A 57,671-nucleotide genomic window follows, 5' to 3' on the forward strand; every position below is an offset into this window, starting at 1 on the left:
ATGACCGAAAAAGAGCATTTTTTTTGGAATAAGCTCTTAGAGCTGGCCAAAGAGGAACTAACACAAGCCACTTTTGATTATTATGTCCTAGATACCAAGCTCATCAAAGTTCAAGATAACGTTGCTACAATTCTGCTTGAAGAAGTCAAAAAGCTATTCTGGGAAAAGAATATGCAATCTTTCATTTTGATGGCTGGTTTTGAAGCCTATAATAGTGAAATCAAAGTTGAGTACGTCTTTGACGAAGCACTCTTAAACGAGGCAAATTCAACTGTAACAAACAATGACTTTGGCAATAAAAAGGAACAGCAAACACCTGCTCTTCCTACATTGGACTCTGACTTAAATAGTAAGTACACCTTTGATAATTTTATTCAGGGGGATGAAAACCGTTGGTCAGTTGCTGCATCTTTAGCTGTAGCTGATTCACCAGGAGCTACGTATAACCCTCTATTTATTTATGGAGGACCTGGTCTCGGAAAAACTCACTTACTCAATGCCATTGGTAACAAGGTCTTACATGATAATCCTCAAGCACGTATCAAATACATTACTGCAGAGAATTTCATTAATGAATTTGTTGTCCATATCCGTTTAGATAAAATGGATGAACTAAAACTAAAATACCGTCATCTGGACGTTCTCTTAATTGATGATATTCAATCATTGGCTAAAAAATCAACGCAAGCCACTCAAGAGGAATTTTTCAATACTTTCAATGTCCTTCACAATAATAATAAACAAATTGTCCTGACCAGCGACCGTAATCCAGATCAATTGAACGAGATGGAAGAGCGTCTTGTCACGCGCTTTAAATGGGGGTTAACCGTCAACATCACACCACCTGACTTTGAAACGCGAGTGGCCATTCTTACTAATAAGATTATGGACTATGATTATCATTTTCCTCCTGAAACAATTGAGTATTTAGCTGGCCAATTTGATTCAAATGTCCGTGACTTAGAAGGGGCCTTAAAAGATATTAGCTTAGTTGCCAATGTTCGCCAGTTAGATACTATCACAGTTGAGGTAGCTGCTGAAGCCATTCGCGCACGTAAAATGGATAGTCCTAAGTTAACTCTTATTCCGATTGAGGATATCCAAACTGAAGTAGGAAAATTTTATAATGTCACAGTAAAAGAGATTAAGGCAACTAAACGAACACAAAATATTGTCTTGGCACGTCAGGTAGCCATGTATCTTGCGCGTGAAATGACTGATAACTCCCTTCCAAAAATTGGAAAAGAATTTGGAGGAAGAGACCACTCAACTGTCTTACATGCATACAATAAAATCAAAAATATGATTGCTCAAGATGACAGTTTACGCATTGAAATTGATACCATCAAAAACAAGATAAAATAATACTTGTGGATAACTATTAAAAATTATACAAACTTTTCCACAGGCTGTGCACAAGTTTAAAGCCTTGATAAAACTATGTTTTGTACACTTATGCACAGTGTCCACAAGACCTACTACTACTACTAAAATAATACTAATAAAATAAAGGAGCATCATGATTCAATTTGCGATTAATAAAGCTTATTTCTTACAAGCACTTCATACAACTCGCCGTGCTATTTCTTCTAAAAATGCTATCCCAATTCTATCAACGATTAAAATCGAAGTTACCAGTGACGGTATCTATTTGACAGGATCAAATGGGCAAATCTCAATTGAAAATAGTATCTCAGTTTCAGAAGAAAATGCAGGCCTCTTAATTACACAGCCAGGTAGTATCCTTTTGGAAGCAAACTTTTTCATTAATGTTGTCTCAAGCTTGCCTGATGTTACCCTTACTTTTGAAGAAATTGAACAATACCAAGTTTTACTGAAAAGTGGTAAATCAGAAATTACCTTGAAAGGGAAAGATGTTGAACAATATCCCCGTATTCAGGAAGTTGATAGCTTGACGCCATTACTCATGGACACAAAAGTGTTAAAATCTATCATTGCTGAAACTTCATTCGCAGCAAGCACCCAAGAAAGTCGTCCAATTTTAACCGGTGTTCACTTCGTTCTTTCAAATCATAAAGATCTCAAAGCTGTAGCAACTGACTCTCACCGTATGAGCCAACGCCAACTTGTTTTGGAGCATTCTGCAGATAACTTTGATGTTGTAATCCCAAGTCGCTCACTTAAAGAATTATCGGCAGTCTTTAGCGATGATATTGAAAACATAGAGGTTTTCTTCTCAGCAAATCAAATTCTATTCCGTAGTGAAACAATTTCTTTCTATACACGTCTACTTGAAGGAAATTATCCAGACACGAATCGTCTCTTGTCTGATTCATTTGAAACAGAAGTTGTTTTCGAGACAGCTAGCCTTCGTTCTGCTATGGAACGTTCATATTTGATTTCTAATGCTAGTCAAAGTGGTACCGTCAAACTCGAAATCATCAATGGCAGTGTCAGTGCCCATGTTAATTCACCAGAAGTCGGAAAGGTGAATGAGGATATTGATGTGCAAGATGTTTCTGGTAGTGATCTGGTCATTAGTTTCAACCCAACCTACCTAATAGATGCTTTGAAAGCTCTTAAGAGTGAGACTGTCCGTGTACGTTTCATTTCACCAGTGCGTCCATTTACTTTGACGCCAGCAGATGACAGTGAGAATTTTATTCAATTGATTACACCTGTAAGAACAAACTAAAATCGAAAAAGTTATCCACAGTGGATAACTTTTTTACTAGAGAGGAAGTCTATGTACCAAATTGGAAGTTTAGTTGAAATGAAAAAACCACATGCTTGTACCATCAAAGCAACAGGAAAAAAAGCTAATGAATGGGAAGTGACCCGTCTTGGAGCTGACATTAAGATTCGTTGTACGAATTGTGATCATGTGGTTATGATGAGTCGTCATGATTTCGAAAAGAAACTTAAGAAGGTTTTATAACAGACATTGGGGAGTCTATATAATGAGGTTCTTGTGTTAAGAAAATTAGTTTACTAGCAATATAAAAACTTTCTAGAGTCCCTAATTATCTTCTTTATAGCATTCTTTGCCTTGCTTTCCTTTTTATGATTCTCAAAGGGAAGTTGCCTATTTTTAACAATTTTTGTGTTATAATTAACTGAATTACTTTTTTATGGAGAAATAAATTAATGGCTTTAACAGCAGGTATCGTTGGTTTGCCAAACGTTGGTAAATCAACTCTTTTCAATGCAATTACAAAAGCGGGTGCGGAAGCTGCTAACTATCCTTTCGCGACAATTGATCCAAACGTCGGAATGGTTGAGGTACCAGATGAGCGTTTGACGAAACTGACTGAACTTATTACCCCTAAAAAGACAGTTCCAACCACATTTGAGTTCACAGATATTGCGGGTATCGTAAAAGGAGCATCAAAGGGTGAAGGTCTTGGAAATAAGTTCTTAGCGAACATTCGTGAAGTAGATGCGATTGTCCATGTGGTTCGTGCTTTCGATGATGAAAATGTTATGCGTGAACAAGGGCGTGAGGATGCCTTTGTAGATCCGATGGCTGATATTGATACAATCAACCTAGAATTGATTTTGGCTGACCTTGAATCAATTAACAAACGTTATGCGCGTGTCGAAAAAATTGCTCGTACACAAAAAGATAAAGATTCTGTGGCAGAGTTTAATATTCTTCAAAAGATTAAACCTGTTCTAGAAGATGGTAAGTCTGCACGTACGATTGATTTTACTGAGGAAGAGCAAAAAATTGTTAAGGGACTCTTCCTCTTGACAACAAAACCAGTACTTTATGTGGCTAACGTTGATGAAGACCAAGTCGCAAATCCTGATGATATTGATTATGTCAAACAAATTCGTGAGTTTGCAGCGACTGAAAATGCAGAAGTAGTTGTTATCTCGGCACGTGTTGAAGAAGAAATTTCTGAATTGGATGATGAAGACAAAGAAATGTTCTTGGAAGACCTTGGTTTGACAGAATCAGGAGTTGATAAACTGACACGCGCAGCCTATCACTTGCTTGGTCTTGGAACTTACTTTACTGCTGGTGAGAAAGAAGTACGTGCTTGGACCTTTAAACGAGGCATCAAGGCTCCACAGGCAGCTGGAATTATCCACTCTGACTTCGAGAAAGGCTTTATCCGTGCTGTAACCATGTCTTACGATGATCTTATTAAATATGGTTCTGAGAAAGCTGTTAAGGAAGCTGGTCGCCTTCGTGAAGAAGGAAAAGAATATGTTGTTCAAGATGGCGACATCATGGAATTCCGTTTCAACGTTTAGAAAATAAAAAATAGTGCACAAGGCTGAAAAGTATTTTTCAGTCCTTTTGCTGTTTATCAAAGAGGAGAAATAATGACAAAATTAGTAGTTGGCTTGGGAAATCCTGGTTCAAAATACCATGAGACACGTCACAATGTTGGTTTTATGGCCATTGACCTAATGGCTAAGGAACTAGGATTAACTTTTTCTGAAGAAAAGACCTTTAAGGCTGAAGTGGCTTCGACCTTTTTAAACGATGAAAAGGTTTATTTTGTGAAACCAACGACCTTTATGAATCTATCTGGTCTAGCTGTTAGAGCATTGCTAGCTTATTACAATATTCCCATGGAGGATTTTATCGTTATTTACGATGACTTAGATATGGAAGTTGGGAAATTGCGCTTTCGTCAAAAAGGTTCAGCAGGTGGTCATAATGGGATTAAATCTATCATTGCTGAAACTGGCACTCAAGAATTTGACCGTATAAAAATTGGTATTGGCCGCCCACAGAAAGGAATGACGGTCGTTAATCATGTCCTTGGAAAATTTAGTGAAGATGATTATGCCACAATTTTACTGACTTTAGACAAGGTAGAGACGGCCCTCAATCATTACCTTAAAACCAATGATTTCGAAGACACTATGAGGCGTTATAATGGCTAATACCCTATTAGATCTTTTTGAGAAGAATCCTCAATTGCTTGAGTGGAGTGATAAAGTAACTTTATTGAGTAGACAGTTGGTTATGGGATTTTCTGGTTCCAGCAAGGCAGTTGTCATGGCATCTGCCCTTTCTGAGCAGGTTCCTAAGATTCTAATCGTTACTTCAACACAAAATGAAGCTGAGCAACTAACAGGAGATTTGTCAGCTATCTTAGGAGAGGATAAGGTTTATTCTTTTTTTGCAGATGATGTAGTAGCTGCAGAGTTTATCTTCGCTTCTCCAGAAAAGACCCATTCTCGTCTCGAAAGTCTTAATTTTTTAATAGATAAAGAGTCAAGTGGAATCTTGGTTACGAGTTTAGTTGGTACTAAGTTACATTTGCCTAATCCTGAGGTTTATAAAGACTCTCGCATTGACTTAACACTAGGGGAGGAACATGATTTAGAGGCTCTCAGTAAGCATCTGACTCATATTGGATACCAAAGAGTAGAGCAGGTTCTCTCCCCTGGTGAGTTCAGTCGTAGGGGCGATATTTTAGATATTTATGAACTGACTGCAGAACTCCCCTACCGTTTAGAATTTTTTGGAGATGAGATTGATGGTATTCGTCAGTTTGATAGCGATAGTCAGAAATCTTTAGACAATTTAGAGCATATTATCGTATCTCCGGCAGATGATATTATCTTAACAAGAGAAGATTACCAACGTGCTGAGAAGGCCCTAGAAAGTGCGGTCTCAAAGGCAGAAGGTCCTCATAAGGCTTACCTTGAGGAGGTCCTGTCGGTTACGATTGATGGTTACCGTCATAAAGATTTACGTAAGTTTTTGTCTCTTTTTTATGATAAAGCTTACACCTTATTTGACTACCTTCCAAAGGGAACTCCTGTATTCATTGATGATTTTCAAAAGATAGTGGACCGCCATGGACGTCTTGAGTTGGAAGTGGCTAATCTTTTAACTGAGGATCTTCATCAGGGCAAGTCTCTGAGTCATCTAAATTACTTAGTGGATTCATTTAAGACTTTACGTAACTATCAGCCAGCTAGTTTCTTTTCGAATTTTCATAAGGGATTGGGAAATCTTAAATTTGATAAGTTGTATCAATTCACGCAATACCCTATGCAGGAGTTCTTTAACCAGTTTCCACTTCTAGTTGATGAAATACATCGCTATACCAAGAATAAGGCCACAGTTATTTTACAAGTGGGGTCTGAGAAGCAGCTCAAATCTTTGAAGGAAACCTTGGAAGAATATGATTTAGATTTACCCCTTAGTAGTTTTGGAGATTTGATACCTCATAAGCCTCAGTTAGTCTTAGGAAACTTATCCAATGGTTTTTACTTTGCGGATGAAAAGCTTGTTCTTGTCACTGAACGTGAGATTTTTCATAAAAAAGTAAAACGTCGTGCGCGTGCCAGTCACGTTTCCAATGCAGAGCGTCTCAAAGATTACAATGAACTTGAAAAAGGTGATTATGTTGTACACCAGACTCATGGTATCGGTCAATTTAAAGGTATTGAGACTATTGAGATTAAAGGGGTGCATCGTGACTACTTGACCATCCAATATCAGGATGCTGCAACAATTTCTCTACCTGTTGAGCAGATTGAGAGTCTCTCTAAGTATGTATCAGCGGACGGAAAAGAACCTAAAATTAATAAACTCAATGATGGGCGTTTCCAAAAGACTAAACAAAAAGTAAGCAAGCAAGTAGAGGATATTGCCGATGATCTCTTAAAACTTTATGCTGAGCGTAGTCAACTTAAAGGTTTTGCTTTTTCACCAGATGATGATAACCAAAGGGATTTCGAAGATGATTTTGCCTATGCTGAGACAGAGGATCAATTGCGTTCTATCAAGGAAATTAAGGCAGACATGGAGTCAGACAAACCCATGGATCGTCTCTTGGTAGGTGATGTTGGTTTTGGTAAGACAGAGGTAGCTATGCGTGCTGCCTTCAAGGCGGTCAATGATGGAAAGCAAGTTGCTATCCTAGTTCCTACAACAGTTCTTGCCCATCAGCACTATTTGAATTTTAAAGAACGTTTTGAAAATCATGCCGTTGAAGTAGATGAACTCAGTCGTTTTAGAAGTAAAAAAGAGCAAAATGAGACTATTGAAAATCTAGCTAAAGGGCGTATTGATATTATTATCGGTACCCACCGCCTGCTGTCCAAAGATGTTAAGTTTTCTGATTTAGGCTTGCTAGTAATTGATGAAGAACAACGTTTTGGCGTGAAGCATAAAGAGAAACTTAAGGAGTTGAAAGCTAAGGTTGATGTCCTTACCCTAACTGCGACACCTATTCCTCGTACGCTTCATATGTCTATGTTAGGTATTCGTGATTTGTCGATTATTGAGACAGCACCTACCAACCGTTATCCAGTTCAAACTTACGTTATGGAAACCAAACCTGGTCTTATTCGAGAAGCGATATTAAGAGAGATGGACCGAGGCGGCCAGATTTTTTATGTTTATAATCGTGTTGAAACCATTGATCAAAAAGTTTCTGAACTACATGAGCTGGTCCCTGAAGCAAGTATCGGATTTGTTCATGGTCAGATGAGTGAGGTTATGTTGGAGAATACCCTCTTGGATTTCTTGAATGGTGATTACGATGTTTTGGTAGCAACGACTATTATCGAGACAGGGATTGATATCTCCAACGTTAATACTCTCTTTATTGAGAATGCAGATCATATGGGCTTATCTACTCTTTATCAGTTGAGAGGTCGTGTGGGGCGTAGTAATCGAATTGCTTATGCCTATCTCATGTATCGTCCTGATAAAGTGTTGACGGAAGTCTCTGAGAAGAGATTGGATGCTATTAAGGGCTTTACAGAACTGGGATCAGGTTTCAAAATTGCCATGCGTGATTTATCAATTCGTGGTTCCGGGAACATTCTTGGTGCTTCTCAAAGTGGATTCATCGACTCAGTCGGGTTTGAAATGTACTCACAACTCTTGGAAGAGGCTATCAATAAACGTCAAGGTAAAACTCAAGTTCGACGTAAAGGAAATGCAGAGTTCAATCTTCAGATTGATGCTTACCTCCCTTCTGACTATATTTCTGACGAGCGCCAAAAAATTGAAATTTATAAGCGTATTCGAGAAATTGAGAATCAGAAAGACTATCAAGACCTTCAAGATGAGCTTATTGACCGCTTTGGAGAATATCCAGACCAAGTTGCCTATCTCATTGAGATTGGTCTGGTTAAGGCCTATTTGGATGCTGCCTTTGCAGAATTAGTCGAGCGTAAGAACGATACTATTATTGTTCGTTTCGAAAAAGCCTCTCTTAAATTCTTCTTGACTCAAGACTATTTCGAAGCTATCTCTAAAACGCATTTAAAAGCAAAAATCAGTGATAATCAGGGGAAAGTAGAGATTACTTTTGATGTTCGTAACAAGAAAGACTATGAGATTCTTGAAGAATTAAAGATTTTTGGACAGACATTTATGGAAATCAAAGAACGTAAAGAAAAAAAAGAAGCTTAAGGAAAGTTTAAGTAAGTTTCTCTATACTATAAAACATCCTAAAACTTTTCTTTTTCATAAATCTCCTGAGAGGGTCGACTAGTGTCGATCCTCTTATTTTTGTACTTGAAAAGGCTTTAGTCCCCTATTTTCTCAAAAAAATGCTATCATAGAAGAGATATCCTAACGAAAAGGAAACAGTAACATTGAGATTAGACAAATATTTAAAAGTATCACGAATTATCAAACGCCGTCCAGTTGCTAAAGAAGTAGCTGATAAAGGACGTATAAAAGTAAATGGAGTACTCGCTAAGTCATCTACAGATTTAAAAATTGGTGACCAAGTGGAAGTTCGTTTTGGAAATAAACTTCTAACTGTCCGTGTTTTAGAAATGAAAGACAGTACTAAAAAAGAAGATGCGGCAAAAATGTACGAGATTATAAGTGAAACAAGGATTGAAGCAGATGAGCAAGAAGCCTAATATTGTACAGCTTACGAACGATTACATTGATAATGCCAATCAAGAGCAACGATTAGAGCGTGCCGAACACGAACAAAGGAATCGCTTTATGGGGTGGATTCTCTTTGTGGTTGTCTTACTCTTTATCTTGCCAACCTATAATCTGGTTGAGACCTATATGAATATCAAACAGCAAGAGAAGGAAGTCTTGTCGCTTCAGAAAGACTATGATAAATTGTCGGATCAGACAAAGGAACGAAAGGATTTGGCTAAGAAACTTAAGGATGATGCTTTCGCCGAGAAATATGCGCGTGCTAAGTACTATTATTCACGTGAAGGAGAGTCAATCTATCCTGTACCAAGCTTATTACCCTAATGAAAGATTTACTAAAAACTGTAGAAACTTTTTTAACCTATTCAGAAGCCAAGTTAGAGGAACTATCAGAAAAAAATCAGCAACTTAAAACGGAATTACCGAGGAAAGAGGAGGTGAAGAAGCAAGCATGAAAAAGCTCTTAATAGCTGCAACTGTTGTGCTTGTATCTTCTAGCCCCCTGGTCCTACTTCCTATGGAGAAGGAGCTAACTCTGACCCCAAAACAGGTCCAAAAATTGACTCAAAATACTACAGCTAGCTTGACTCAATTTAAACAGATTCCTAAAAACCCAAGAACGATAACAACTATCCTAACTTATAAGAACAAGGATTTAACAGAATTTAAAACCAGTATCCAAGCGGATACCAAACTATCGATTTCTGCTATTTTTTGGAATGCTAAAGGTGAGCCTGTTTTCCAACTTCAAGATGGTGATTATGTAGCCGCTAGTCAGAAATCAATTGTAGACGACAGTATCTATAATCAAAAAACAGTAGATATGACCTTCTGGACTAAAGATGGTTTAACGGTATACAAAGAACCTTACGTTTTAGGAACTGAAAAAGCTGACTCCAAACTCGCTAGTTTTAAACCCATTAAGGTTAGCCAAGCAGCTCAGACGCATGCAGGGACCTACTATTTGGTAGACGGAGAGGGTTGGATTAATGCCTCTGATTTGTCAAGGATTGACAATCGCATCGAGGCTGTTCAAAAAGTCCTTGATGAGAAGTATAACAATCAAGAGCGCATCTCAGTTTATGTTAAACAGCTTGATACGGACCGAGTAGCTGCTATCAATGACGAAAAAAGCATGTATGCAGCTAGCGTAGCCAAGCTAGGAGTACTTTATTATGCACAGGAACGTCTGTCTCAAAAGAAATTATCATTATCAGATGAGTATCAATATACCTCTGCTGTAAATGGTTTTCCAGGTGCCTATGATCCAGATGGTTCTGGAAAGATTAGTAAGATGCCTGATGATAAGAATTATAGCTTGGAAAATCTGTTAAAGGCTGTAGCCCAAAACTCAGATAATGTAGCGACAAATATATTAGGCTATTATGTAACCAATCAGTATGACAAGGCCTTCCAAAAATCAGTAGATAAAGCCGCAGCGACTTCGTGGAATATGGATAAAAAGGAGTTGACTGCTAGAGCCGCAGGTACTTTGATGGAGGCTGTTTATAGACAAAATGGAGATATTATCAATTATCTTTCAAGTACGGACTATGATGGCGAACGTATTTCCAAAAACATTGATGTTCCCGTCGCTCATAAAATTGGTGATGCCTACGACTTTAAACATGACGTCGCTATTGTTTATGCAGATTCTCCCTTTATTCTATCGATTTTTACGGATAAAGAGGGCTATGACAAGATCACCTCAATTGCAGATGATGTTTATGGAATTTTAAAATAATGACACAAAAATTGTTGCAAATGATGCAAGCCAAGGGTTATTTTAACCAGCACAAGAAAATTTTAGTAGCAGTATCAGGTGGAGCAGACTCTATGAGTTTGCTGCACTTTTTGTATAACCATCAAAAAGATTTGGATATTCAGTTGGGGATTGCTCACGTTAACCATAAACAACGGCAAGAGTCGGAGCATGAAGAAGCGTATTTACGTCATTGGGCAAAGGAACATAAGGTCCCTTTTCACTATAGTACCTTCTCAGGAAAGTTTTCAGAAAATGCTGCCCGTACCTTTCGCTATGAGTTTTTTAAGCGGGTCATGAAAGATTATGATTACTCTGCTCTTGTAACAGCCCATCATGCAGATGATCAATCAGAGACGATTTTTATGAGACTGTTGAGAGGAAGTCGTTTAAGAAACCTGACAGGAATTTCAGCTATCAGACCATTTGGTACTGGTCAGATTATTCGTCCCTTTTTGCATCTTACGAAAGATCAGCTTCCCGTAACTTTCCATTTTGAAGATAGGAGTAATACGTCACTAGCCTATCTTCGGAATCGCATCAGATTGACCTATCTTCCTACCTTATCTCAGGAAAATCCTAAATTTAAGGAGCACCTTTGTCTTTTAGCCGAGGAGATTGGTCTTATGAGGCAAGCTTTAGGGGAGTTAACAAAGGATATTACTATCACTGATTTATCTGTTTTTCAGCAACAGTCAGCCCCTGTCCAGCTCTTTCTTCTTCAGAATTATTTAGACTCCTTTCCTGATTTACAGCTTTCTAAAGGCCAATTTAATCAATTGATAAGTTATCTAAGGAAAAATGGTTCAGGAAAGATCCCCCTAAAAAATGGTTACGAACTAGTAAAAACACAGACTTCTTTCCTAATAAGGAAAGAAGAGGCTATCTCTTTATCTCCTTCTTGTCTCTTAGAATTTGGAAAATCTGTTGAGTTTGAGGACCATACCTTGACTTTTTCAGAATTCAATGACGTTTCTAACTCAGATACTATTAGTATTTGGTCAGATTCCCCAATAGTGATTCGTCATAGAAAAGAAGGCGATAAGATTGACCTTGGTAGTCACCATAAAAAATTAAGACGACTGTTTATAGACAATAAGATTTTAGAGAAGGATCGTCAAAAAGCCATTATAGGAGAACAAGATGGTCAGATTATTTTTCTTTATGTTGCTGGGCGTCTCTATTTGAAAAAAAGACCTGAAAATGCTATACTTTATGGCACTGTAGTCATTTATAAGAATTTCTAATCAAATACCATGTTCAAATAACGATGATTGAAGTAAAAGTGGTATAATAACAGAATATTGACTTCGAGAAAGGGAACCCAAATGTTAGAAAAAGACATTAAAAAAGTCCTCTTTTCCCAAGAGGATATCGTAGCTAAAACTAAAGAACTAGGACAACAATTGACAGAGGATTATGCGGGGAAAAATCCTCTACTAGTCTGTGTTTTGAAAGGTGCTGTTCCATTTATGGCAGAACTTATCAAACATATTGATACCCATATTGAGATGGACTTTATGGTCGTTTCAAGTTATGGTGGTGGGACTGTCAGCAGTGGTGAAGTAAAGATTCTTAAAGATGTTGACACTAATGTTGAAGGACGAGACATCATCTTTATTGAAGATATCATTGATACAGGTCGTACGCTCCTTTATCTTCGAGATATGTTCAAGTACCGTAAAGCCAATTCAGTCAAAATCGCAACTCTTTTTGATAAACCAGAAGGTCGTGTTGTTGATATTGAGGCAGATTACGTATGTTACGATGTTCCTAATGAATTTATCGTTGGTTTCGGACTAGACTATGATGAAAAATACCGTAACCTCCCTTATGTCGGTGTCCTAAAAGAAGAAATTTATACAAAATAAGTAAAGGTCTAATTAATTTATGAATAATAAAAATAATAATGGCTTCTTACGGAACGCTTTTCTCTACATCATAGTTATTATTGCGGTTGTAACCGGAGTACAATACTTTGCAGGAGGAAGCCAAAGCCCAAGTCAACAATTGTCTTACACACAGTTGGTTAAGAAAATTGAAGATGGTAAGGTAAAATCTATCACTTATCAGCCAGACGGTAGTATCATTGAAGTTAAAGGTAGCTACAAAAAGGCTGAAAAGGTTGATACTGATCTTAGTCTACCATTTTTAGGTAGTGCATCATCAGAGACACGTAGCTTTACATCGACTGTGCTGCAGAATGAAACAACCATGCAGAAATTGCAGTCAGCATCAGAAGCAGCTGATGTTAATGTTAAAATGATACGTGAAAGTTCAAGTGGTGCTTGGATTTCATATCTTTTTAGTTACCTACCTTTGATTGGGATTGCTATTTTCTTCCTTTTCATGATGAATCAAGGTGGTAACCGCGGTGCAATGAATTTTGGCCGCAACCGTGCTAAGACTCAATCAAAAGAGAATATTAAAGTTCGTTTTACAGATGTGGCTGGTGCGGAAGAAGAAAAGGAAGAACTTGTAGAAGTCGTAGATTTCCTCAAAAATCCACGAAAATATAAAGCACTTGGTGCACGTATCCCTAAGGGTGTTCTCCTTGAAGGCCCTCCAGGGACAGGTAAAACTCTGCTTGCTAAAGCTGTTGCTGGTGAAGCAGATGTTCCTTTCTTTAGTATCTCAGGTTCTGATTTCGTAGAGATGTTTGTCGGTGTCGGAGCAAGTCGTGTTCGTAGTCTTTTTGAAGACGCTAAGAAGGCCGAACGTGCTATTATCTTTATTGATGAAATCGATGCGGTTGGCCGTCGTCGTGGTACTGGAATGGGCGGCGGTAACGACGAACGTGAACAAACCCTTAATCAACTGTTGATAGAAATGGATGGTTTTGATGGAAATGAGAATATCATTGTCATTGCTGCAACCAACCGTAGTGATGTTCTTGATCCAGCACTCCTACGTCCAGGACGTTTTGACCGTAAAGTTCTTGTTGGTCGCCCAGATGTAAAAGGCCGAGAAGCTATCTTGAAAGTCCATGCCAAGAATAAACCATTGGCTGAAGATGTTGACCTTAAAGTTGTTGCTCAACAAACTCCAGGTTTTGTTGGAGCTGACTTAGAGAATGTCTTAAATGAAGCAGCCCTAGTTGCTGCACGACGTAGTAAGACTAGAATTGATGCTAGTGACATCGACGAAGCAGAGGATCGTGTTATTGCTGGACCATCTAAGAAAGACCGCCAAGTTTCAGAACACGAACGTAAAGTTGTGGCTTACCATGAAGCAGGTCATACAATTGTTGGTTTAACACTTTCTAGCGCTCGTGATGTTCACAAAGTTACTATTGTTCCACGAGGTCGCGCAGGTGGTTATATGATTTCTCTACCAAAAGAGGATCAGATGTTGTCATCTAAAGATGAGCTAAAAGAACAATTGGCAGGACTTATGGGTGGACGTGTTGCAGAAGAAATTATTTTCAACGTTCAAACATCAGGTGCTTCAAATGACTTTGAGCAAGCAACACAGTTAGCACGTGCAATGGTTACTGAATATGGTATGAGCGAAAAACTTGGACCAGTCCAATATGAAGGTAGTCATGCAATGAATCCAGGACAATTTACGACAGACAAGTCTTACTCAGCTCATACAGCTCAACTTATTGACGAAGAAATTCGATCACTTTTAGTTGAGGCACATGACAAAGCAGCTGAAATTATCAATGCAAACCGAGAAACACATGCTCTCATTGCAGAAGCTTTGCTTAAGTATGAAACACTTGATGCTGCACAAATCAAGTCAATTTATGAGACTGGTAAGATGCCGGAGGATTCTCTTGGAGATTCAGAAGAAGATAACCATGCCCTATCTTACGACGAAGTCAAAGAAAGAATTGAAAATAAAAATAAAGATGAAGAAGAGTAAGGAGTTTTACTCTTCTTTTTTTAGATAAATCGAGAGAAGAAATACTATTAAAAAGTATTATAAAAAAAGAAAATTAAAATCAAAATAAATTATTGACAAGACAAGCTAGAGATGATATTATAAATAAGCTGTTTCGCGAGAGACAGCGGACACGAGAAGTGAAAAAACTTCAAAAAAAGTGTTGACAAGACATTCTAGATTTGCTAGAATACAGAAGTTGTCTTAAGAGAGACAAAGACCTTTGAGAACTGAATAAGAAACCAAGTGCAGGGTTATAGAAGAAATTATAACCTGTCAATTTACAAGAATAAATCGTCAGACGACGGTAATGAGTTAACGCTCGAACAATTATTAAATTTTTTAATGAGAGTTTGATCCTGGCTCAGGACGAACGCTGGCGGCGTGCCTAATACATGCAAGTAGAACGCTGAAGAGAGGAGCTTGCTCTTCTTGGATGAGTTGCGAACGGGTGAGTAACGCGTAGGTAACCTGCCTTGTAGCGGGGGATAACTATTGGAAACGATAGCTAATACCGCATAACAATGGATGACCCATGTCATTTATTTGAAAGGGGCAAATGCTCCACTACAAGATGGACCTGCGTTGTATTAGCTAGTAGGTGAGGTAACGGCTCACCTAGGCGACGATACATAGCCGACCTGAGAGGGTGATCGGCCACACTGGGACTGAGACACGGCCCAGACTCCTACGGGAGGCAGCAGTAGGGAATCTTCGGCAATGGGGGCAACCCTGACCGAGCAACGCCGCGTGAGTGAAGAAGGTTTTCGGATCGTAAAGCTCTGTTGTAAGTCAAGAACGAGTGTGAGAGTGGAAAGTTCACACTGTGACGGTAGCTTACCAGAAAGGGACGGCTAACTACGTGCCAGCAGCCGCGGTAATACGTAGGTCCCGAGCGTTGTCCGGATTTATTGGGCGTAAAGCGAGCGCAGGCGGTTTGATAAGTCTGAAGTTAAAGGCTGTGGCTCAACCATAGTTCGCTTTGGAAACTGTCAAACTTGAGTGCAGAAGGGGAGAGTGGAATTCCATGTGTAGCGGTGAAATGCGTAGATATATGGAGGAACACCGGTGGCGAAAGCGGCTCTCTGGTCTGTAACTGACGCTGAGGCTCGAAAGCGTGGGGAGCGAACAGGATTAGATACCCTGGTAGTCCACGCCGTAAACGATGAGTGCTAGGTGTTGGATCCTTTCCGGGATTCAGTGCCGCAGCTAACGCATTAAGCACTCCGCCTGGGGAGTACGACCGCAAGGTTGAAACTCAAAGGAATTGACGGGGGCCCGCACAAGCGGTGGAGCATGTGGTTTAATTCGAAGCAACGCGAAGAACCTTACCAGGTCTTGACATCCCGATGCTATTTCTAGAGATAGAAAGTTACTTCGGTACATCGGTGACAGGTGGTGCATGGTTGTCGTCAGCTCGTGTCGTGAGATGTTGGGTTAAGTCCCGCAACGAGCGCAACCCCTATTGTTAGTTGCCATCATTCAGTTGGGCACTCTAGCGAGACTGCCGGTAATAAACCGGAGGAAGGTGGGGATGACGTCAAATCATCATGCCCCTTATGACCTGGGCTACACACGTGCTACAATGGTTGGTACAACGAGTTGCGAGTCGGTGACGGCAAGCTAATCTCTTAAAGCCAATCTCAGTTCGGATTGTAGGCTGCAACTCGCCTACATGAAGTCGGAATCGCTAGTAATCGCGGATCAGCACGCCGCGGTGAATACGTTCCCGGGCCTTGTACACACCGCCCGTCACACCACGAGAGTTTGTAACACCCGAAGTCGGTGAGGTAACCTTTTGGAGCCAGCCGCCTAAGGTGGGATAGATGATTGGGGTGAAGTCGTAACAAGGTAGCCGTATCGGAAGGTGCGGCTGGATCACCTCCTTTCTAAGGAAAAACGGAATGTACTTGAGTTTCTTATTTAGTTTTGAGAGGTCTTGTGGGGCCTTAGCTCAGCTGGGAGAGCGCCTGCTTTGCACGCAGGAGGTCAGCGGTTCGATCCCGCTAGGCTCCATTGAATCGCAAGATTCAAGTATTGTCCATTGAAAATTGAATATCTATATCAAATTCCATATGTAATTAATTACATATAGATAGTAACAAGAAAATAAACCGAAACGCTGTGAATATTTAATGAGTTAGGTCGAAAGACCAAAATAAGGTTAAGTTAATAAGGGCGCACGGTGGATGCCTTGGCACTAGAAGCCGATGAAGGACGTGACTAACGACGAAATGCTTTGGGGAGCTGTAAGTGAGCAATGATCCAGAGATGTCCGAATGGGGGAACCCGGCAGGTTATGCCTGTCACTCATTACTGTTAAGGTAATGTAGAGGAAGACGCAGTGAACTGAAACATCTAAGTAGCTGCAGGAAGAGAAAGCAAAAGCGATTGCCTTAGTAGCGGCGAGCGAAACGGCAAGAGGGCAAACCGAAGAGTTTACTCTTCGGGGTTGTAGGACTGCAACGTGGACTTAAAGATTATAGAAGAACTACCTGGGAAGGTAGGCCAAAGAGAGTAATAGCCTCGTATTCGAAATAGTCTTTATACCTAGCAGTATCCTGAGTACGGCGAGACACGAGAAATCTCGTCGGAATCTGGGAGGACCATCTCCCAACCCTAAATACTCTCTAGTGACCGATAGTGAACCAGTACCGTGAGGGAAAGGTGAAAAGCACCCCGGGAGGGGAGTGAAATAGAACCTGAAACCGTGTGCCTACAACAAGTTCGAGCCCGTTAATGGGTGAGAGCGTGCCTTTTGTAGAATGAACCGGCGAGTTACGATATGATGCGAGGTTAAGTTGAAGAGACGGAGCCGTAGGGAAACCGAGTCTTAATAGGGCGTATTAGTATCATGTCGTAGACCCGAAACCATGTGACCTACCCATGAGCAGGTTGAAGGTGAGGTAAAACTCACTGGAGGACCGAACCAGGGCACGTTGAAAAGTGCTTGGATGACTTGTGGGTAGCGGAGAAATTCCAAACGAACTTGGAGATAGCTGGTTCTCTCCGAAATAGCTTTAGGGCTAGCGTCGATGTTAAGTCTCTTGGAGGTAGAGCACTGTTTGGGTGAGGGGTCCATCCCGGATTACCAATCTCAGATAAACTCCGAATGCCAACGAGATATAATCGGCAGTCAGACTGCGAGTGCTAAGATCCGTAGTCGAAAGGGAAACAGCCCAGACCACCAGCTAAGGTCCCAAAATATATGTTAAGTGGAAAAGGATGTGGGGTTGCACAGACAACTAGGATGTTAGCTTAGAAGCAGCTATTCATTCAAAGAGTGCGTAATAGCTCACTAGTCGAGTGACCCTGCGCCGAAAATGTACCGGGGCTAAAACATATTACCGAAGCTGTGGATACCTTTATAGGTATGGTAGGAGAGCGTTCTATGTGCGAAGAAGGTGTACCGTGAGGAGTGCTGGAGCGCATAGAAGTGAGAATGCCGGTATGAGTAGCGAAAGACAGGTGAGAATCCTGTCCACCGTAAGACTAAGGTTTCCAGGGGAAGGCTCGTCCGCCCTGGGTTAGTCGGGACCTAAGGAGAGACCGAAAGGTGTATCCGATGGACAACAGGTTGATATTCCTGTACTAGAGTATATAGTGATGGAGGGACGCAGTAGGCTAACTAAACCAGACGATTGGAAGTGTCTGGCCAAGCAGTGAGGTGTGATATGAGTCAAATGCTTATATCTATAACATTGAGCTGTGATGGGGAGCGAAGTTTAGTAGCGAAGTTAGTGATGTCACACTGCCGAGAAAAGCTTCTAGCGTTAATTATACTCTACCCGTACCGCAAACCGACACAGGTAGTCGAGGCGAGTAGCCTCAGGTGAGCGAGAGAACTCTCGTTAAGGAACTCGGCAAAATGGCCCCGTAACTTCGGGAGAAGGGGCGCTGACTTATGGTCAGCCGCAGTGAATAGGCCCAAGCAACTGTTTATCAAAAACACAGCTCTCTGCTAAATCGTAAGATGATGTATAGGGGGTGACGCCTGCCCGGTGCTGGAAGGTTAAGAGGAGTGCTTAGCAATAGCGAAGGTATGAATTGAAGCCCCAGTAAACGGCGGCCGTAACTATAACGGTCCTAAGGTAGCGAAATTCCTTGTCGGGTAAGTTCCGACCCGCACGAAAGGCGTAATGATTTGGGCACTGTCTCAACGAGAGACTCGGTGAAATTTTAGTACCTGTGAAGATGCAGGTTACCCGCGACAGGACGGAAAGACCCCATGGAGCTTTACTGCAGTTTGATATTGAGTATCTGTACCACATGTACAGGATAGGTAGGAGCCTATGACCTCGGGACGCCAGTTTCGAGTGAGGCGTTGTTGGGATACTACCCTTGTGTTATGGCTACTCTAACCCAGATAGGTTATCCCTATCGGAGACAGTGTCTGACGGGCAGTTTGACTGGGGCGGTCGCCTCCTAAAAGGTAACGGAGGCGCCCAAAGGTTCCCTCAGAATGGTTGGAAATCATTCGCAGAGTGTAAAGGTATAAGGGAGCTTGACTGCGAGAGTTACAACTCGAGCAGGGACGAAAGTCGGGCTTAGTGATCCGGTGGTTCCGCATGGAAGGGCCATCGCTCAACGGATAAAAGCTACCCTGGGGATAACAGGCTTATCTCCCCCAAGAGTTCACATCGACGGGGAGGTTTGGCACCTCGATGTCGGCTCGTCGCATCCTGGGGCTGTAGTCGGTCCCAAGGGTTGGGCTGTTCGCCCATTAAAGCGGCACGCGAGCTGGGTTCAGAACGTCGTGAGACAGTTCGGTCCCTATCCGTCGCGGGCGTAGGAAATTTGAGAGGATCTGCTCCTAGTACGAGAGGACCAGAGTGGACTTACCGCTGGTGTACCAGTTGTTCTGCCAAGAGCATCGCTGGGTAGCTATGTAGGGAAGGGATAAACGCTGAAAGCATCTAAGTGTGAAGCCCACCTCAAGATGAGATTTCCCATGATTTTATATCAGTAAGAGCCCTGAGAGATGATCAGGTTGATAGGTTAGAAGTGGAAGTGTGGTGACACATGTAGCGGACTAATACTAATAGCTCGAGGACTTATCCAAAGAAAGTAACTGAGACATATTGACAACGATTTGGTTTCTTGATACAGTATAGATATTCAATTTTGAGTTGAGAATACTCAGAGTTAAGTGACGATAGCCTAGGAGATACACCTGTTCCCATGCCGAACACAGAAGTTAAGCCCTAGTACGCCTGATGTAGTTGGGGGTTGCCCCCTGTTAGATACGGTAGTCGCTTAGCGCAAAGGGAGTTTAGCTCAGCTGGGAGAGCATCTGCCTTACAAGCAGAGGGTCAGCGGTTCGATCCCGTTAACTCCCATAGGTCCCGTGGTGTAGCGGTTATCACGTCGCCCTGTCACGGCGAAGATCGCGGGTTCGATTCCCGTCGGGACCGTTCAAATAGAAATATTTGAGACTCGTTAGCTCAGTTGGTAGAGCAATTGACTTTTAATCAATGGGTCACTGGTTCGAGCCCAGTACGGGTCATATATGCGGGTGTGGCGGAATTGGCAGACGCACCAGATTTAGGATCTGGCGCTTAACGGCGTGGGGGTTCAAGTCCCTTCACCCGCATTAGAAAAGTTAGCCGGCTTAGCTCAGTTGGTAGAGCATCTGATTTGTAATCAGAGGGTCGCGTGTTCAAGTCATGTAGCCGGCATAAAATGCGAACGTAGTTCAGTGGTAGAACACCACCTTGCCAAGGTGGGGGTCGCGGGTTCGAATCCCGTCGTTCGCTTGAGGAGCCGGGGTGGCGGAACTGGCAGACGCACAGGACTTAAAATCCTGCGAAAGGAAACTTTCGTACCGGTTCGATCCCGGTCCTCGGCATAATATAATAATGAGCACCCTTAGCTCAACTGGATAGAGTACCTGACTACGAATCAGGCGGTTAGAGGTTCGACTCCTCTAGGGTGCATTTTATCGGGAAGTAGCTCAGCTTGGTAGAGCACTTGGTTTGGGACCAAGGGGTCGCAGGTTCGAATCCTGTCTTCCCGATTTATGGCGGTGTAGCTCAGCTGGCTAGAGCGTCCGGTTCATACCCGGGAGGTCGGGGGTTCGATCCCCTTCGCCGCTATATATATGGATTTCTTGGACCTTTAGCTCAACTGGTTAGAGCACTCGGCTCATAACCGAGCGGTCGTAGGTTCGAGTCCTACAAGGTCCATATATTAATTATAATATTTGGAGGATTACCCAAGTCCGGCTGAAGGGAACGGTCTTGAAAACCGTCAGGCGTGTAAAAGCGTGCGTGGGTTCGAATCCCACATCCTCCTTATAATTAAAGCGGGATGGAGCAGCTAGGTAGCTCGTCGGGCTCATAACCCGAAGGTCGTAGGTTCAAATCCTGCTCCCGCAATATGGCTCGGTAGCTCAGTTGGTAGAGCAATGGATTGAAGCTCCATGTGTCGGCGGTTCGATTCCGTCTCGCGCCATTTTGTTAAGCGGGTGTAGTTTAGTGGTAAAACTACAGCCTTCCAAGCTGTTGTCGCGAGTTCGATTCTCGTCACCCGCTTTATTTGGATATTATAGCCAAGCATTTGCTTGGGCGCGTAGCTCAGATGGTTAGAGCGCACGCCTGATAAGCGTGAGGTCGGTGGTTCGATTCCACTCGTGCCCATATTGGAGAATTACTCAAGAGGCTGAAGAGGACGGTTTGCTAAATCGTTAGGTCGGGTAACTGGCGCGGGGGTTCGAATCCCCCATTCTCCGTAGTATTATGACGAATTATCTTTTAGATAATTCGTTTTCTTTTTTTGAGGTGACAAAATGAAAAATAGTTTTTATCGATTTCTTCTTTATGGGTTTATTGTTATTCTATTTTTTGTAATGCTTTTTTCTTTTGTCTTTACTAATAAAAAATTAACGAAGGAAATCTCGTCTAATGTTTCGGGTTTTGTTACCAAAGTAGACTCAGTGATTTCAGTTCCATTTACTGCTTTATCAAAATCTCATAATGTTATTTCTGATCTCTTATCAACTTATAATGAGAATCGAGATTTAAAAAAATCTTTATCAAATTTAGAAAATCAATCATCTATTATTTCTAACTTGCAAGAAGAGAATGATTCTTTAAGAGCTTCGCTTAATCTTTCGGACAAGCTAAGTCGTGATAATGTTCTCACTGCTGAAGTTTCCATGCGACCTTCTGTGACTTGGTTAAAAGAGTTAACGATTAATGTCGGTAAGTCTAAGAATGTTAGTAAGTCCATGCTAGCAACTTCTAATGGTGGAGTAATCGGTTTTGTAACTAAGGTATACGATGATACTACAACTATTTCTTTACTGTCTAGTAGTTCTAGTGATAGCTACCTTGCTTCTAGCGTCAAATCAGAGGATGATAACCAGATTTTCGGGATTATCTCTCGTTATGATAATAAAAAGAAGCTGCTAGAGATGACACAACTTAATTCATCTTCTAACGTTAAGGTTGGCACTGAAGTGGTTACAAGTGGTCTTGATGATGTATCGGTAAAGGATGTTCCAATTGGTACTGTAGACTCTGTGAGTGATTATGAAGGTAATCGTACGATTTTGGTAAAACCTTATGCTGATTTTGATAAAATTTCTTATGTTACTTTAGTTGGAGATGGTAAATAATATGAAATTATCCAAGTATTCTATTATTCCTTTCTTACTGAGTATTGTTCCTTTTCTATGGGATGGTCATATTTCGATGATACTTAATCATTATTTATCTCCTGAATTTTTTCTATCATCTCATCTTTTTATTATTTATATTTTCATCTTAACTCTTGATTTTCCAAATAAGTATTCCTATCTTTACCTTGTTTATTTTGGATTTCTTTATGATACCTATTATTTCAAAACAGTTGGTATAGTAATTCTAACTTTGCCACTGTTATGCTATCTGTTAACTCAGCTAGGTCGAATTGTTAAGAGAAATACCTATGTTGATTTTTTGTTAATGTTTTTATTCCTCTTTCTATTTGATACTATAAATTTTGGCTTTGCCTTATTTTATGGTTTCTCCAATGAGTCTGTGACGAATTTTATTATTTATCAACTAAGTCCTAGTATAGTGTTTAATCTTTTGATCTTTATCTTTATTAAACCTATTCTTGAAAAATTATTTTTGTATCTGTCAGTTGATAGATTTAAATAGAACTGTAATATTGGCGTAACAAAATTTGCGCCATTTTTTGATACAATTAAAAGGTCTTATCGAAAAGGAGTAGTATTTTATATTATGAAAAAACGTATTCTTTCAGCAGTGTTGGTAAGTGGTGTAACCTTATCAGCAGCTGCATCAGTACATGCAGAGGATTATGATTCGCAAATCGCTGCTGCAGATAACGCAATTAGTAACCTTGCTTCTCAACAAGAGACTGCACAAGCGCAAGTTGCTACAATCCAATCTCAAGTATCTACACTTAGAACACAAAAATCAGAATTGGAAACTAAAAATGCTGAACTTGAAAAAGTATCAGCAGATTTGGAATCTGAAATTCAAGAATTATCAAGTAAAATTGTAGCTCGTCAAGATTCTTTGGCGAAACAAGCTCGTAGTGCTCAACAAAATAATACTGCGACTAGCTACATCAACTCTATCTTGAACTCTAAGTCAATCTCTGAAGCTATTACTCGTATCACAGCTATTTCAAAAGTTGTTACAGCTAATAATGACATGTTGACAAAACAAGAGTCTGATCAAAAAGAGCTTGCTGCAAAACAAGAACAAAACCAAGCTGCTATTAATGAGATTGCAACTAATAAAGCAGAACTTGAAACTACAGAAGCTGGTTTGACAACTCAACAAGCAGAACTAGAAGCAGCACAAGTTGCTTTGGCTACAGAATTGGCTACAGCTCAAGATGAAAAAACATCACTTGTTTCTGCTAAATCAACTGCAGAATCAGTGGCAGCTTCAACTGCAGCATCAGTTGCTCAATCTCAAGCAATTGCAGAATCAGAGGCAGCCGCACAAGCAGTAGCTTCTTCAGAAGCGGCAGCATTTGTAGCTCAATCAGAGGCGGCAGCAACTTCAGAAGCTACTGTTTCAGAAACAGCAACATCTGAAGCAGCACAAGAACCTGTTTCATCAGAAACTTCAGAAACTACTCAAGCGCCTGCGCCTGCTGCTCCAGCAACATCTGAAGCACAGCCAGAAACAGCTGCTCCAGCTGCTTCGGAAGCACCAGCTCCTGCTAGCGAAGCACCGGCAGCAACTTCAGAGGCACCAGTAAGTCAAGCGCCTGCAGCTTCAGAAGCACCAGCACCAGCAGCTGAAACACCTAAAGTATCAACTGCCTCAACTCCTAATACATATCCTGTTGGTCAATGTACTTGGGGTGCTAAATCATTAGCTTCATGGGTCGGTAATTACTGGGGTAATGCTAAAAACTGGATTGCTAGCGCACAAGCAGCTGGCCACTCAGTCGGGACAACTCCTGTAGCCGGAGCAATTGCGGTTTGGCCAAATGATGGTGGGGGTTATGGTCACGTAGCTTACGTAACATCAGCATCAGGTGCAAATTCAATTCAAGTTATGGAAGCAAACTATGCTGGTAACATGTCAATCGGTAACTACCGTGGTACATTTGATCCAACATCTTCAGCTCATGGTGGTTCTGTATACTATATTTACCCATAATGACTACAAGAAGGCGATTCGAATTTTCTCGAATCGTTTTTATTGTGACTTTAAGTCCGTTTCGCTCCGAAGGTGCGAAACAAATAAACCACCCGCTATGCGGGTGCGCATCGAAGGTTATACCGTCATAACAAAAACACTCCAAACGAGTTACAATATAGGTGTTCAAGCCAATTGTAAAGCGAAAGGAGTTAAAACTATGGCGCAAAAAGCTCACAGTTTATCACATACAAAATGGATGTGTAAGTACCACATTGTATTTACACCTAAGTATAGACGAAAAATAATCTATAATCAATATAGGAGTAGTCTTGGAGAGATTTTTCATAGACTATGCCAATATAAAGGCGTTGAAATAATAGAAGGCCACTTAATGCCAGATCATGTTCACATGCTAGTAAGTATACCACCACGAATGAGTGTAGCTAGTTTTATGGGATATTTAAAAGGTAAAAGTGCCTTAATGATGTTTGATAAACACGCCAATTTAAAATATAAATTTGGGAACAGACATTTTTGGGCAGAAGTATATTATGTAAGTACGGTAGGACTAAATGAAGCCACAATTAAGAAATATATCCAGGAACAAGAGAAGCATGATATCGCTTTGGACAAATTAAGCGTTAAAGAATATGAAAATCCCTTTAGGGATAACGGTAAGTAATGCGAATGCCTCTTTGAGAGGCTTGTGACGAGTCAAAAGCAATAAGGCTTGAACAAAGTGAAAGCCAGCGTCTTTAGGCGCTGGCTGGTATTATGGGCTTATAGCCCTTGATCAAACCACCCGTTAGACGGGTGGTTATGATTTTATAGCAAAATGTCTTTACTTTCTGGAATTACTTTTAGACGGGAAAATGTCGAGGTTAAGGTTAAATCTTTTTAGTCTTGTTAAGTTACTGTGACACCATTTATTTTACATTGAAAATCAATCTAAAAAAAGGTAGAATGGTTTAGTAGATATTTTGGAGGAAATCATGTCTTATACGAATTTGAAGTTGTTTGCTTTATCGTCTAACCAGGAATTAGCAGCAAAAGTTGCTGATAAAATGGGTATTGAACTCGGAAAATCAAGTGTTCGTGAATTTTCAGATGGTGAGATTCAAGTTAATATTGAAGAATCTATCCGTGGTCATCACGTTTTTATTCTTCAATCTACAAGCTCTCCTGTAAATGATAACTTGATGGAAATCTTGATTATGGTTGATGCGCTAAAACGTGCAAGTGCAGAAACGATCAGTGTTGTTATGCCTTATTATGGTTATGCACGTCAAGACCGTAAGGCACGTTCACGTGAGCCAATCACATCTAAATTGGTTGCTAATATGCTTGAGGTTGCAGGTGTTGATCGACTTTTGACAGTTGACCTCCATGCTTCTCAAATTCAAGGATTCTTTGATATTCCTGTAGACCATTTGATGGGTGCTCCACTTATCGCAGATTACTTTGATCGTGCTGGTTTTACTGGAGATGATGTTGTTGTTGTTTCTCCAGACCATGGTGGTGTGACTCGTGCACGAAAACTTGCTCAATGTTTGAAAACACCAATCGCAATCATTGATAAACGTCGTAGTGTTGATAAAATGAACACTTCTGAGGTTATGAATATCATTGGTAACGTTGAAGGTAAAACATGTATCTTGATTGATGATATGATTGATACTGCGGGTACCATCTGTCATGCGGCGGATGCGCTTGCTGAAGCTGGTGCAACTCATGTCTATGCCTCATGTACTCACCCTGTATTGTCAGGTCCAGCACTTGATAATATTCAAAAGTCTGCTATTGAGAAGCTTGTCGTATTGGACACGATTTATCTTCCAGAAGAACGTTTGATTGATAAGATTGAACAAATTTCAATTGCTGATTTGATTTCAGAGGCAATTATTCGTATTCATGAAAAACGTCCATTGTCACCTTTGTTTGAAATGGGCCATAAATAGACTAAAGCTAGCTTGGGCTAGCTTTTTTTGGTGTTTAAATGCGTTTGAGTTTTTGATATAATGTAAGGCATAATTGCAAAGAGGTGACAGTGATGGATTTAACACAACGTTTTAATAAAAATTTAGATAAGATTGAAGTTTCGATGATTCGTCAGTTTGACCAGTCAATTTCAGATGTACCAGGTATCAAAAAGTTGACACTTGGTGAGCCTGATTTTACGACTCCAGATCATGTAAAAGAGGCTGCTAAAGCTGCTATCGATGCTAACCAGTCTCACTATACAGGTATGGCAGGACTTCCTGCTTTGCGTCAAGCTGCGGCAGATTTTGTTAAGGAAAAATATAATCTTACTTATAACCCAGATAATGAAATCTTGGTGACTATTGGAGCTACAGAAGCCCTTTCTGCAACTTTGACGGCTATTTTGGAGCCAGGAGATACGATTCTTTTACCTGCACCAGCCTATCCTGGATATGAGCCAATTGCAAATCTAGTTGGTGCTGAAATTGTTGAAATTGATACAACAGCGAATGATTTTGTTTTGACTCCGGAGATGTTAGAAAAGGCAATTTTGGAGCAGGGAGATAAGCTTAAAGCTGTTTTGCTTAACTACCCAACTAATCCAACAGGTGTGACTTACTCACGTCAACAGATTAAAGATTTAGCTGAAGTTCTGAAAAAATACGATATTTTTGTTGTTAGTGATGAAGTTTACTCTGAGCTAACTTATGTGGACCAACATGTATCTATTGCTGAGTATTTGCCGGAACAAACGATTTTGATTAATGGTTTGTCTAAATCTCATGCGATGACAGGATGGCGTATCGGTTTGATTTTTGCACCTGCTGTCTTGACGGCTCAGTTGATTAAGAGTCACCAGTATTTGGTAACAGCTGCAGCTACTATGGCACAATTTGCAGCTATTGAAGCCTTATCTGCTGGTAAAGATGATGCCCAACCAATGAAAGTTGAGTATTTGAAGCGTCGTGATTATATTCTTGAAAAAATGACTGAACTTGGTTTCAAAATTATTAAACCTGATGGTGCTTTCTACATCTTTGCTAAGATTCCAGAAGGCTATACTCAAGATTCCTTTAAGTTCTGTCAAGACTTTGCTCGTGAAAAGGCTATTGCGATTATCCCAGGGGTTGCTTTTGGGAAGTATGGTGAAGGCTATGTTCGCTTGTCGTATGCAGCTAGCATGGATACTATTGAAACAGCTATGGCTCGTTTGAAAGAGTTTATGGAAGAACATGCAGAAGCTTGAGAGTAGAGGACTTGTCCTATTCAATCGTAATTATCGTGAGAACGATAAGCTAGTTAAGATTTTTACCGAGCAAGCTGGTAAACGGATGTTTTTTGTTAGAGGTGGTGGGTCAGGTAAATTAAGTGCTGTGATTCAACCTTTAACCATCGCTGAATTCATAATGACTGTAAATGATGAGGGCTTATCTTTCATAGAGGATTATAGCCAGGCAGAGTCCTTCAAGGAAATTACAAGCGATATTTTCAAGCTGTCTTATGCGACTTATTTAGCTGCTCTGACGGACGTTGCTATTGCTGACGGTGTGACAGATGCGCAATTATTTGCATTCTTGGAGAAGACGCTTGAATTAATGGAAGAAGGCTTGGATTATGAAATCTTGACTAATATCTTTGAGATTCAGGTTTTAGACCGTTTCGGTGTACGATTGAATTTTCACGAGTGTGTCTTTTGCCATCGTGTAGGCCTTCCTTTTGATTTTTCGTATAAGTTCTCGGGGTTACTTTGTCCAAATCACTATGCAGAGGATGAAAGGCGTAGTCACTTAGATCCTAATGTACCTTATCTTTTAGATCGTTTTCAGGGGCTTTCTTTTGAGGAATTGAGAAGCATATCTGTTAAGGATGACATGAAACGAAAGCTACGACATTTTATTGATGACCTCTATGATAATTATGTTGGAATACATCTTAAAAGTAAGAAGTTTATTGATAATCTAAATTCTTGGGGTCATATTATAAATAAAGAAGATAGTGCTGACTAGACATTATCTTCTTTTTGTTTCACGTGAAACAGGAAAGTAATGGTTTTCAGTCTCAGGGGTTAAAATGCAAGTCAGTTCGTGCTATAATAAGAAGATAATAAGCTGAAAGACTCTGCTAGAAACAGTGAACTAGTCTATTTTAGTTACATAATATTTTATTGATAGAAATCTGAGTTTATGTTTTATGGCAGAGGACAAGAGGGAGAATGCTATGCATGTAATTGCAGTAGATGCTATGGGTGGCGATAATGCGCCACACGCAATTGTAGAGGGTGTCAACCAAGCTATAGCAGATTTCAAAGATATTGAAATCCAGCTTTATGGTGATGAAGCTAAAATTAAGACCTATTTGACAGCGAATGAACGTGTGAGCATTGTGCATACTGATGAAAAGATAAATTCGGATGATGAGCCAGCTAAAGCCATTCGTAAGAAGAAAAAAGCTTCAATGGTCTTAGGTGCACAGGCTGTTAAGGAGAAAAAAGCAGGTGCCGTGATTTCTGCGGGAAATACAGGTGCCCTTCTGGCTGCAGGTCTCTTTGTGGTCGGACGTATTAAGGGAGTTGAGCGTCCAGGTCTTATGTCAACAATGCCAAGTTTTACTGGTCAACCCTTTGATATGCTTGATTTGGGTGCTAATGCGGAAAATACAGCTAGTCATTTGCATCAATATGCTATTTTAGGATCTTTCTATGCTAAAAATGTGCGTGGAATTGCCAACCCTCGTGTAGGTCTCCTTAATAATGGGACTGAGGAAACAAAGGGGGATAGTCTTCGTAAGGAGGCTTTTGAGCTCTTATCTAAGGAGCCAAGTATTAACTTTGTTGGTAATGTTGAGGCGCGTGAAATTATGTCTGGAGCTGCTGATGTGGTCGTAGCTGATGGTTTCACCGGAAATGCAGTTCTTAAGGCAATCGAAGGAACGGGACTTGGTGCCATGAAGACCCTTAAGTCAGCTATCATGAATGGTGGTCTTAAAGCTAAGTTAGGTGCCTTCCTATTGAAAGACAGCCTAAAAGGGATGAAAGAGACTATGGATTACTCTAGCGCTGGAGGTGCGGTTCTCTTTGGTCTTAAAGCTCCCGTAGTAAAATGTCATGGATCTAGTGATGCTAAGGCGGTTTACTACACTATTAAGCAGGTTCGTACGATGCTTGATACTAAGGTTGTTGAGCAGCTAGTTGAAGCCTTTAGTCCGAAAGAGGAGGCTAACTGATGAGTAGAGTAGAAATTCTTCAGAAAATGCAGCTCGTAATTCAAGAGCAGATGGGTAAAGAGGACATTGTTTTAACCGAAGCTACCAAATTAGATGACTTGGGTGTGGATTCAATAGAGCTTATGGAATTCATTATTAATTTGGAGGATGAGTTCGACCTTGAGATTTCCGATGATACTATTGACCATATGGTTAAGGTAGCTGATTTGTTGGACTATTTGTCTGAGGAATTGAATAAAGAATAAGAAAGCTAGACGTAATAATATAATAGTTGTGTACTATACGATTGTTATTTTGTTGGAGTGAGGCAAGAAACTAAATGTTATATGGATTTAGTTCTGTCACACTCCTTTTTTCTATACATTATTTATTAAGAAACTCTAAAAAAGGACTAAAACACGAACGTTATTTTTTTACTCAAGCAATAAAGTTTGCTATATGTTGGTTTTTGGATTCTGGTGTGGTATAATTAAGACGAATAAACTTGAAAGGCGAACAATTCCATGTCAAACCAACTGATTTATACTGGGAAAGCTAAAGATATTTATAGTACAGAAGACGAAAATGTGATTAAGTCGGTCTATAAGGACCAGGCAACCATGCTTAATGGTGCTCGTAAGGAGACTATTAAAGGAAAAGGTGTGCTAAATAATCAGATTTCGTCTCTTATTTTTGAAAAATTGAATGCTGCGGGTGTAGCTACTCACTTTATCGAACGTATTTCTGATACCGAACAACTTAACAAGAAAGTTACTATCATTCCTTTGGAGGTTGTTCTTCGTAATGTGACTGCGGGTTCTTTCTCTAAACGTTTTGGCGTTGAAGAAGGTTTGGACTTGAAAACTCCAATCGTTGAATTTTACTACAAGAACGATGATTTGGATGACCCATTCATCAATGATGAGCATGTGAAGTTCTTGGATATTGCCAATGATGAACAAATTGCTTATATCAAGGAAGAAACGCGTCGTATCAATGAATTGCTAAAAGATTGGTTTGCACAAATTGGTCTTCGCTTGATTGACTTCAAATTGGAATTTGGTTTTGATAAGGATGGCAAGATTATCTTGGCAGATGAATTCTCACCAGATAACTGCCGCCTTTGGGATGCTGAAGGGCACCATATGGACAAGGATGTTTTCCGTCGTGATCTTGGTAGCTTGACAGATGTTTATGAAGTTGTATTGGAAAAATTGCAAGGATTGAAGTAGCCTTTTACAAATAGAATACTTGGTCTTCACTACAATCTTTAAGTAGAAATAGATAAAGGAAATAAAATGGATAAACGTATTTTCGTTGAGAAAAAAGCTGATTTTCGTGTGAAATCTCAGTCTTTAGTAAAAGAATTAAAGCATAATCTTCAGTTGAAAACTTTGAATGATCTTCGTATTGTTCAGGTTTACGATGTCTTTAATTTGGCAGAGGACTTGTTTGCGCGTGCGGAAAAACACATCTTCTCTGAGCAAGTGACTGATACTGTTTTGGACGAGGCTGCGGTTAAGGCTGATCTTGAGAAGTATGCTTTCTTTGCTATCGAAAGTTTGCCTGGTCAATTTGACCAACGTGCAGCATCTTCACAAGAAGCTTTGCTTTTGCTTGGTAGTTCAAATGACGTAACAGTGAACACAGCGCAATTGTACTTGGTTAACAAGGATATCGATGCGAATGAGTTGGAAGCTGTCAAAAACTACCTTTTGAACCCAGTGGATTCTCGTTTCAAAGATATCACTGTTGGTATTGCTAAACAGGATTTCTCTGAGTCTGACAAGACCATTCCAAGCTTGGATTTCTTTGAAACTTATACGGCAGAAGATTTTGCTAAGTATAAGGCAGAGCAAGGATTGGCCATGGAAGTGGATGACCTTCTCTTCATTCAAGATTACTTCAAGTCTATTGGACGTGTGCCAACTGAGACTGAGCTTAAGGTTTTGGATACTTACTGGTCTGACCACTGCCGTCACACAACTTTTGAGACTGAGTTGAAGAATATCGACTTCTCAGCATCTAAATTTGAAAAACAATTGCAAGCGACTTATGACAAATATATTGCCATGCGTGATGAGTTGGGACGTACAGAAGAACCTCAAACCTTGATGGATATGGCGACTATTTTTGGTCGCTATGAGCGTGCTAATGGTCGTTTGGATGACATGGAAGTGTCTGATGAAATCAATGCTTGCTCAGTTGAAATTGAAGTGGATGTCAATGGTGTGAAAGAACCATGGCTTCTCATGTTCAAGAATGAAACCCACAACCACCCAACTGAGATTGAACCATTTGGTGGAGCGGCTACTTGTATCGGTGGTGCCATTCGTGACCCATTGTCAGGGCGTTCATACGTTTACCAAGCCATGCGTATCTCAGGTGCTGGTGATATTACAACACCAATTGCTGAAACTCGTGCTGGTAAATTGCCACAACAAGTGATTTCTAAAACAGCGGCTCACGGTTATTCTTCATACGGTAACCAAATTGGTCTTGCAACAACTTACGTTCGTGAATACTTCCACCCAGGTTTCGTTGCTAAGCGTATGGAGCTAGGTGCAGTTGTCGGTGCGGCTCCTAAGGAAAATGTTGTCCGTGAGAAACCTGAAGCAGGTGATGTGATTATCTTGCTCGGTGGTAAGACTGGACGTGATGGTGTCGGTGGTGCGACAGGCTCTTCTAAAGTTCAAACGGTCGAATCTGTTGAAACAGCTGGTGCTGAGGTTCAAAAAGGGAATGCCATCGAAGAACGTAAGATTCAACGTCTTTTCCGTAATGGGGATGTGACACGTCTAATCAAGAAATCAAATGACTTTGGTGCTGGTGGTGTCTGTGTGGCTATCGGTGAATTGGCAGATGGTCTTGAAATTGATCTAGACAAAGTACCATTGAAATACCAAGGTTTGAACGGTACAGAAATTGCCATCTCTGAATCTCAAGAACGTATGGCCGTAGTGGTTCGTCCAGAAGATGTAGATGCCTTCGTTGCTGAATGTAACAAAGAAAATATTGATGCTGTTGTCGTTGCGACAGTAACTGAAAAACCAAATCTTGTCATGCACTGGAATGGTGAAACCATCGTTGATTTGGAACGTCGTTTCCTTGATACAAACGGTGTACGTGTGGTTGTAGATGCTAAGGTGGTTGACAAGGATGTCAAGCTTCCAGAAGAACGTCAAACATCTGCTGAAACCCTTGAAGCTGATACTCTTGAAGTCTTGGCTGACCTTAACCATGCCAGTCAAAAAGGTTTACAAACCATCTTTGATAGCTCAGTTGGTCGTTCAACAGTTAATCACCCACTCGGTGGTCGCTACCAAATCACACCAACGGAAGCTTCTGTACAGAAATTGCCAGTCCAACATAGCGTGACAACAACTGCTTCTGTTATGGCGCAAGGATTCAACCCTTATGTAGCAGAATGGTCTCCATATCATGGCGCTGCCTATGCAGTAATCGAAGCAACAGCTCGTTTGGTTGCTGCTGGTGCAAACTGGTCTAAGGCTCGTTTCTCTTATCAAGAATATTTCGAGCGTATGGATAAACAAGCAGAGCGTTTTGGTCAACCAGTATCAGCTCTCCTTGGATCAATCGAAGCTCAGATTCAACTTGGTTTGCCATCTATTGGTGGTAAAGACTCTATGTCTGGTACCTTTGAAGAATTGACAGTACCACCAACCTTGGTTGCTTTTGGGGTAACAACTGCAGATAGCCGTAAGGTTCTTTCTCCAGAATTCAAAGCTGCTGGTGAAAATATTTACTACATTCCTGGTCAAGCTTTGGCACAAGAAATTGACTTCGATCTTATCAAGTCTAACTTTGCTAAGTTTGAAGCCATCCAAGCTGACCATAAAGTCACATCTGCATCAGCTGTCAAATATGGTGGTGTCGTTGAAGCACTTGCCCTTGCAACATTTGGTAACCATATTGGTGCCACTGTAACCCTTGAAAATCTTGAGACTGCCTTGACAGCTCAATTGGGTGGATTCGTCTTCACATCTCCGGAAGAAATTTCAGGTGTTGCCAAGATTGGACAAACAGCAGCTGACTTTACACTTACTGTCAATGGTGTAACGCTTGATGGACACAAACTTGACAGTGCCTTCCAAGGTAAATTGGAAGAGGTTTACCCAACGGAATTTGCACAAGCAACTGAGTTGGAAGAAGTACCTGCTGTAGCATCTGATGCTGTGATCAAAGCTAAAGAAACAGTTGAGACACCAGTAGTTTACATCCCAGTATTCCCAGGTACGAACTCTGAGTACGATTCAGCTAAGGCCTTTGAAAAAGAAGGTGCAAAAGTCAACTTGGTACCATTTGTAACACTTAACGAAGAGGCTATTGTCAAGTCTGTTGACACTATGGTTGACAATATCGAAAAAGCTAACATTATCTTCTTTGCAGGTGGTTTCTCAGCAGCGGATGAACCAGATGGATCAGCTAAATTTATCGTTAACATCTTGCTCAATGAAAAAGTACGTGCAGCCATTGATAGCTTCATCGAACGTGGTGGTTTGATTATTGGTATCTGTAATGGATTCCAAGCCCTTGTTAAATCAGGTCTTCTTCCATACGGTAACTTTGAAGATGCAAGCAGCACTAGTCCAACCCTCTTCTACAATGATGCCAACCAACACGTGGCTAAGATGGTTGAAACACGTATTGCCAACACTAACTCACCATGGCTTGCCGGAGTAGAAGTTGGTGACATCCATGCCATCCCAGTATCACACGGTGAAGGTAAATTTGTCGTGACAGCTGAGGAATTTGCAGAGCTTCGTGACAATGGTCAAATCTTTACCCAATATGTTGACTTCGAAGGTAAACCAAGCATGGATTCTAAATACAATCCAAATGGATCTGTGAATGCTATCGAAGGTATCACAAGTAAGAACGGTCAAATTATTGGTAAGATGGGTCACTCAGAACGTTTCGAAGACGGTCTCTTCCAAAATATTCCAGGAAATAAAGACCAACACCTCTTTGCGTCAGCGGTTAAATACTTTACTGGAAAATAATAGAGTGCCAAGTGCACTCAGTAATAATATTTTTCAATGTAGCAGTAGTTCTAAAGAGCTTGAAAACTTGAGTTCACATTAGTGAAATGAGAGGCTAGGAACAGTTTTTCGTTTGCATAACATTAGGAAAATATCAAAAATAAAAGGTATAAAAAATGACATACGAAGTTAAATCTCTTAATGAAGAATGTGGTGTTTTTGGTATCTGGGGTCACCCGGATGCTGCCAAATTAACTTATTTCGGACTTCACAGTCTCCAACACCGTGGTCAAGAGGGAGCAGGAATTCTCTCAAATGATGCGGGTCAATTGAAGCGTCATCGTGATATGGGGCTTCTCTCAGAAGTTTTCCGTGATCCAGCCAACTTGGACAAGCTAACTGGAACGGCTGCTATCGGTCATGTTCGTTATGCGACTGCTGGTGAAGCTTCTGTAGACAATATTCAACCATTCATGTTTAAGTTTCACGATGGACAGCTTGGTCTTGCTCATAATGGGAATTTGACTAATGCAGAGTCACTAAGACATGAGTTGGAGAAAAATGGAGCTATCTTAAACTCAACTTCTGACTCAGAAATCTTAGCTCACTTGATTCGTCGTAGCCACAACCCATCCTTTATGGGCAAGGTGAAAGAAGCCTTGAACACTGTTAAAGGTGGATTTGCTTATCTTCTTATGATTGAGGACAAGCTTATTGCAGCTTTGGATCCAAATGGCTTCCGTCCCCTTTCTCTTGGTAAGATGAGCAATGGTGCTATCGTGGTTTCATCTGAAACATGTGCCTTTGAGGGTGTTGGTGCAGAATGGATTCGGGATGTAAATCCAGGTGAGGTTGTTATCATCGATGATAATGGCATCACTTACGATACCTATACAACGGATACGCAATTGGCTGTTTGTTCGATGGAGTATATCTACTTTGCCCGTCCTGATTCAAATATCCAAGGGGTCAATGTCCATACAGCTCGTAAACGTATGGGTGCTCAATTGGCACGTGAGTTCAAACATGAAGCAGATATTGTCGTTGGTGTGCCTAATTCATCACTTAGCGCAGCCATGGGATTTGCGGAAGAATCAGGCTTGCCAAATGAAATGGGCTTGATTAAAAACCAATACACCCAACGTACCTTTATCCAACCAACACAAGAATTGCGTGAGCAAGGGGTTCGTATGAAGCTCTCTGCCGTATCAGGTGTTGTTAAAGGCAAACGTGTGGTTATGATTGACGACTCTATTGTACGTGGGACAACATCACGTCGTATCGTTAATTTGCTAAAAGAAGCAGGAGCAACAGAGGTCCACGTAGCAATCGGTAGCCCAGCCCTTGCCTACCCATGTTTCTACGGTATCGATATTCAAACACGTAAGGAATTAATTGCGGCCAATCATACAGTTGAGGAAACACGCGAAATCATTGGTGCGGATAGCTTGACTTACTTGTCAATCGATGGCTTGATTGATTCTATTGGAATTGACACAGATGCACCAAACGGTGGCCTTTGTGTGGCTTACTTTGATGGTAAATATCCAACACCATTGTATGACTACGAAGAACGCTATTTGGAAAGTTTGAAAGAACACACTTCTTTCTATTAAGAGCAGTGCAGAAGAAAAAAGAGGAAAAAATTATGTCTAAAAATGCTTACGCTCCACGTCTCACTACTGACTAAAAGCTAAAGCATTTGTCAGTAGACACTTTGCCCTATGGGGTCAAAGCTAGAGACCTGACTAGTATTTTTAGATAAAAAGATGGTTCATCTAAAAATACGTCGCACTCTTTCTCGAAAAAAGAAAAGGAATAAATAAAATGACAAATAAAAATGCTTACGCTCAATCGGGTGTGGATGTTGAAGCAGGTTATGAAGTTGTTGAACGTATCAAAAAACACGTTGCCCGTACAGAGCGTGCAGGTGTCATGGGAGCTCTCGGTGGCTTCGGTGGTATGTTTGACCTTTCAAAAACAGGTGTCAAAGAGCCTGTTTTGATTTCAGGTACAGATGGTGTCGGTACTAAACTCATGCTTGCTATTAAGTACGACAAACACGATACTATCGGTCAAGACTGTGTCGCTATGTGTGTTAACGATATCATCGCTGCAGGTGCTGAGCCCCTTTACTTCCTTGACTACGTAGCAACTGGTAAAAATGAACCAGCTAAATTGGAGCAGGTTGTTGCTGGTGTTGCTGAAGGTTGTGTGCAAGCTGGTGCAGCCCTTATTGGTGGTGAAACTGCTGAAATGCCTGGTATGTATGGTGAAGACGACTATGATTTGGCAGGTTTCGCGGTAGGTATCGCAGAAAAATCTCAAATCATCGACGGCTCAAAAGTAGCTGAAGGTGATGTGCTTCTTGGACTTGCTTCAAGCGGTATCCACTCCAACGGTTACTCACTCGTGCGTCGTGTATTTGCTGATTACACAGGGGAAGAAGTTCTTCCAGAACTTGAAGGCAAAAAACTTAAAGACGTTCTTCTTGAACCAACTCGTATCTACGTCAAAGCAGCTTTGCCACTCATCAAAGAAGAATTGGTTAACGGTATTGCCCACATCACAGGTGGTGGTTTCATCGAAAATGTACCACGTATGTTCTCAGATGACTTGGCTGCTGAAATTGATGAAAGCAAAGTGCCGGTTCTTCCAATTTTTAAAGCCCTTGAAAAATATGGTGAAATCAAACATGAAGAAATGTTTGAAATCTTCAACATGGGTATTGGTCTCATGCTTGCGGTTAAACCAGAAAATGTTGAACGTGTCAAAGAACTTCTTGACGAACCTGTTTATGAAATCGGTCGTATTGTGAAGAAAGATGGCGCAAGTGTGGTGATTAAATAATGGCTAAAAGGATTGCTGTTTTTGCCTCTGGCAACGGCTCAAACTTCCAGGTGATTGCGGAACAATTTCCAGTAGAATTTGTTTTTTCAGATCACCGTGATGCCTATGTCTTAGAACGTGCCAAGACCCTTGGTGTGGCTAGCCATGCTTTTGAACTCAAGGAATTTGACAATAAAGCAGCTTATGAAGAAGCTATCGTCAAACTCTTGGATGAACACCAGATTGATTTGGTTTGCTTAGCGGGGTATATGAAAATTGTTGGCCCAACCTTACTAGCAGCTTATGAAGGCCGTATCATCAATATTCACCCGGCATATCTCCCTGAATTCCCAGGAGCTCATGGTATTGAGGATGCTTGGAATGCAGGTGTTGGCCAGTCTGGTGTGACTATTCACTGGGTGGATTCTGGCGTTGATACCGGTAAGGTCATCAAACAAGTCCGAGTGCCACGCCTTGAAGGTGATACCCTTGATACTTTCGAAACTCGTATCCACGAAACAGAGTACAAGCTCTATCCAGAAGTGTTGGATAGTTTGGGAGTTGCACGAAAATAAGAAGGCCCAAGAGCTGAAAGATAATTTTCGACTGTAGCAGATAAAGAACTTTTTTAAAAAAGGAAAAGAAAGAAAATGACTAAACGAGCACTTATTTCAGTCTCAGACAAAGCGGGCATTGTTGAATTTGCCCAAGAACTCAAAAAACTCGGTTGGGACATCATCTCAACAGGTGGTACCAAGGTTGCCCTTGACAATGCTGGGGTAGACACTATCGCCATCGACGATGTGACTGGTTTCCCAGAAATGATGGACGGACGTGTTAAGACCCTTCACCCAAATATCCACGGTGGTCTCCTCGCTCGTCGTGACCTCGATAGCCACCTTCAAGCGGCTAAGGACAATAATATCGAATTGATTGACCTTGTTGTGGTAAACCTTTATCCATTCAAGGAAACCATTCTCAAACCAGACGTGACTTACGCTGACGCAGTTGAAAACATCGATATCGGTGGTCCATCAATGCTTCGTTCAGCAGCTAAAAACCATGCTAGCGTGACAGTTGTTGTAGACCCTGCTGACTATGCTGTTGTTCTTGATGAATTGTCAGCAAACGGCGAAACAAGCTACGAAACTCGCCAACGTTTGGCAGCGAAAGTATACCGTCACACAGCTTCATACGACGCTTTGATTGCAGAATACTTCACAGCTCAAGTGGGTGAAACAAAACCTGAAAAACTCACTTTGACTTATGACCTCAAGCAACCTATGCGTTACGGTGAAAACCCTCAACAAGACGCAGACTTCTACCAAAAAGGTTTGCCAACGGCTTACTCAATTGCCTCAGCTAAACAGCTTAACGGTAAAGAATTGTCATTTAACAATATCCGTGACGCTGATGCCGCTATCCGTATCATCCGTGATTTCAAAGACCGTCCAACAGTTGTAGCTCTCAAACACATGAACCCATGTGGTATCGGTCAAGCTGATGACATTGAAACAGCTTGGGACTACGCTTATGAAGCTGACCCAGTGTCAATCTTCGGTGGAATCGTAGTCCTCAACCGTGAAGTTGACGCTGCGACAGCTAAGAAAATGCATGGTGTCTTCCTTGAAATCATCATTGCACCAAGCTACACAGACGAAGCGCTTGAAATCTTGACAACCAAGAAGAAAAACTTGCGTATCCTTGAGTTGCCATTTGACGCTCAAGATGCTAGCGAAGTGGAAGCAGAATACACTGGTGTTGTCGGTGGACTTCTCGTTCAAAACCAAGATGTTGTTAAAGAAAGTCCAGCTGACTGGCAAGTGGTTACGAAACGCCAACCAACTGAGACAGAAGCGACAGCTCTTGAGTTTGCTTGGAAAGCCATCAAGTACGTCAAATCAAACGGTATTATCGTGACTAATGACCACATGACACTTGGTGTTGGCCCTGGTCAAACTAACCGTGTGGCTTCTGTCCGTATCGCCATTGACCAAGCTAAAGACCGTCTTGACGGAGCTGTTCTTGCTTCAGATGCCTTCTTCCCATTTGCAGATAACGTGGAAGAAATCGCCAAAGCAGGTATTAAAGCAATCATCCAACCAGGTGGCTCAGTACGTGACCAAGAGTCTATCGAAGCGGCTGATAAACATGGTTTGACAATGATCTTTACAGGCGTTCGTCACTTCCGTCATTAAGAACTTACAAAGCATCCAAGAAATTGGATGTTTTTTAGATGCCTTAAGTTTCCTTTAAGCTCTCCAAGTTATACTAATACCATCCTAAAAAACTTTTCTTTTTCATAAATCTCCTAAGAGCTCAGCATCTGCTGGGCTTTTTTGTTTCATACCATCAAAAAAACAACCGTTCTCACGATTGTTCAATAGATTTAAACCTTTTCAAGGACAGACTGAGTTACCCAAGTCTTGCGATTGCCGATTTGGACGAGAATACCATCGCTTGGTGGGTCAATGGCAAGCACTTTGAAGTTACCTGGAATGGTAAAAGTTTCACCAGGATTGAGGTACTGGTCTGAAGTTGGATTGCCTTGTCTATCAACTTCAAGAACGGGTCCAGGGTCAACGATATTGTGTTTGGTTGGTGTGCCTCCAGCTAAATCTTGGCTGGTGATGGTATTTCCTGATACAGATGTGACACGGAAGGTACCTGTGAAGCGGACCGTATTGCCAACTTTGATAGAAGAGTTAGTAGTATTTCCGTTTTGAGCCCCTGGTTCAAGGTCTTTAAAATGGATATAGCCAGACACTTGACTCTTATGGAAGCTACGTTTGTGATATTTCTCAGGTCCCTGACCCGCATCGTAGTTATATTCCTCAATCGTTACCTGATCGCCATGAACTTCAGCAACCCAAGCGACATGTCCCATGTGACCAGCTCCATTGACACCGGCTGAGAACCAGGCAATGCTTCCAACGGCAGGATTCATGTCAACACGGTGACCATTGGCACGTGCGATACTGCCCCAAGTGATGGCATTCCCATAACCTACAGGTAAGGTGAAACCATTGGTATTACTGAGACGATAGGCCGCAAAAGACGTACACTGACGCCAGTACATAGTCCAAGGGTCCACGCCGAATCCCCCATATTTCCAAGAGGAAGGGTAGTCATCTCCAAGGACAGCCGCCTGAGCAGAGCTGCCACACGAAACCGATACAGTCGCTAGACAAGCTAGCGGTAAGAGACAATTTAGTAATTTTTTCTTCATTTTAACCTCCACCTACCTATTCGCAGTTTTTCAGGAAAATGAAGATATTTTTGCGTTTAAGCCTCCCTTAAGCTGCTCAGGGTATACTATCATTAATCCTAAATAACTTTTTTCGTTTTCATAATCTCCCAAGAGGTGGTCCAAGTGGCCACCTTTTTTATGTTCAAATTTGGATACACACCCATATCTCCGAACAAATATGTTATAATGGTTATGTATAATTCGTGAAAATTGCTAATTTTTCCGAATGATTGTCGTTAACGGGCATTTGCCCCTAGTCTTATTTGATATTGAGGTATCTTTCAAATGAAACTTTTGGTTGTTGGTTCTGGTGGTCGTGAACATGCGATTGCCAAGAAATTATTGGAGTCTAAAGACGTTGAGCAAGTTTTCGTAGCTCCTGGTAATGACGGGATGACATTGGACGGTCTTGATTTGATCAATATCGGAATTTCCGAACATTCTAAGCTGATTGAGTTTGCAAAAGCGAACGATATTGCTTGGACCTTTATCGGTCCAGATGATGCGCTTGCGGCTGGAATTGTGGATGATTTCAATGCAGCTGGTCTTAAGGCTTTTGGTCCGACCAAGGCTGCGGCTGAGCTGGAGTGGTCTAAGGATTTCGCTAAGGAAATCATGGTCAAATACGACGTTCCGACAGCAGCTTATGGCACCTTTTCAGATTTCGAGGAAGCCAAGGCCTACATCGAGGGGAAAGGCGCTCCAATCGTCGTCAAGGCAGACGGCTTGGCCCTTGGTAAGGGTGTCGTCGTTGCTGAGACAGTCGAGCAAGCAGTAGAAGCTGCTCACGAGATGCTTTTGGATAATAAATTCGGTGATTCAGGTGCGCGTGTGGTCATCGAGGAATTCCTTGACGGGGAAGAGTTCTCTCTCTTTGCCTTTGTTAATGGTGACAAGTTCTACATCATGCCAACGGCTCAGGACCACAAACGTGCTTATGATGGGGACAAGGGCCCTAACACTGGTGGGATGGGTGCCTATGCGCCGGTTCCTCACTTAACACAGAGCGTGGTTGACACAGCGGTTGACACTATTGTCAAGCCAGTCCTTGAAGGTATGATTAAAGAAGGTCGTCCTTACACTGGTGTCCTTTACGCTGGTCTTATCTTGACAGCTGACGGTTCTAAAGTCATCGAGTTCAACTCTCGCTTTGGCGATCCTGAAACGCAAATCATCTTGCCTCGTTTGACTTCTGATTTTGCGCAAAATATCACTGATATTTTGGATGGTAAAGAGCCAACTATCACATGGACTGACAAAGGTGTGACACTTGGTGTGGTTGTAGCATCAAACGGCTACCCACTTGCTTATGAGAAAGGTGTCAAGCTTCCTGCCAAGACAGAGGGCGACATCATCACTTACTATGCAGGTGCTAAATTCGCTGAAAATGGCCAAGACCTCCTCTCAAACGGCGGACGTGTTTACATGCTGGTCACAACAGCAGACACCGTCAAAGATGGTCAAAACATTATTTACAGCGAACTCAATAACCAAAACACAGAAGGCTTGTTCTACCGTACAGATATCGGTAGCAAAGCGATAAAAGATTAACAGATATAATATTTGTCAATGGCGAGCGAAAGCGAGCCAAACTAAGATAATGGTCGCCGTGGTAAAAAGACCAGAACAGTCTCTGTTCTGGTCGAGAGAAACTTTGAGACCCTAGGCTCAAAGTTTAGGAATGAAACCGAAGATTTGCTTCCGTCCCCACCATCTAAGACCATTATCAAAAAGGATAAAAAGGAAAAATTATGACTAAACCAGTAATTTCCATCATCATGGGCTCAAAATCCGACTGGGCAACCATGCAAAAAACCGCTGAAGTCCTCGATAACTTCGGCGTTGCTTACGAAAAGAAAGTTGTTTCCGCTCACCGTACACCAGACCTCATGTTCAAGCATGCTGAAGAAGCACGTAGCCGTGGCATCAAGGTCATCATCGCGGGTGCTGGTGGTGCAGCCCACTTGCCAGGTATGGTTGCTGCCAAAACAACTCTTCCAGTCATTGGTGTGCCAGTCAAATCACGTGCTCTTAGCGGTGTGGATTCGCTCTATTCTATCGTTCAGATGCCAGGTGGTGTACCTGTCGCAACCATGGCGATTGGTGAAGCAGGTGCGACTAACGCTGCCCTCTTTGCCCTCCGTCTCCTATCAGTAGAGGACCAGGCTATTGCGACAGCTTTGGCAGATTTTGCTGAAGAACAAGGAAAAATCGCAGAGGAGTCTACAAATGAGCTCAACTAAAACCATTGGTATCATCGGAGGTGGCCAGCTTGGTCAGATGATGGCTATCTCAGCTATCTACATGGGTCACAAGGTTATCACCCTTGATCCTGCAGCAGATTGTCCATCTTCTCGTGTGTCTGAGGTTATCGTGGCTCCTTACGATGACGTAGATGCCCTTCATCAGCTGGCGGACCGCTGTGATGTTCTTACCTATGAATTTGAAAATGTCGACGCTGACGGTCTTGACGCTGTTATTAAAGACGGTCAGCTCCCACAAGGGACAGACCTGCTTCGCATTTCACAAAACCGTATCTTTGAGAAGGACTTCCTCTCAAATAAGGCTAAAGTGACAGTTGCTCCTTACAAGGTTGTGACCTCTAGCCTTGATTTGGAAGATATTGACCTTTCTAAAAAATACGTTCTCAAGACTGCGACAGGTGGTTACGATGGCCACGGTCAAAAAGTCATCACATCAGCCGACGATTTGGAAGAGGCAAATGCCCTTGCTAACTCAGCCGAGTGTGTCTTGGAAGAGTTCGTCAACTTCGACCTTGAAATTTCGGTTATCGTGTCTGGTAACGGCAAGGACGTGACGGTTTTCCCAGTTCAGGAAAATATCCATCGCAACAACATCCTCTCTAAAACAATCGTGCCTGCTCGCATTTCTGATAGTCTAGCTGAGAAAGCTAAAGCTATGGCCGTGAAGATTGCTGAGCAACTTAACCTCTCTGGTACTCTCTGTGTAGAAATGTTTGCGACAGCTGATGACATCATTGTCAACGAAATCGCGCCACGCCCACACAATTCAGGGCACTACTCAATCGAAGCCTGCGACTTTTCACAATTTGACACGCATATCTTGGGTGTTCTCGGAGCACCACTTCCAGCAATCCACCTCCATGCACCTGCTGTCATGCTCAACGTCCTCGGCCAACACGTCGAAGCAGCTGAGCGTTATGTCACAGAAAATCCAAGCGCCCACCTTCACATGTATGGTAAACTAGAAGCGAAGCACAACCGCAAAATGGGGCATGTGACTTTGTTTAGTGATGAACCAGATAGTGTGGTTGAGTTTGGGAAAGGAATTGATTTTTAGGTGAGAATAGCAATCCTAGGACTCGGAGTTATCGGGACCACTTACGCCTACGCTTTTCAAAAAGCAGGTCATCAAGTAGAACACGTACTTAGAGACAGTAAGCGAAACAATGCTCCAAAATCCCTCTCGGTTGATTTGCTAGATGGTCGCTATCATTCCAAGGGTGAAAACAAACACGACACCTATGAAGTTCATGTGGCAGAAGCTCATTTGGAATATGATTTTATTTTTCTCAGTGTGCGTCATGGTTTTGTCAAAGAAGCCGTGGAAACCTTGCGAAAAAATAATATCAAAGGCACCCTCGTTTTCTTCTGCAATTTCTGGAATACACGAAAAGAGGTCCAAGAGTGGGCAGGAGATTACGACTATATTCTGGCTTTTCCGACAGCGGGCGGTCATATGCAGGAGGACCATTTGGATGGTGTCTTGTTCGACCATTTAATGCTAGAAGGTGAGCAAAAAGCAGATATTTCTAACTATGCTGATCTGACAGATTTATTGACTTCTGCAGATTTGAAGTGGGAAGTTCCTCATGATATGGTCGAGTGGATCTGGATTCACATGGCGATTAATGCGGGTGTTACTTCAACAGCTGCTCGTTCGGGAAAATTGGAAAACCCAGAACAGCTGGCTTTGAACTTGATGAATAGTTCTTCGGAATTATCACTCGCCATCAAGGCCATTCGAGAGGCTTTGAAAGTGGTAGAAGCGCGTGGAGTGAATTTGAAGCTTTACAAAGCCGAACTCTTACCATACAAAATTCCCGCATGGATAGCAGGCAAAGCCATGAAAATCATGTTTGCGAAAAATGAGCTGACACGAAAAATCATGACCTTACACAATGATAAACAGGATATTTTCTACTGTTGTCAAAGTGTCTATCAGACCGGTCAGGAGTTAGGTGTGGACATGCCCATTCTAGAAGCAAACATGAAGGGAATTTCGATTTAGGAGGCTTTATGATTCAACTCATCGTTAGTGCATTTGTTGAAAAAGATAAGACTGGGGCAGTCGTTGAAGTCTTGTATGCGAGTAGCAATCACGAAAAATTGAGAGCTAAGTATGAAGAGTTGGTTGCTCAATATCCTGAAAACTATTTAGCTATCTATGATTTGCCGATGGATACTGATTTGAATACACTCGATCACTATCCATCAGTGTGGATTGGGAAAGAAGAATTTGAATGAGCTAAGACTAAAATATTTGATAGATAGAAAGAGAGAGTGTGTATTCAAAAAGTAAATAGTAATGAGAGATAGAAAAAGGCTTATTATTGCAGAGATTGTCCTGAAACAAGATAGGAGAATTTTATATGACGGGTTTTTGGGAAGATTTGCGGGAAAGAATTATAGCAAATCAACAAGCTAAGCTAGATGATGCAGCATATAATGAGCGATTAGATAACATTGGAAAGGCTACAACAGCTCTTTTAGAAGCTGGAATTGACGAGGAAAGAACAAAGGCACTACTTCAAAAGCATTGGGATCTTCGTCCCAGTGAGGCCCAAGAGTTTATTGATTTTGTATATAAATATGTCCTAAAAACGAAAAAGGAAAAGTAGAATTGAGATTTCCTATGACATTATGATTAGAGACTTTATCACAGACTCAATTAGAATGTCATTATGTCATAGAAAAATTAAGTGTAAAGGAAGTGTTGATGCTAAGTTTTGTTAGGAGGTTCTTTGAAATTGAGTCAGTAAAAGAGGATGTGGTTGATTATCAAAGTAGATTCCTCAATTATAAAAATATAGTTGAGAAATCTAATACATCTGAAAGAATAGTAGTAGTTAAAAATCTCTTATCGATTATAATAGAGTATTTAAATTTTGATGAAGCTATTCAAACTATTGAAACAATTCATGATGCGCAAAATAATTCGTCAATTGAGACAATTTATAATATGCTTGCAGATAGAAATGATGTGATTACTGATGAAATAATTTGCGAAAAAATTCATCCGGATGATTTGAAGTTCTATCGTGATAAAACGATTAGAGAAGATGGCCCGATAAAAATAGCTATTAGAGAGTTTCCTATTTTATTGAATACTTGGAATTCTGATAGGATAATAAGAAATTTCAAAGACATAAATGATAATAATGTTTTTGATGGGGAACGTTACAGTAGTAATATAGAAAATCATTATATTTATCCTATGGATATTGTAGTTTGTAATGGAGCTAATCACTCACAATTTGCTGCGAGATTTCAACATGAAGGACAGACTGTTATAAAGGCTGTCTATAATTATTCAAATTTATATGAAAAGATATATTTTGATGGTTTAAATTATAGAAAGAAATTGGATGATTCAACTATTGCATTATCCTATGATAAAAAGATAATTTTCTATTCGGGAGTTATTTTTGAACTTGGAAGATATTTATTGGAAGCTGAGTACCATAGGTTTTAGAAATTTATAAGGATATTCAGCATTAGTCCCATACTCCCAATCTTTACATAGAAAAAAATAAAAAAGAAAGGAACAAGGGCACCGTATTCTTTAACTGAATACGGGCTACGGACTTCCTAATTGTAAACAAAGAAAGGAAATGGGCATCTAGTTTGCAGAACTGAACCCGGGCGGAAAGCTCGGAATTTAGATAAACCTCCTAGGACGCAAGCGTCCGTCGTTGGTTTCCTAAAATTCAGTCGCTTTCTAGTCGCCCTTGGTATCTTAAAAATGATCGAACGTTACTCTCGCCCAGAAATGGCGAACATTTGGACTGAAGAAAATAAATACCGTGCTTGGCTTGAGGTGGAAATCTTGGCTGACGAAGCATGGGCTGAGTTGGGGGAAATCCCTAAGGAAGATGTGGCTTTGATTCGTGAAAAAGCGGACTTTGACATCGACCGTATTTTGGAAATCGAGCAGCAAACTCGTCACGATGTGGTTGCCTTCACACGTGCGGTTTCTGAAACGCTTGGTGAAGAGCGTAAGTGGGTTCACTATGGTTTGACTTCTACTGACGTAGTAGATACTGCCTATGGTTACCTCTACAAACAAGCCAACGATATCATCCGCAAGGACCTTGAAAACTTCCTTAACATCATCGCTGACAAAGCGAAAGAACACAAGTTCACTATCATGATGGGTCGTACGCACGGTGTGCACGCTGAGCCTACAACTTTTGGTCTTAAATTGGCAACTTGGTACAGCGAAATGAAACGTAACATCGAGCGTTTCGAGCATGCTGCTGCTGGTGTGGAAGCTGGTAAGATTTCTGGTGCGGTTGGTAACTTTGCCAACATCCCACCATTCGTTGAAAAATACGTCTGCGACAAATTGGGTATCCGTGCTCAAGAAATCTCTACACAGGTCCTTCCTCGTGACCTTCATGCTGAGTATTTTGCAGTTCTTGCGAGCATCGCAACTTCTATTGAGCGTATGGCAACAGAGATTCGTGGTCTTCAAAAATCAGAACAACGTGAAGTGGAAGAGTTCTTTGCTAAAGGTCAAAAAGGATCTTCAGCAATGCCTCACAAACGTAACCCTATCGGTTCTGAAAACATGACAGGTCTTGCGCGTGTGATCCGTGGTCACATGGTAACAGCCTATGAAAATGTAGCCCTTTGGCACGAACGTGATATCTCACATTCATCAGCTGAGCGTATCATCGCACCAGACACAACAATCTTGATTGACTACATGCTCAATCGTTTCGGAAACATCGTTAAGAACTTGACAGTCTTCCCAGAAAACATGATTCGCAACATGAACTCTACATTTGGTCTTATCTTCAGCCAACGTGCTATGCTTACTTTGATTGAAAAAGGCATGACACGTGAGCAAGCTTACGATCTTGTTCAACCAAAGACTGCCCAATCATGGGATAACCAAGTAGACTTCAAGCCACTTCTTGAAGCAGATCCAGAAGTAACATCACGCCTCACTCAAGAAGAAATCGACGAAATCTTCAACCCAGTTTACTACACTAAACGTGTTGATGAAATCTTCGAACGCATCGGTTTGGGTGAGTAAAAATAATGAATGTAGATACTGTACTAGCTTGGTTGAATAATGTAATAAAAACCACACCGGATGGTATAATTCAATCATTAATTGTAGGTATTTTTATACTAGTTCTTAGGAAAACATTAATTAAACTACCACGGATAGGGCCAAGATTTTCTGAATGGATTAATAAATTATCACACTTTTTCAATAACAATTCATTAGAAATTTCTGAGGATACAAAAATAATTCCAACTCCTACATATATTCCGGGAGAGGACTTTCAACTTAAAAGAAAGAAAACTAAGCCTACTCAATATAACAAAAATATGAGCGATTCTGATTTTTGGGGGATGATTATCTTATCTCTAGTGCTTATTAGTGGTGCTGTTTATATGTTTATGAAGTATATAAATGAAATTTCGCTTGTTTTAAAATGGTATGGTTTAATTCCTCTGTTGTCTTCAATTATAATTTTGTTTTTTATTGCAATTAGTGGGCGTATTCAAAAATCTACATTAATTTATCTTTTTTATTCAATCCCTATATCTATACTTACGATTTATTATGGATTTAATTTATCAAAAATTTCTGAAGGAATGTCAGCTACTCTGATAAATAGCGAGTTTATTAGAAGTACGTATATAATATTGGGTCTATTAATTGCGGTAGCACAACAACTTTTAGTATATTTTATGATGTTAAGAAATTTGTTGATTTATTTTGCAAGAAAAATAAATGTCCCTAAATTTATAAAAAGGACTATATATAATACATCCTTTTTAGAGTCGCAAATTTTTTTAATTATAATGATTATTGTTTTTTCAGTACTATCTTACCTGATGACTTCGGGTATGTTGATTTTGTGGATTCAAAATTAGTCAAAATAAGATAATAGTAATTTAATAATCTAAAAAGGCATCTTCAGCCAACGTGCGATGCTTACTTTGATTGAAAAAGGCATGACTCGTGAGCAAGCTTATGACCTTGTACAACCAAAGACAGCCCAATCTTGGGATAACCAAGTAGACTTCAAACCACTTCTTGAAGCAGATCCAGAGGTAACTTCTCGCCTCACCCAAGAAGAAATCGACGAGATCTTCAACCCAGTTTACTACACTAAACGTGTTGATGAAATCTTCGAACGCATCGGTTTGGGTGACTAATTGAAGCAATACAGTAAAAAAGCAGGGCAGACCTGCTTTTTTTGATGGTGACATTTATGTCACTATTTTTGTTCTCTTTTCAGCCGTATAATAGAGTCATCGCTAGAAAACTGTCAGGAAGGAGAAGTTAGCCATCTTAAAAGGACGATTTAACTGTTTACCGGAACTTAGCCTCGTAATAGTAAGCATTGCTTATAATATCATCCGCATCATGAATGATCTTGGAAGTATCAAAGTCCCCTCTTGGTTTTTAGATATGGATATTCCTAGTGGATCCTTACTATTACTTATTTTGCTTATTATTTTAAAAAGTGACAAAAGATAATAATATCTTAAGCTACTTTTAAGTTTATTAAGATATATTATAACCATCCTAGTAAAGCAGCTAGCTTTTGTGAGCTAGAGGTAAACATAATTTTTTCATAACAAATCTCCCCGAAGAAAGTCTAGAAATCTAGGCTTTTTTCTTCTTTTTTGAGGTTTTATTAGGATATTTTAAGAAAACACTTGAAAACCCTTCCAAAACAAGGTAATATAGTTATATAAAGATTCTATTGGACAAGCGGTCACCTTGGAGGATTAGGAAGAAGAGGTTGGGAAGCCTGTACAATCGTATCTTTTCAGCGGTCTCTGGACTGTTGTGAAAATCCCTTTGGGGATTTTTTTCTGCGATTTAAGGTTTCTTTAAGGTAGGGAGGTTATACTTTAAGTCTCCTAAATAACTTTTACTGAACCTTGTTCAGTAAGTCTCGTTGGCTTACACTTTTTGTAGAACAACGAACTTTTCTTTTTCATAATCTCCAAAAGAGCTCAACACCATGTGTTGGGTTCTTTTTTTGGTCACTAAAAAACGCCCTTAGGCGTTTTAAATATGGCTTACATCTCGTCTGGAGCTTCAACACCGAGAAGGCGAAGGGCTTCTTTGAGGACTGTTGCTGTTGCGTAGCAAAGAGCCAAACGGCTGTCACGTTCTGGGCTTTCGTCCAAGATACGTGTATGGGCATAGTATTTGTTAAAGGCTTGAGCCAAGCTGATAGCAAATTTAGCAACGATAGATGGTTCAAAGTTATCTGATGCACGGTTGATGATACGTGGGAAGTCTTGGATGAGTTTGATGATTTCCCAGCTTTCAACGTCGTTTAGGCTGTATGTGGCATCTGCAGATGGTGTGAAGTCAGCCTTGCGCAAGATAGATTGGATACGAGCGTGTGCATACTGTACGTAAGGTCCAGTTTCCCCCTCGAAGGATACCATGGCATCAAGGTCGAAGTCATAACCATTCATGCGGTCTGTTTTAAGGTCGTAGAACTTGATAGCTCCGACACCAACAGCGTGGGCAACAGCTTCCTTGTTAGGCAAGTTTGGATTCTTAGCTTCGATTTGAGCTTGAGCACGGTTAACAGCTTCAGCGATAGTTGGCTCAAGTAAGATAACGTTACCCTTACGAGTTGACAATTTCTTACCGTTCTTAGTTACAAGACCAAAGGCAACGTGAGTCATATCGTCAGACCAGTCGTAGCCCATTTCTTTAAGAACAGCTTTCAACTGTTTGAAGTGAGCAGATTGTTCATTACCAACCACATAGATGGCTTTGGCAAAGTCGTAAGTACGTTTACGGTAGAGGGCAGCAGCCAAGTCACGTGTGATGTAGAGTGTTGCACCATCTGATTTTTTGATGAGGGCTGGGTGTTCGATACCGTATTTTTCAAGGTTAACCACTTGGGCACCTTGAGATTCTTGGAGAAGTCCTTTTTCTGTCAAGATGTCAACGACTTCGTCCATCTTATCATTGTAGAAGGCTTCACCGTTGTAGCTATCAAATGAAACACCAAGTTCATCATAGAGACGGTTGAATTCTACTAAGCTTTCGTCACGGAACCATTGCCAGAGGGCAGTTGCTTCCTCGTCACCAGCTTCCAATTTACGGAACCATTCACGAGCTTCTTCATCTACAGATGAGTCTTTTTCAGCTTCGGCATTGATACGCACATAAAGTTGAAGAAGTTCATTGATAGGGTTGGCTTTGACAGCTTCCTCGCTACCCCATTTCTTATAGGCAACAATCAGCATACCAAACTGTTTACCCCAGTCACCCAAGTGATTGATGCGGACTGGTTTGTAGCCTTGTTTAGCTACGATGTTGGCAAGAGCGTCAGCGATAACTGTTGAACGCAAGTGACCGATAGAGAAAGGTTTAGCGATGTTAGGGCTAGACATATCAAAGGCAATGTTACGTCCGTGACCGATGTTTTGGTCAGCGTAGTGGCTGCCTTGAGCGATGACTTGTCCAAGAACGTCCGCCGAGATTTTTGATTTATCAAGGAAGAAGTTGATGTAAGGACCAACAGCTTCAACTTTTTCAAAGTTTGAAGCATCAATTTTTTCAGCGATGTCTGCTGCAATCATTTGAGGGGCCTTGCGTAAGACTTTTGCCAATGAGAAGGCAGGGAAGGCAAGGTCCCCCATGTCAGCATTTTTAGGGGTTTCAAGCAGATTTTGAATGTTTTCTTGTTCCAATTCGGGAACAACTTTGGCAATCTCTGCTGCAATGAGTTCTTTAGTATTCATAGGCACTCCATTTCAAATCTTGTCATTCATACCTATTTTACCATTATTTTAGTTAATAGGGTAGAGACAAGAAAGTATCTCTCAAGAAGTATTTCATGAAAAAATACAAAAATTCTGTTATAATATGCAAGGAATATACATAAAAAGAGGAAAGATAATGAAGAGAGATCGTCAAGCTGTTATCAAACAGATGATTTCAAGAGATAAGATTGGGACACAAGAGGAAATTAAGCAACGCCTAGAGGCGGAAGGTATCACGGTTACACAGGCTACCTTGTCACGTGATTTGCGTGAGATTGGCCTGTTGAAGCTTCGTGATGAGGAAGGTAAACTTTACTATAGTTTGTCTGAGCATGTGCTTTCAAGTTTGGATCCTACGGTTAAGGACTATGTCAAATCAGTTTCCCGTGCCCAGTTTATGCTGGTTCTCCATACAGAATTGGGTGAAGCAGATGTTTTGGCTAACCTGATTGATAGTGACGGCAATCCTGAAATTTTAGGAACCGTTGCTGGCGCAGATACCCTATTGGTAATCTGTAAGGACGCAGTGGTTGCTGAAAGATTGGAAAGTGAGTTTCACTGATGAAGACTCCCCATCAGGATTTCCAAAAAGCCAAAGAAGAGTTAATCGACCTCCTCAAAAACCATGAGGCGGTTCTTGCTTTTCAAGAGGCTGAGAAAGCTATTGGACAGATCCCTCAGATTAGTTATCTGGCTGGACAGATGAAGGCCTATCAACAAGAAGCGGTGCTTTTTCAAAAAATTGAGAAACAACGTGCCTATGAGGAGGCAGGTGAGCAGGCAGATTTGATTCAGAATGAGTTGGAAAATTTGCCCATTGTTCAGGATTACCGTCAAAAGATGCAAGATGCCAGTGACTTGATTCAATATGTGACCAAGTCTATCGAAGAAAAGATTAACGAGGAGTTAAGACATGGCTAAGGAAAAAATATCTCCAGGAATGCAGCAGTATTTGGATATCAAGGAAAATTATCCAGATGCTTTTTTGCTGTTTCGGATGGGGGATTTTTACGAATTATTTTACGATGATGCCGTTAAGGCTGCTCAAATTTTGGAAATTAGCCTAACCAGTCGTAATAAGAACGCAGATAAACCCATTCCTATGGCAGGTGTTCCTTATCATTCGGCTCAAGCCTATATCGATGTCTTGGTTGAGATGGGCTACAAAGTAGCCATTGCTGAGCAGATGGAGGACCCTAAACAGGCTGTTGGCGTGGTTAAGCGTGAGGTAGTTCAGGTTATCACGCCAGGGACAGTGGTTGACAGCTCTAAACCTGATAATGCCAACAATTTCTTAGTAGCCATTGACAAGGTTGGAAGTCGATTCGGCCTGGCCTATATGGATGTATCAACGGGTGAATTTTTTGCGACAGAGTTGGATGATTTCAGTTCAGTTTGTAGTGAAATTCAGAACCTTAAGGCACGTGAAGTAGTGGTTGGTTATGATTTACCTGAAGCTGACGAACAAATTTTGGTGAAGCAACTCACCCTTCTACTTTCCAAGGAAACAGAGGTTTACGATGATGTCCACTTGATTGACACTAGCTTGACAGATTTGGAAAGCAGTGTGGCGGGTAAACTTCTCCAGTATGTGCACCGTACTCAGATGCGTGAGCTTAGTCATTTACAAAAGGCTCAGCACTATGAGATTAAGGATTACTTGCAGATGTCCTATGCGACCAAGTCAAGTTTGGATTTACTAGAAAATGCTAGAACGGGCAAGAAACACGGTTCCCTTTTCTGGCTCTTGGATGAAACCAAGACAGCTATGGGAATGCGTCTCTTGCGAACTTGGATTGATCGTCCTTTAGTGAATCAAGCCACTATCACCGAGCGTCAGAATATTATCCAAGTTTTCTTGGACAATTTCTTCGAGCGTAGTGACTTGACTGAGAGTCTAAAAGGTGTTTACGATATTGAGCGCCTGGCCAGTCGTGTTTCCTTTGGCAAGGCTAATCCAAAAGATTTGATTCAGCTAGGTCATACTTTGGCTCAAGTACCGGTGATTAAGGCGATTTTGGAGTCTTTTAATGACGATGCCTTGTCACGTCTTTTACAAGAGTTAGATGCTCTGCCAGAATTAGAGAGTTTGATTCGGTCGGCTATTGATTCTGATGCCCCTGCAACCATTACAGAAGGTGGCATTATCCGTGCTGGTTTTGATGAGACCTTGGACAAGTATCGCAAGGTGATGAGTGAGGGAACGTCATGGATAGCGGATATCGAAGCCAAGGAACGTGAAGCGTCTGGTATTACAACACTAAAGATTGATTATAACCGTAAAGATGGTTATTACTTCCATGTGACCAACTCTAACCTTAGCTTGGTTCCTGACCATTTCTTCCGCAAGGCAACCCTGAAAAATTCAGAGCGCTATGGAACCGCTGAGTTGGCTAAGATTGAAGGTGAAATGCTTGAGGCACGTGAAAAGTCATCAACGCTCGAATATGATATTTTCATGCGTGTCCGTGAGCAGGTTGAACGCTATATTGACCGTTTGCAATCTTTGGCTAAGGCCATTGCGACAGTCGATGTTCTTCAGAGCTTGGCAGTTACAGCAGAGACTAATCATTATGTTCGTCCTGTGTTCAATGATGAGCATCGTATTGTTATTGATCAAGGTCGTCATGCGGTGGTTGAGAAGGTTATGGGCGTTCAGGAATACATTCCAAACACGATTACCTTTGACAGTCATACCAATGTTCAGCTCATCACAGGGCCAAATATGAGTGGTAAATCTACCTATATGCGTCAGTTGGCTTTGTCAGTCGTTATGGCTCAGATGGGGGCTTACGTGCCAGCAGATAGTATTGATTTGCCAGTTTTTGACGCTATCTATACACGTATTGGTGCTGCAGATGATCTGATTTCAGGTCAGTCGACCTTCATGGTTGAGATGATGGAGGCTAATCAGGCCATTAAGCGGGCGACACCTAATTCCTTGATTATTTTTGATGAGTTAGGACGTGGGACAGCCACCTATGACGGTATGGCTCTGGCCCAGTCTATCATTGAGTTTATTCATGACAAGGTTGGGGCTAAAACCATGTTTGCTACCCATTATCATGAGTTGACAGCCCTGTCAAATACTTTGACACACCTTGTCAACGTTCATGTGGCGACACTTGAAAAGGACGGAGAGGTGACTTTCCTTCACAAGATTGTCGATGGCCCAGCCGATAAATCTTATGGTATTCATGTAGCTAAGATTGCAGGTTTACCAGCAGATTTACTGGAACGTGCTGACACCATCTTGACACAATTGGAGGGCGAGACAGTTACCATCCAACCTCAGGAAAAGGTATCGCCTCAAGAGAAGCCTGCCACTGAAACGCATGTCAACGAGCAAATCTCTCTCTTTGATGATTTTACTGAAAATCCAGTTCTTCAAGAGTTACGTGATTTGGACATTTACAATATGACACCGATGCAGGTCATGATGGCTGTAGCAGATTTAAAACAGAAACTATAAAAGAAGCTTGTCAATTGACAGGCTTCTTGTCTTTTATAGGTGTTTCAATTCTTGGTTGAGTTGTTCAATATCCTTTTTCATTTTCCAATAAGAGAAGACCCAAACGAGGAGATAGATAAGGCTGAATTCAATGACTAGCTCCAAGTAGAAAGTTAAACGTAGAGGGAACCATCCGCTGAGGGTAGCTAGTGGAATGAAACCTAGACAGGTCAAGGCGTAGTGAGTGAGGGTTGCACGAAGTAAACTCCACTCAGCCTTACGGAAAATATAACTAGCGACTTCAAAGAGGATACCGATAGCAAACCAAGTGATGAGGCAGTAGGCCAATACCATAGATCCGTGAACCTGATGTGACGTCATCCATTGTCCAATGGCTGAGTGAGGATTTAGAGGCATGTAGCTTGGTGCCCAGATAAGAGACATAATCATGGATACGGCAAGTCCGATAAGGATGCCCTTTGTGCCTGATTTAAAAAGTTGCTTTTTCATTGTAAATTCTCCTTTATTGCTTTGAGGTAACGGCGTGATGAGTAGGTGATTTCCTTGTTTTTAAGGTGAATTTCAACGAGGCCGTTAGGGGTAATGTTGAAGCGTTCAATTTCTTTGAGGTTGACAATCTCTGATTGTGAGATTTTGATAAAGTAAGATGGCAGTTTTTCTAAAACTTGATAGAGACGTAAGCCTAAGTGGTACTCTCCTTGAATAGTTTCAGCTAGAACTTGACGATTTTCGATGTAAATTCTGGAAATAGCATTAGACTCGATGAGATAGGTTTCGCCATCCTTTTTTCCTTTGAGTCGTTGGTTATCATCCAAAGATTCGACAAACTCGACAACTTGCTGAATCTTGGGCGTTCGACTAGGTGCTTGAATCTGCAACATTTCTTCTTGGAATACCGAGTCAATCTGAACTTTTATTTTCATAACTATCCTTTCTTATTGGTAATTGAGGAGGCCTCCTCCCTTTCACACCTTTATTAAACACTATTTACTAGTCCACAGCAATAGCGTTTGTCTATGTGGTTCTATATGGTGTCTAAGTGGTTGAAAATATTTTCGAAAACCCCTATACTTAATGAAAACGTACTGACGAGGTAATCACATGAAATCTATAATGAAATGGCTAGCAGGAATTTTTCTTGCCTGCAGTCTGATTTTGAGCTTTTTTACACCTTTTGAAAAGGCACTAACACTGAACTTGCTTTTGCTTTATTTCTTTGTTAAGCAGTTTATGGATTCGACAAGTTCACCCAAAACCTACCAATGGATTTTCCAAGTCATCTACCTCTTGATTTTTTCTGTGCTCATTTGGTTCAACCTTCGTCATGGGGATATGATTGTTATAGCCACAGCCTTATCTTGGCTAACAGTTGTGTGTGAGTTATGGCTTTATAGGAAGCATTAGTAACAGTTAGAAACAATGATCTCTCAACCTTTTAGAAGGGAAAATAATAATTATGCCAAAAATCATCGAATTACCTGAGGTGTTAGCCAACCAGATTGCTGCTGGTGAGGTCGTAGAGCGCCCAGCCAGTGTTGTCAAAGAGTTGGTGGAAAATGCTATTGATGCAGGCAGCACCCAGATTACCATTGAAGTTGAAGAATCAGGCCTCTCAAAAATTCAAATCACAGACAATGGTGAAGGAATGGCTCAAGCTGATGTGGCCATGAGTTTGCGCCGTCATGCAACGAGTAAAATCAAAAATCAAGGAGATCTCTTTCGTATTCGAACCCTTGGTTTTCGAGGTGAGGCCCTACCATCAATAGCTTCTATCAGCCACCTAACTATTGTGACAGCAGCGGATGGAGAAGCCTATGGGACTAAACTGGTTGCTAAAGGTGGAGAAATTGAGAGTCAGGATCCTATTTCAACACCGGTTGGAACAAAGATTACCGTTGAAAATCTGTTTTATAACACCCCAGCTCGTCTCAAGTATATGAAGAGTTTACAGGCTGAGTTGGCTCATATTGTCGATGTTGTCAATCGTCTGAGTCTAGCTCATCCCGAGGTTGCCTTTACCTTGCTTAATGATGGTCGTCAGTTGACACAGACATCAGGTACTGGAGACCTCCGTCAAGCTATTGCTGGTATTTATGGTTTGACAACGGCTAAAAAAATGGTGGAGATTTCAAATTCTGACCTTGATTTTGAAGTTTCTGGATATGTTAGTCTCCCTGAGTTGACCCGTGCAAATCGTAACTACATCACGATTCTCATTAACGGACGTTATATTAAAAACTTCCTGCTTAACCGTGCTATTTTTGATGGTTATGGTTCTAAACTCATGGTAGGACGCTTCCCTATTGCAGTTATTGATATTCAGATTGATCCCTACTTGGCCGATGTCAATGTTCACCCAACCAAGCAGGAAGTACGTATTTCTAAAGAAAAAGAGCTCATGGCCCTTATCAGCTCTGCCATTGCTCAAAGCCTTAGAGAGCAGGATTTGATTCCTGATGCCCTTGAAAATCTAGCCAAGTCTAGTACCAGAGGTGCAGCTAAGCCAGTTCAAACCAGTCTTCCACTCAAACAAACCAATCTTTACTATGATAGCAGTCGTAATGATTTCTTTGTCAAACCAGAGACAGTCCAAGAAGATATCAAACCTCTTGTATCAGAGTCAGAGTCTCCAGTTTCATCGGTAGAAAATAAACCGCAACCTTCTGTTAAACAGGCACAACGTTCAGTAGATGAAGGTGATAGCGAACACGAAAAACTTGATTATAAAAACAAGTCGAAAATGAAGCGCATGCTTGAAAATCTGGATAATGAGGAAACATCA

The 57,671-nt window shown here is 41.1% G+C and carries 46 protein-coding genes, 18 tRNA genes, 3 rRNA genes and 1 pseudogene (1 of these 68 running past the window's edge); 64 read left to right on the forward strand and 4 right to left on the reverse strand.

The window, feature by feature from the left end:
* The 49 genes from dnaA (at nt 1) to purH (ending at nt 39,332) form a co-directional block, all read left to right on the forward strand.
* Nucleotides 1-1,365: a chromosomal replication initiator protein DnaA gene (gene dnaA / locus NST80_RS00005; RefSeq protein ID WP_037611169.1), complete on the forward strand. Its 1,365-nt coding sequence runs from the start codon at nt 1-3 to the stop codon at nt 1,363-1,365.
* Between the two features lie 154 nt (nt 1,366-1,519).
* Nucleotides 1,520-2,656, forward strand: a complete 1,137-nt coding sequence (dnaN, locus tag NST80_RS00010; RefSeq protein WP_002886270.1) for a DNA polymerase III subunit beta — start codon at nt 1,520-1,522, stop codon at nt 2,654-2,656.
* Nucleotides 2,657-2,707: 51 nt separating this feature from the next.
* Nucleotides 2,708-2,899 (forward strand): DUF951 domain-containing protein, encoded by a 192-nt coding sequence (locus NST80_RS00015; RefSeq protein ID WP_002886272.1) that lies wholly within the window; start codon nt 2,708-2,710, stop codon nt 2,897-2,899.
* A 209-nt stretch (nt 2,900-3,108) separates the two neighbouring features.
* Nucleotides 3,109-4,224: a redox-regulated ATPase YchF gene (ychF, locus tag NST80_RS00020; RefSeq protein ID WP_002883967.1), complete on the forward strand. Its 1,116-nt coding sequence runs from the start codon at nt 3,109-3,111 to the stop codon at nt 4,222-4,224.
* A gap of 72 nt (nt 4,225-4,296) precedes the next feature.
* Entirely contained in the window at nt 4,297-4,866 is a 570-nt protein-coding gene (pth, locus tag NST80_RS00025) for an aminoacyl-tRNA hydrolase (protein ID WP_002886273.1), read from the forward strand.
* Complete coding sequence (gene mfd, locus NST80_RS00030) at nt 4,859-8,365, forward strand: transcription-repair coupling factor (protein ID WP_118172455.1); 3,507 nt, start codon at nt 4,859-4,861, stop codon at nt 8,363-8,365. Before pth ends, mfd begins: the two co-directional genes overlap by 8 nt.
* Nucleotides 8,366-8,550: 185 nt before the next feature.
* Entirely contained in the window at nt 8,551-8,826 is a 276-nt protein-coding gene (locus tag NST80_RS00035; protein ID WP_002883975.1) for an RNA-binding S4 domain-containing protein, read from the forward strand.
* Entirely contained in the window at nt 8,810-9,181 is a 372-nt protein-coding gene (locus NST80_RS00040) for a septum formation initiator family protein (RefSeq protein ID WP_002886276.1), read from the forward strand. Before NST80_RS00035 ends, NST80_RS00040 begins: the two co-directional genes overlap by 17 nt.
* Nucleotides 9,181-9,312 (forward strand): SP_0009 family protein, encoded by a 132-nt coding sequence (locus NST80_RS00045; protein WP_002883955.1) that lies wholly within the window; start codon nt 9,181-9,183, stop codon nt 9,310-9,312. Before NST80_RS00040 ends, NST80_RS00045 begins: the two co-directional genes overlap by 1 nt.
* The gene (locus tag NST80_RS00050; protein ID WP_118172453.1) at nt 9,309-10,601 is read left to right on the forward strand and encodes a serine hydrolase; all 1,293 of its coding nucleotides are present in this window, start codon (nt 9,309-9,311) and stop codon (nt 10,599-10,601) included. The genes NST80_RS00045 and NST80_RS00050 overlap by 4 nt, the downstream gene beginning before the upstream one ends.
* A complete protein-coding gene (tilS, locus tag NST80_RS00055; protein WP_183138037.1) occupies nt 10,601-11,866 on the forward strand; it encodes a tRNA lysidine(34) synthetase TilS in 1,266 nt (421 codons plus the stop codon). The genes NST80_RS00050 and tilS overlap by 1 nt, the downstream gene beginning before the upstream one ends.
* Before the next feature lie 81 nt (nt 11,867-11,947).
* Nucleotides 11,948-12,490: a hypoxanthine phosphoribosyltransferase gene (hpt, locus tag NST80_RS00060; protein WP_002883962.1), complete on the forward strand. Its 543-nt coding sequence runs from the start codon at nt 11,948-11,950 to the stop codon at nt 12,488-12,490.
* 19 nt (nt 12,491-12,509) lie between these two features.
* Nucleotides 12,510-14,489 (forward strand): ATP-dependent zinc metalloprotease FtsH, encoded by a 1,980-nt coding sequence (gene ftsH / locus NST80_RS00065; protein WP_118058111.1) that lies wholly within the window; start codon nt 12,510-12,512, stop codon nt 14,487-14,489.
* A gap of 359 nt (nt 14,490-14,848) precedes the next feature.
* Nucleotides 14,849-16,396: ribosomal RNA gene (locus NST80_RS00070) — 16S ribosomal RNA — on the forward strand.
* Nucleotides 16,397-16,450: 54 nt separating this feature from the next.
* Nucleotides 16,451-16,523, forward strand: a tRNA-Ala gene (locus tag NST80_RS00075).
* A gap of 146 nt (nt 16,524-16,669) precedes the next feature.
* Nucleotides 16,670-19,569 (forward strand): 23S ribosomal RNA (locus NST80_RS00080).
* A gap of 83 nt (nt 19,570-19,652) precedes the next feature.
* Nucleotides 19,653-19,768 (forward strand): 5S ribosomal RNA (rrf, locus tag NST80_RS00085).
* Together the 16S, 23S and 5S rRNA genes with 18 tRNA genes alongside form the textbook arrangement of a ribosomal RNA operon.
* A 5-nt stretch (nt 19,769-19,773) precedes the next feature.
* Nucleotides 19,774-19,846, forward strand: a tRNA-Val gene (locus NST80_RS00090).
* Nucleotides 19,847-19,848: 2 nt separating this feature from the next.
* Nucleotides 19,849-19,921, forward strand: a tRNA-Asp gene (locus NST80_RS00095).
* A gap of 19 nt (nt 19,922-19,940) precedes the next feature.
* Nucleotides 19,941-20,013 (forward strand) — tRNA-Lys (locus NST80_RS00100).
* Nucleotides 20,014-20,018: 5 nt separating this feature from the next.
* Nucleotides 20,019-20,100: transfer RNA gene (locus NST80_RS00105), tRNA-Leu, on the forward strand.
* A gap of 12 nt (nt 20,101-20,112) precedes the next feature.
* Nucleotides 20,113-20,185 (forward strand) — tRNA-Thr (locus tag NST80_RS00110).
* Nucleotides 20,186-20,191: 6 nt separating this feature from the next.
* Nucleotides 20,192-20,263, forward strand: a tRNA-Gly gene (locus NST80_RS00115).
* A gap of 6 nt (nt 20,264-20,269) precedes the next feature.
* Nucleotides 20,270-20,355, forward strand: a tRNA-Leu gene (locus NST80_RS00120).
* Nucleotides 20,356-20,369: 14 nt separating this feature from the next.
* Nucleotides 20,370-20,443: transfer RNA gene (locus NST80_RS00125), tRNA-Arg, on the forward strand.
* 6 nt (nt 20,444-20,449) lie between these two features.
* Nucleotides 20,450-20,523: transfer RNA gene (locus tag NST80_RS00130), tRNA-Pro, on the forward strand.
* A gap of 5 nt (nt 20,524-20,528) precedes the next feature.
* Nucleotides 20,529-20,602, forward strand: a tRNA-Met gene (locus tag NST80_RS00135).
* Nucleotides 20,603-20,618: 16 nt separating this feature from the next.
* Nucleotides 20,619-20,692: transfer RNA gene (locus NST80_RS00140), tRNA-Ile, on the forward strand.
* A 19-nt stretch (nt 20,693-20,711) separates the two neighbouring features.
* Nucleotides 20,712-20,801, forward strand: a tRNA-Ser gene (locus tag NST80_RS00145).
* 9 nt (nt 20,802-20,810) lie between these two features.
* Nucleotides 20,811-20,884 (forward strand) — tRNA-Met (locus tag NST80_RS00150).
* A 3-nt stretch (nt 20,885-20,887) separates the two neighbouring features.
* Nucleotides 20,888-20,960: transfer RNA gene (locus tag NST80_RS00155), tRNA-Phe, on the forward strand.
* A gap of 9 nt (nt 20,961-20,969) precedes the next feature.
* Nucleotides 20,970-21,040, forward strand: a tRNA-Gly gene (locus NST80_RS00160).
* Between the two features lie 31 nt (nt 21,041-21,071).
* Nucleotides 21,072-21,145 (forward strand) — tRNA-Ile (locus tag NST80_RS00165).
* A gap of 4 nt (nt 21,146-21,149) precedes the next feature.
* Nucleotides 21,150-21,237 (forward strand) — tRNA-Ser (locus NST80_RS00170).
* A gap of 57 nt (nt 21,238-21,294) precedes the next feature.
* Nucleotides 21,295-22,125 (forward strand): rod shape-determining protein MreC, encoded by an 831-nt coding sequence (gene mreC / locus NST80_RS00175; protein ID WP_002886281.1) that lies wholly within the window; start codon nt 21,295-21,297, stop codon nt 22,123-22,125.
* Between the two features lies 1 nt (nt 22,126).
* Complete coding sequence (gene mreD, locus NST80_RS00180; protein ID WP_002886282.1) at nt 22,127-22,651, forward strand: rod shape-determining protein MreD; 525 nt, start codon at nt 22,127-22,129, stop codon at nt 22,649-22,651.
* Nucleotides 22,652-22,735: 84 nt separating this feature from the next.
* Nucleotides 22,736-24,139, forward strand: a complete 1,404-nt coding sequence (locus NST80_RS00185; RefSeq protein WP_342504612.1) for a CHAP domain-containing protein — start codon at nt 22,736-22,738, stop codon at nt 24,137-24,139.
* Nucleotides 24,140-24,338: 199 nt separating this feature from the next.
* The gene (gene tnpA, locus NST80_RS00190; protein ID WP_002886285.1) at nt 24,339-24,803 is read left to right on the forward strand and encodes an IS200/IS605 family transposase; all 465 of its coding nucleotides are present in this window, start codon (nt 24,339-24,341) and stop codon (nt 24,801-24,803) included.
* Nucleotides 24,804-25,113: 310 nt separating this feature from the next.
* Entirely contained in the window at nt 25,114-26,079 is a 966-nt protein-coding gene (locus NST80_RS00195) for a ribose-phosphate diphosphokinase (protein ID WP_118172326.1), read from the forward strand.
* Nucleotides 26,080-26,171: 92 nt separating this feature from the next.
* Nucleotides 26,172-27,347: a pyridoxal phosphate-dependent aminotransferase gene (locus NST80_RS00200; RefSeq protein ID WP_014633755.1), complete on the forward strand. Its 1,176-nt coding sequence runs from the start codon at nt 26,172-26,174 to the stop codon at nt 27,345-27,347.
* Nucleotides 27,334-28,107 (forward strand): DNA repair protein RecO, encoded by a 774-nt coding sequence (gene recO / locus NST80_RS00205; RefSeq protein WP_183138039.1) that lies wholly within the window; start codon nt 27,334-27,336, stop codon nt 28,105-28,107. Before NST80_RS00200 ends, recO begins: the two co-directional genes overlap by 14 nt.
* 211 nt (nt 28,108-28,318) lie before the next feature.
* The gene (plsX, locus tag NST80_RS00210) at nt 28,319-29,323 is read left to right on the forward strand and encodes a phosphate acyltransferase PlsX (protein ID WP_038674981.1); all 1,005 of its coding nucleotides are present in this window, start codon (nt 28,319-28,321) and stop codon (nt 29,321-29,323) included.
* The gene (locus tag NST80_RS00215) at nt 29,323-29,568 is read left to right on the forward strand and encodes a phosphopantetheine-binding protein (protein ID WP_004181960.1); all 246 of its coding nucleotides are present in this window, start codon (nt 29,323-29,325) and stop codon (nt 29,566-29,568) included. Before plsX ends, NST80_RS00215 begins: the two co-directional genes overlap by 1 nt.
* Nucleotides 29,569-29,826: 258 nt before the next feature.
* Entirely contained in the window at nt 29,827-30,534 is a 708-nt protein-coding gene (purC, locus tag NST80_RS00220; RefSeq protein ID WP_002886293.1) for a phosphoribosylaminoimidazolesuccinocarboxamide synthase, read from the forward strand.
* Nucleotides 30,535-30,600: 66 nt separating this feature from the next.
* On the forward strand, nt 30,601-34,326 hold the full coding sequence (locus NST80_RS00225) for a phosphoribosylformylglycinamidine synthase (protein ID WP_148513127.1): 3,726 nt from the start codon (nt 30,601-30,603) through the stop codon (nt 34,324-34,326).
* Between the two features lie 155 nt (nt 34,327-34,481).
* Nucleotides 34,482-35,921 (forward strand): amidophosphoribosyltransferase, encoded by a 1,440-nt coding sequence (gene purF / locus NST80_RS00230; RefSeq protein WP_038674987.1) that lies wholly within the window; start codon nt 34,482-34,484, stop codon nt 35,919-35,921.
* A gap of 211 nt (nt 35,922-36,132) precedes the next feature.
* On the forward strand, nt 36,133-37,155 hold the full coding sequence (purM, locus tag NST80_RS00235) for a phosphoribosylformylglycinamidine cyclo-ligase (RefSeq protein WP_013989890.1): 1,023 nt from the start codon (nt 36,133-36,135) through the stop codon (nt 37,153-37,155).
* Nucleotides 37,155-37,709 (forward strand): phosphoribosylglycinamide formyltransferase, encoded by a 555-nt coding sequence (purN, locus tag NST80_RS00240; protein WP_084915154.1) that lies wholly within the window; start codon nt 37,155-37,157, stop codon nt 37,707-37,709. The genes purM and purN overlap by 1 nt, the downstream gene beginning before the upstream one ends.
* 75 nt (nt 37,710-37,784) lie before the next feature.
* Nucleotides 37,785-39,332, forward strand: a complete 1,548-nt coding sequence (purH, locus tag NST80_RS00245) for a bifunctional phosphoribosylaminoimidazolecarboxamide formyltransferase/IMP cyclohydrolase (protein WP_002889572.1) — start codon at nt 37,785-37,787, stop codon at nt 39,330-39,332.
* 191 nt (nt 39,333-39,523) lie between these two features.
* Here purH and NST80_RS00250 read toward each other — a convergent pair whose 3' ends face one another.
* Nucleotides 39,524-40,363: a CHAP domain-containing protein gene (locus NST80_RS00250; RefSeq protein WP_084915153.1), complete on the reverse strand. Its 840-nt coding sequence runs from the start codon at nt 40,361-40,363 to the stop codon at nt 39,524-39,526.
* Between the two features lie 306 nt (nt 40,364-40,669).
* Between NST80_RS00250 and purD the strand changes: the two genes are divergently transcribed.
* The 10 genes and pseudogenes from purD to NST80_RS00300 form a co-directional block, all read left to right on the forward strand.
* Complete coding sequence (gene purD, locus NST80_RS00255) at nt 40,670-41,935, forward strand: phosphoribosylamine--glycine ligase (protein WP_084915151.1); 1,266 nt, start codon at nt 40,670-40,672, stop codon at nt 41,933-41,935.
* A gap of 200 nt (nt 41,936-42,135) precedes the next feature.
* The gene (gene purE / locus NST80_RS00260) at nt 42,136-42,627 is read left to right on the forward strand and encodes a 5-(carboxyamino)imidazole ribonucleotide mutase (protein WP_084915149.1); all 492 of its coding nucleotides are present in this window, start codon (nt 42,136-42,138) and stop codon (nt 42,625-42,627) included.
* Nucleotides 42,614-43,705 (forward strand): 5-(carboxyamino)imidazole ribonucleotide synthase, encoded by a 1,092-nt coding sequence (purK, locus tag NST80_RS00265; protein ID WP_084915147.1) that lies wholly within the window; start codon nt 42,614-42,616, stop codon nt 43,703-43,705. The genes purE and purK overlap by 14 nt, the downstream gene beginning before the upstream one ends.
* The gene (locus NST80_RS00270; RefSeq protein WP_084915144.1) at nt 43,706-44,656 is read left to right on the forward strand and encodes a 2-dehydropantoate 2-reductase N-terminal domain-containing protein; all 951 of its coding nucleotides are present in this window, start codon (nt 43,706-43,708) and stop codon (nt 44,654-44,656) included. It begins immediately after the preceding gene.
* An 8-nt stretch (nt 44,657-44,664) separates the two neighbouring features.
* Nucleotides 44,665-44,892, forward strand: coding sequence for a phosphoribosylaminoimidazole carboxylase (locus tag NST80_RS00275; RefSeq protein ID WP_084915143.1), 228 nt, complete (start codon nt 44,665-44,667; stop codon nt 44,890-44,892).
* A gap of 125 nt (nt 44,893-45,017) precedes the next feature.
* Entirely contained in the window at nt 45,018-45,266 is a 249-nt protein-coding gene (locus tag NST80_RS00280) for a hypothetical protein (RefSeq protein ID WP_084915141.1), read from the forward strand.
* A 98-nt stretch (nt 45,267-45,364) separates the two neighbouring features.
* Complete coding sequence (locus tag NST80_RS00285) at nt 45,365-46,120, forward strand: DUF6710 family protein (protein ID WP_084915139.1); 756 nt, start codon at nt 45,365-45,367, stop codon at nt 46,118-46,120.
* 270 nt (nt 46,121-46,390) lie between these two features.
* Nucleotides 46,391-47,689: an adenylosuccinate lyase gene (gene purB / locus NST80_RS00290; RefSeq protein WP_084915138.1), complete on the forward strand. Its 1,299-nt coding sequence runs from the start codon at nt 46,391-46,393 to the stop codon at nt 47,687-47,689.
* Nucleotides 47,690-47,694: 5 nt separating this feature from the next.
* Nucleotides 47,695-48,543, forward strand: coding sequence for a hypothetical protein (locus tag NST80_RS00295; protein ID WP_084915136.1), 849 nt, complete (start codon nt 47,695-47,697; stop codon nt 48,541-48,543).
* A gap of 39 nt (nt 48,544-48,582) precedes the next feature.
* Nucleotides 48,583-48,828: pseudogene (locus NST80_RS00300) on the forward strand (adenylosuccinate lyase); the annotation flags it as partial.
* An 876-nt stretch (nt 48,829-49,704) separates the two neighbouring features.
* Here the strand turns inward: NST80_RS00300 and argS are convergent.
* A complete protein-coding gene (argS, locus tag NST80_RS00305) occupies nt 49,705-51,396 on the reverse strand; it encodes an arginine--tRNA ligase (RefSeq protein WP_084915134.1) in 1,692 nt (563 codons plus the stop codon).
* Between the two features lie 154 nt (nt 51,397-51,550).
* On the opposite strand from argS, the gene argR reads away from it, so the two are divergent.
* From argR to mutS, 3 genes are read left to right on the forward strand one after another with little or no spacing between them, the layout of a single operon-like run.
* Nucleotides 51,551-51,979 (forward strand): arginine repressor, encoded by a 429-nt coding sequence (gene argR / locus NST80_RS00310; protein ID WP_171963598.1) that lies wholly within the window; start codon nt 51,551-51,553, stop codon nt 51,977-51,979.
* Nucleotides 51,979-52,338, forward strand: coding sequence for a YlbF family regulator (locus NST80_RS00315; RefSeq protein WP_084915133.1), 360 nt, complete (start codon nt 51,979-51,981; stop codon nt 52,336-52,338). The genes argR and NST80_RS00315 overlap by 1 nt, the downstream gene beginning before the upstream one ends.
* Nucleotides 52,331-54,889, forward strand: coding sequence for a DNA mismatch repair protein MutS (gene mutS / locus NST80_RS00320; RefSeq protein WP_183138043.1), 2,559 nt, complete (start codon nt 52,331-52,333; stop codon nt 54,887-54,889). The genes NST80_RS00315 and mutS overlap by 8 nt, the downstream gene beginning before the upstream one ends.
* A gap of 33 nt (nt 54,890-54,922) precedes the next feature.
* Here the strand turns inward: mutS and NST80_RS00325 are convergent, their stop codons facing one another.
* Both NST80_RS00325 and NST80_RS00330 read right to left on the reverse strand, forming a co-directional pair.
* Complete coding sequence (locus NST80_RS00325) at nt 54,923-55,378, reverse strand: DUF3021 domain-containing protein (protein ID WP_002886315.1); 456 nt, start codon at nt 55,376-55,378, stop codon at nt 54,923-54,925.
* Nucleotides 55,375-55,812 carry a LytTR family DNA-binding domain-containing protein gene (locus tag NST80_RS00330; protein ID WP_183138045.1) on the reverse strand — a complete coding sequence of 146 codons (438 nt, stop codon included), beginning with the start codon at nt 55,810-55,812 and terminating at the stop codon, nt 55,375-55,377. The genes NST80_RS00325 and NST80_RS00330 overlap by 4 nt, the downstream gene beginning before the upstream one ends.
* Before the next feature lie 178 nt (nt 55,813-55,990).
* Here NST80_RS00330 and NST80_RS00335 point away from each other — a divergent pair, with 178 nt between their 5' ends.
* Nucleotides 55,991-56,293: a hypothetical protein gene (locus NST80_RS00335; RefSeq protein WP_038675017.1), complete on the forward strand. Its 303-nt coding sequence runs from the start codon at nt 55,991-55,993 to the stop codon at nt 56,291-56,293.
* A 52-nt stretch (nt 56,294-56,345) separates the two neighbouring features.
* Nucleotides 56,346-57,671, forward strand: the 5' portion of a protein-coding gene (mutL, locus tag NST80_RS00340; protein WP_038675019.1) for a DNA mismatch repair endonuclease MutL. Its footprint extends 618 nt past the window's final position; 1,326 of the gene's 1,944 nt are visible here — the first part of the coding sequence; its start codon is at nt 56,346-56,348; the stop codon falls past the right edge of the window.

Origin of the sequence: Streptococcus sp. FSL K6-1323 (genome assembly GCF_038630745.1) — a bacterium.
Taxonomy (GTDB): domain Bacteria; phylum Bacillota; class Bacilli; order Lactobacillales; family Streptococcaceae; genus Streptococcus; species Streptococcus salivarius_D.

Bases quoted from the DNA above. Each gene is read 5' to 3' on its own strand.
- dnaA (WP_037611169.1), top strand. From the start codon at position 1: ATGACCGAAAAAGAGCATTTTTTTTGGAATAAGCTCTTAGAGCTGGCC.
- dnaN (WP_002886270.1), top strand. From the start codon at position 1,520: ATGATTCAATTTGCGATTAATAAAGCTTATTTCTTACAAGCACTTCAT.
- NST80_RS00015 (WP_002886272.1), top strand. From the start codon at position 2,708: ATGTACCAAATTGGAAGTTTAGTTGAAATGAAAAAACCACATGCTTGT.
- ychF (WP_002883967.1), top strand. From the start codon at position 3,109: ATGGCTTTAACAGCAGGTATCGTTGGTTTGCCAAACGTTGGTAAATCA.
- pth (WP_002886273.1), top strand. From the start codon at position 4,297: ATGACAAAATTAGTAGTTGGCTTGGGAAATCCTGGTTCAAAATACCAT.
- mfd (WP_118172455.1), top strand. From the start codon at position 4,859: ATGGCTAATACCCTATTAGATCTTTTTGAGAAGAATCCTCAATTGCTT.
- NST80_RS00040 (WP_002886276.1), top strand. From the start codon at position 8,810: ATGAGCAAGAAGCCTAATATTGTACAGCTTACGAACGATTACATTGAT.
- NST80_RS00045 (WP_002883955.1), top strand. From the start codon at position 9,181: ATGAAAGATTTACTAAAAACTGTAGAAACTTTTTTAACCTATTCAGAA.
- NST80_RS00050 (WP_118172453.1), top strand. From the start codon at position 9,309: ATGAAAAAGCTCTTAATAGCTGCAACTGTTGTGCTTGTATCTTCTAGC.
- tilS (WP_183138037.1), top strand. From the start codon at position 10,601: ATGACACAAAAATTGTTGCAAATGATGCAAGCCAAGGGTTATTTTAAC.
- hpt (WP_002883962.1), top strand. From the start codon at position 11,948: ATGTTAGAAAAAGACATTAAAAAAGTCCTCTTTTCCCAAGAGGATATC.
- ftsH (WP_118058111.1), top strand. From the start codon at position 12,510: ATGAATAATAAAAATAATAATGGCTTCTTACGGAACGCTTTTCTCTAC.
- mreC (WP_002886281.1), top strand. From the start codon at position 21,295: ATGAAAAATAGTTTTTATCGATTTCTTCTTTATGGGTTTATTGTTATT.
- mreD (WP_002886282.1), top strand. From the start codon at position 22,127: ATGAAATTATCCAAGTATTCTATTATTCCTTTCTTACTGAGTATTGTT.
- NST80_RS00185 (WP_342504612.1), top strand. From the start codon at position 22,736: ATGAAAAAACGTATTCTTTCAGCAGTGTTGGTAAGTGGTGTAACCTTA.
- tnpA (WP_002886285.1), top strand. From the start codon at position 24,339: ATGGCGCAAAAAGCTCACAGTTTATCACATACAAAATGGATGTGTAAG.
- NST80_RS00195 (WP_118172326.1), top strand. From the start codon at position 25,114: ATGTCTTATACGAATTTGAAGTTGTTTGCTTTATCGTCTAACCAGGAA.
- NST80_RS00200 (WP_014633755.1), top strand. From the start codon at position 26,172: ATGGATTTAACACAACGTTTTAATAAAAATTTAGATAAGATTGAAGTT.
- recO (WP_183138039.1), top strand. From the start codon at position 27,334: ATGCAGAAGCTTGAGAGTAGAGGACTTGTCCTATTCAATCGTAATTAT.
- plsX (WP_038674981.1), top strand. From the start codon at position 28,319: ATGCATGTAATTGCAGTAGATGCTATGGGTGGCGATAATGCGCCACAC.
- NST80_RS00215 (WP_004181960.1), top strand. From the start codon at position 29,323: ATGAGTAGAGTAGAAATTCTTCAGAAAATGCAGCTCGTAATTCAAGAG.
- purC (WP_002886293.1), top strand. From the start codon at position 29,827: ATGTCAAACCAACTGATTTATACTGGGAAAGCTAAAGATATTTATAGT.
- NST80_RS00225 (WP_148513127.1), top strand. From the start codon at position 30,601: ATGGATAAACGTATTTTCGTTGAGAAAAAAGCTGATTTTCGTGTGAAA.
- purF (WP_038674987.1), top strand. From the start codon at position 34,482: ATGACATACGAAGTTAAATCTCTTAATGAAGAATGTGGTGTTTTTGGT.
- purM (WP_013989890.1), top strand. From the start codon at position 36,133: ATGACAAATAAAAATGCTTACGCTCAATCGGGTGTGGATGTTGAAGCA.
- purN (WP_084915154.1), top strand. From the start codon at position 37,155: ATGGCTAAAAGGATTGCTGTTTTTGCCTCTGGCAACGGCTCAAACTTC.
- purH (WP_002889572.1), top strand. From the start codon at position 37,785: ATGACTAAACGAGCACTTATTTCAGTCTCAGACAAAGCGGGCATTGTT.
- NST80_RS00250 (WP_084915153.1), bottom strand. From the start codon at position 40,363: ATGAAGAAAAAATTACTAAATTGTCTCTTACCGCTAGCTTGTCTAGCG.
- purD (WP_084915151.1), top strand. From the start codon at position 40,670: ATGAAACTTTTGGTTGTTGGTTCTGGTGGTCGTGAACATGCGATTGCC.
- purE (WP_084915149.1), top strand. From the start codon at position 42,136: ATGACTAAACCAGTAATTTCCATCATCATGGGCTCAAAATCCGACTGG.
- purK (WP_084915147.1), top strand. From the start codon at position 42,614: ATGAGCTCAACTAAAACCATTGGTATCATCGGAGGTGGCCAGCTTGGT.
- NST80_RS00275 (WP_084915143.1), top strand. From the start codon at position 44,665: ATGATTCAACTCATCGTTAGTGCATTTGTTGAAAAAGATAAGACTGGG.
- NST80_RS00280 (WP_084915141.1), top strand. From the start codon at position 45,018: ATGACGGGTTTTTGGGAAGATTTGCGGGAAAGAATTATAGCAAATCAA.
- NST80_RS00285 (WP_084915139.1), top strand. From the start codon at position 45,365: ATGCTAAGTTTTGTTAGGAGGTTCTTTGAAATTGAGTCAGTAAAAGAG.
- purB (WP_084915138.1), top strand. From the start codon at position 46,391: ATGATCGAACGTTACTCTCGCCCAGAAATGGCGAACATTTGGACTGAA.
- NST80_RS00295 (WP_084915136.1), top strand. From the start codon at position 47,695: ATGAATGTAGATACTGTACTAGCTTGGTTGAATAATGTAATAAAAACC.
- argS (WP_084915134.1), bottom strand. From the start codon at position 51,396: ATGAATACTAAAGAACTCATTGCAGCAGAGATTGCCAAAGTTGTTCCC.
- NST80_RS00315 (WP_084915133.1), top strand. From the start codon at position 51,979: ATGAAGACTCCCCATCAGGATTTCCAAAAAGCCAAAGAAGAGTTAATC.
- mutS (WP_183138043.1), top strand. From the start codon at position 52,331: ATGGCTAAGGAAAAAATATCTCCAGGAATGCAGCAGTATTTGGATATC.
- NST80_RS00325 (WP_002886315.1), bottom strand. From the start codon at position 55,378: ATGAAAAAGCAACTTTTTAAATCAGGCACAAAGGGCATCCTTATCGGA.
- NST80_RS00330 (WP_183138045.1), bottom strand. From the start codon at position 55,812: ATGAAAATAAAAGTTCAGATTGACTCGGTATTCCAAGAAGAAATGTTG.
- NST80_RS00335 (WP_038675017.1), top strand. From the start codon at position 55,991: ATGAAATCTATAATGAAATGGCTAGCAGGAATTTTTCTTGCCTGCAGT.